General features: G+C 71.2%; 37 protein-coding genes and 5 pseudogenes (1 of these 42 cut by a window edge). 22 read left to right on the forward strand and 20 right to left on the reverse strand.

From position 1 onward, the window contains the following. Nucleotides 1-297, forward strand: partial view of an ABC transporter permease gene (locus ACZ5PB_RS09730; protein ID WP_468689400.1) — the end only. Its footprint begins 462 nt before the window's first position; 297 of the gene's 759 nt are visible here — the last part of the coding sequence; its start codon lies beyond the left edge, outside the window; the stop codon is at nucleotides 295-297. A 187-nt stretch (nucleotides 298-484) separates the two neighbouring features. Here the strand turns inward: ACZ5PB_RS09730 and ACZ5PB_RS09735 are convergent. From ACZ5PB_RS09735 to ACZ5PB_RS09755, 5 genes and pseudogenes are all read right to left on the reverse strand, one after another. Beyond that, nucleotides 485-724, reverse strand: a pseudogene (locus ACZ5PB_RS09735) (IS630 family transposase); the annotation flags it as partial. Continuing rightward, a pseudogene (locus ACZ5PB_RS09740) lies at nucleotides 703-996 on the reverse strand (transposase); the annotation flags it as partial. The pseudogenes ACZ5PB_RS09735 and ACZ5PB_RS09740, both read right to left, overlap by 22 nt. A 143-nt stretch (nucleotides 997-1139) precedes the next feature. Continuing rightward, a complete protein-coding gene (locus ACZ5PB_RS09745; protein WP_468689401.1) occupies nucleotides 1140-1412 on the reverse strand; it encodes a hypothetical protein in 273 nt (90 codons plus the stop codon). Between the two features lie 11 nt (nucleotides 1413-1423). Then, on the reverse strand, nucleotides 1424-2089 hold the full coding sequence (locus ACZ5PB_RS09750) for a response regulator (protein WP_468689570.1): 666 nt from the start codon (nucleotides 2087-2089) through the stop codon (nucleotides 1424-1426). After that, complete coding sequence (locus ACZ5PB_RS09755; RefSeq protein ID WP_468689403.1) at nucleotides 2086-3258, reverse strand: sensor histidine kinase; 1173 nt, start codon at nucleotides 3256-3258, stop codon at nucleotides 2086-2088. The genes ACZ5PB_RS09750 and ACZ5PB_RS09755 overlap by 4 nt, the downstream gene beginning before the upstream one ends. 342 nt (nucleotides 3259-3600) lie before the next feature. Between ACZ5PB_RS09755 and ACZ5PB_RS09760 the strand changes: the two genes are divergently transcribed. The 4 genes and pseudogenes from ACZ5PB_RS09760 to ACZ5PB_RS09775 all read left to right on the forward strand — a co-directional run bounded on the left by ACZ5PB_RS09760 (nucleotide 3601) and on the right by ACZ5PB_RS09775 (nucleotide 8112). Continuing rightward, nucleotides 3601-4866, forward strand: coding sequence for an alpha/beta hydrolase family protein (locus ACZ5PB_RS09760; RefSeq protein WP_468689404.1), 1266 nt, complete (start codon nucleotides 3601-3603; stop codon nucleotides 4864-4866). Between the two features lie 310 nt (nucleotides 4867-5176). After that, nucleotides 5177-5981 (forward strand): annotated as a pseudogene (locus tag ACZ5PB_RS09765) (transposase family protein). A gap of 265 nt (nucleotides 5982-6246) precedes the next feature. Continuing rightward, nucleotides 6247-7113, forward strand: coding sequence for a universal stress protein (locus ACZ5PB_RS09770; protein ID WP_468689406.1), 867 nt, complete (start codon nucleotides 6247-6249; stop codon nucleotides 7111-7113). 114 nt (nucleotides 7114-7227) lie between these two features. After that, the gene (locus ACZ5PB_RS09775; protein ID WP_468689407.1) at nucleotides 7228-8112 is read left to right on the forward strand and encodes a universal stress protein; all 885 of its coding nucleotides are present in this window, start codon (nucleotides 7228-7230) and stop codon (nucleotides 8110-8112) included. Here ACZ5PB_RS09775 and ACZ5PB_RS09780 read toward each other — a convergent pair. Beyond that, nucleotides 8042-9301, reverse strand: coding sequence for a cation:proton antiporter (locus ACZ5PB_RS09780; protein WP_468689409.1), 1260 nt, complete (start codon nucleotides 9299-9301; stop codon nucleotides 8042-8044). The genes ACZ5PB_RS09775 and ACZ5PB_RS09780 overlap by 71 nt on opposite strands. A gap of 3 nt (nucleotides 9302-9304) precedes the next feature. Then, nucleotides 9305-9784 carry a cation:proton antiporter regulatory subunit gene (locus tag ACZ5PB_RS09785; RefSeq protein ID WP_468689411.1) on the reverse strand — a complete coding sequence of 160 codons (480 nt, stop codon included), beginning with the start codon at nucleotides 9782-9784 and terminating at the stop codon, nucleotides 9305-9307. A 294-nt stretch (nucleotides 9785-10078) separates the two neighbouring features. Between ACZ5PB_RS09785 and ACZ5PB_RS09790 the strand changes: the two genes are divergently transcribed. The 3 genes and pseudogenes from ACZ5PB_RS09790 to ACZ5PB_RS09800 all read left to right on the forward strand — a co-directional run. After that, complete coding sequence (locus ACZ5PB_RS09790; RefSeq protein ID WP_468689412.1) at nucleotides 10079-10960, forward strand: universal stress protein; 882 nt, start codon at nucleotides 10079-10081, stop codon at nucleotides 10958-10960. A gap of 2 nt (nucleotides 10961-10962) precedes the next feature. Beyond that, nucleotides 10963-13665: a cation-translocating P-type ATPase gene (locus tag ACZ5PB_RS09795; RefSeq protein ID WP_468689413.1), complete on the forward strand. Its 2703-nt coding sequence runs from the start codon at nucleotides 10963-10965 to the stop codon at nucleotides 13663-13665. 718 nt (nucleotides 13666-14383) lie between these two features. Next, nucleotides 14384-15084: pseudogene (locus tag ACZ5PB_RS09800) on the forward strand (alcohol dehydrogenase catalytic domain-containing protein); the annotation flags it as partial. Nucleotides 15085-15177: 93 nt separating this feature from the next. Here the strand turns inward: ACZ5PB_RS09800 and adhE are convergent. From adhE to ppdK, 3 genes are all read right to left on the reverse strand, one after another. Next, on the reverse strand, nucleotides 15178-17817 hold the full coding sequence (gene adhE, locus ACZ5PB_RS09805) for a bifunctional acetaldehyde-CoA/alcohol dehydrogenase (RefSeq protein WP_468689415.1): 2640 nt from the start codon (nucleotides 17815-17817) through the stop codon (nucleotides 15178-15180). A 575-nt stretch (nucleotides 17818-18392) separates the two neighbouring features. Next, nucleotides 18393-18770 carry a hypothetical protein gene (locus ACZ5PB_RS09810; protein ID WP_468689417.1) on the reverse strand — a complete coding sequence of 126 codons (378 nt, stop codon included), beginning with the start codon at nucleotides 18768-18770 and terminating at the stop codon, nucleotides 18393-18395. A 77-nt stretch (nucleotides 18771-18847) separates the two neighbouring features. After that, on the reverse strand, nucleotides 18848-21568 hold the full coding sequence (ppdK, locus tag ACZ5PB_RS09815; protein WP_468689419.1) for a pyruvate, phosphate dikinase: 2721 nt from the start codon (nucleotides 21566-21568) through the stop codon (nucleotides 18848-18850). 364 nt (nucleotides 21569-21932) lie between these two features. Between ppdK and ACZ5PB_RS09820 the strand changes: the two genes are divergently transcribed. Next, on the forward strand, nucleotides 21933-22838 hold the full coding sequence (locus ACZ5PB_RS09820; RefSeq protein ID WP_468689420.1) for a universal stress protein: 906 nt from the start codon (nucleotides 21933-21935) through the stop codon (nucleotides 22836-22838). Nucleotides 22839-23091: 253 nt separating this feature from the next. Then, nucleotides 23092-23964: a universal stress protein gene (locus ACZ5PB_RS09825; RefSeq protein ID WP_468689422.1), complete on the forward strand. Its 873-nt coding sequence runs from the start codon at nucleotides 23092-23094 to the stop codon at nucleotides 23962-23964. A 208-nt stretch (nucleotides 23965-24172) separates the two neighbouring features. On the opposite strand, the gene ACZ5PB_RS09830 is transcribed toward ACZ5PB_RS09825, so the two are convergent. Then, nucleotides 24173-24901 carry a response regulator gene (locus ACZ5PB_RS09830; protein WP_468689425.1) on the reverse strand — a complete coding sequence of 243 codons (729 nt, stop codon included), beginning with the start codon at nucleotides 24899-24901 and terminating at the stop codon, nucleotides 24173-24175. 309 nt (nucleotides 24902-25210) lie between these two features. Here ACZ5PB_RS09830 and ACZ5PB_RS09835 point away from each other — a divergent pair, with 309 nt between their 5' ends. Continuing rightward, nucleotides 25211-25534, forward strand: a complete 324-nt coding sequence (locus ACZ5PB_RS09835; protein WP_468689427.1) for an STAS domain-containing protein — start codon at nucleotides 25211-25213, stop codon at nucleotides 25532-25534. A gap of 185 nt (nucleotides 25535-25719) precedes the next feature. After that, nucleotides 25720-26184 carry a pyridoxamine 5'-phosphate oxidase family protein gene (locus ACZ5PB_RS09840; protein WP_468689428.1) on the forward strand — a complete coding sequence of 155 codons (465 nt, stop codon included), beginning with the start codon at nucleotides 25720-25722 and terminating at the stop codon, nucleotides 26182-26184. A gap of 40 nt (nucleotides 26185-26224) precedes the next feature. Here ACZ5PB_RS09840 and ACZ5PB_RS09845 read toward each other — a convergent pair whose 3' ends face one another. Further along, on the reverse strand, nucleotides 26225-27922 hold the full coding sequence (locus ACZ5PB_RS09845; protein WP_468689430.1) for a sensor histidine kinase: 1698 nt from the start codon (nucleotides 27920-27922) through the stop codon (nucleotides 26225-26227). Nucleotides 27923-28127: 205 nt separating this feature from the next. Continuing rightward, a complete protein-coding gene (locus tag ACZ5PB_RS09850; protein WP_468689432.1) occupies nucleotides 28128-29330 on the reverse strand; it encodes a globin domain-containing protein in 1203 nt (400 codons plus the stop codon). A gap of 559 nt (nucleotides 29331-29889) precedes the next feature. Here ACZ5PB_RS09850 and ACZ5PB_RS09855 point away from each other — a divergent pair. From ACZ5PB_RS09855 to ACZ5PB_RS09870, 4 genes are all read left to right on the forward strand, one after another. Then, nucleotides 29890-30795, forward strand: a complete 906-nt coding sequence (locus ACZ5PB_RS09855) for a universal stress protein (RefSeq protein WP_468689433.1) — start codon at nucleotides 29890-29892, stop codon at nucleotides 30793-30795. Between the two features lie 829 nt (nucleotides 30796-31624). Continuing rightward, the gene (locus ACZ5PB_RS09860; protein ID WP_468689435.1) at nucleotides 31625-34009 is read left to right on the forward strand and encodes a phosphoketolase family protein; all 2385 of its coding nucleotides are present in this window, start codon (nucleotides 31625-31627) and stop codon (nucleotides 34007-34009) included. 151 nt (nucleotides 34010-34160) lie between these two features. Beyond that, on the forward strand, nucleotides 34161-34790 hold the full coding sequence (locus tag ACZ5PB_RS09865; protein WP_468689437.1) for a hypothetical protein: 630 nt from the start codon (nucleotides 34161-34163) through the stop codon (nucleotides 34788-34790). Between the two features lie 223 nt (nucleotides 34791-35013). After that, a complete protein-coding gene (locus tag ACZ5PB_RS09870) occupies nucleotides 35014-35787 on the forward strand; it encodes an Acg family FMN-binding oxidoreductase (RefSeq protein ID WP_468689438.1) in 774 nt (257 codons plus the stop codon). 8 nt (nucleotides 35788-35795) lie between these two features. Here the strand turns inward: ACZ5PB_RS09870 and gap are convergent, their stop codons facing one another. The 7 genes and pseudogenes from gap to ACZ5PB_RS09905 form a co-directional block, all read right to left on the reverse strand. Continuing rightward, entirely contained in the window at nucleotides 35796-36806 is a 1011-nt protein-coding gene (gene gap / locus ACZ5PB_RS09875; RefSeq protein WP_468689441.1) for a type I glyceraldehyde-3-phosphate dehydrogenase, read from the reverse strand. A gap of 62 nt (nucleotides 36807-36868) precedes the next feature. Continuing rightward, a complete protein-coding gene (locus ACZ5PB_RS09880; protein WP_468689443.1) occupies nucleotides 36869-37855 on the reverse strand; it encodes a universal stress protein in 987 nt (328 codons plus the stop codon). Nucleotides 37856-37918: 63 nt separating this feature from the next. After that, on the reverse strand, nucleotides 37919-38761 hold the full coding sequence (locus ACZ5PB_RS09885) for a universal stress protein (RefSeq protein WP_468689445.1): 843 nt from the start codon (nucleotides 38759-38761) through the stop codon (nucleotides 37919-37921). A 44-nt stretch (nucleotides 38762-38805) separates the two neighbouring features. Continuing rightward, entirely contained in the window at nucleotides 38806-39687 is an 882-nt protein-coding gene (locus ACZ5PB_RS09890; protein ID WP_468689447.1) for a universal stress protein, read from the reverse strand. A 261-nt stretch (nucleotides 39688-39948) separates the two neighbouring features. Further along, nucleotides 39949-40269: a hypothetical protein gene (locus ACZ5PB_RS09895; protein WP_468689448.1), complete on the reverse strand. Its 321-nt coding sequence runs from the start codon at nucleotides 40267-40269 to the stop codon at nucleotides 39949-39951. A 299-nt stretch (nucleotides 40270-40568) separates the two neighbouring features. After that, on the reverse strand, nucleotides 40569-40775 hold the full coding sequence (locus ACZ5PB_RS09900) for a hypothetical protein (protein WP_468689449.1): 207 nt from the start codon (nucleotides 40773-40775) through the stop codon (nucleotides 40569-40571). Between the two features lie 122 nt (nucleotides 40776-40897). Continuing rightward, nucleotides 40898-40954 (reverse strand): annotated as a pseudogene (locus tag ACZ5PB_RS09905) (hypothetical protein); the annotation flags it as partial. A gap of 309 nt (nucleotides 40955-41263) precedes the next feature. On the opposite strand from ACZ5PB_RS09905, the gene ACZ5PB_RS09910 reads away from it, so the two are divergent. The 6 genes from ACZ5PB_RS09910 (at nucleotide 41264) to ACZ5PB_RS09935 (ending at nucleotide 47823) form a co-directional block, all read left to right on the forward strand. Next, on the forward strand, nucleotides 41264-43990 hold the full coding sequence (locus ACZ5PB_RS09910; protein ID WP_468689451.1) for a bifunctional acetate--CoA ligase family protein/GNAT family N-acetyltransferase: 2727 nt from the start codon (nucleotides 41264-41266) through the stop codon (nucleotides 43988-43990). A 70-nt stretch (nucleotides 43991-44060) separates the two neighbouring features. Continuing rightward, entirely contained in the window at nucleotides 44061-44792 is a 732-nt protein-coding gene (locus ACZ5PB_RS09915; RefSeq protein ID WP_468689453.1) for a CBS domain-containing protein, read from the forward strand. Nucleotides 44793-44808: 16 nt separating this feature from the next. Further along, nucleotides 44809-45342, forward strand: coding sequence for a flavodoxin domain-containing protein (locus tag ACZ5PB_RS09920; RefSeq protein WP_468689454.1), 534 nt, complete (start codon nucleotides 44809-44811; stop codon nucleotides 45340-45342). A 182-nt stretch (nucleotides 45343-45524) separates the two neighbouring features. Next, nucleotides 45525-45989 (forward strand): Crp/Fnr family transcriptional regulator, encoded by a 465-nt coding sequence (locus tag ACZ5PB_RS09925; RefSeq protein ID WP_468689456.1) that lies wholly within the window; start codon nucleotides 45525-45527, stop codon nucleotides 45987-45989. Nucleotides 45990-46080: 91 nt separating this feature from the next. Continuing rightward, entirely contained in the window at nucleotides 46081-46752 is a 672-nt protein-coding gene (locus ACZ5PB_RS09930; RefSeq protein ID WP_468689458.1) for a CBS domain-containing protein, read from the forward strand. A gap of 576 nt (nucleotides 46753-47328) precedes the next feature. Further along, on the forward strand, nucleotides 47329-47823 hold the full coding sequence (locus ACZ5PB_RS09935) for a hypothetical protein (RefSeq protein ID WP_468689460.1): 495 nt from the start codon (nucleotides 47329-47331) through the stop codon (nucleotides 47821-47823). The last annotated feature ends 748 nt before the right edge of the window (nucleotides 47824-48571 follow it).

Here is a 48571-nt window from a genome sequence, read left to right on the forward strand (position 1 = left end):
CTCATCGGTCTTCTGAGCCTTGGTGTCGCGACCGCAGTGCGGAACTCGGCCACCAGCATCGGGGTCGTCCTCGGCCTGCTCTACATCGTCCCCATCGTCTCCCAGACCATCGGTGACCCAGACTGGCAGCGCCTGCTCCAGAAGATCGCGCCGATGAGCGCCGGGCTCGCCATCCAAACCACCATCGATCTTCCCAGCCTGCCCATCAGCCCCTGGGCGGGCCTCGGCGTGAGCGCCGGGTGGGCGACCGCGGCGATGCTGGTCGGCGGCCTGCTGCTGCGCATACGCGACGCCTGAACGCCCTCTCCAGCCAGTCGACTCCGCCCGCTGCAGCGGCCACCTGTCACATCCCGCCGCGTACGTACCGCACTCACGAGTAGACCCCTCGGCTTCCAGCCTCCCGAACTCGCTTGCCCGAAACCGCCCAACGGCTACCTCGTGCGGGTTGCCGCCCTCAGCCGTCCGAGATTGGGTCTCGCAAGATTCATGACCAGTGACTTGAGTCGTTGATGCGTCGGCAGTAGTTGGAGAGGCTGTTGAGGATCTGGTCGGCGGTTTTGTGCCATGCGTACGGGCGGGGGTGGGTGTTCCAGTCCTTGATCCAGGCGAGGATGTCGCGTTCCGGTGCCGGGACGGAGCGGTGCACGCTGCGTTGGAGCTTCTTGCAGGTGAGCTCGGCGAGCCACCGCTCGACCAGGTTCAGCCAGGACGACCCGGTGGGGGACACCTCACCCACTCCTTCTCCGCCTTGCGCAGCCGGCCGCTCTCCGCCCGCAGCCGGGCCAGTTCCTCATCCCGGCTCTCCCCGGTCTGACCGTCGCGGCCGTGACCACGGCCCGCTTGCTCGTCGGCCTGGCGCACACAGCTCCGCAGGGCCTCGCCGGTCACCCCGACATCCGCAGCGACCGCCGCGTACGTGCGCTTCCCGCCCGCCGCGCGGTACAACGCCACCGCATCGTTCCTGAACTCCTCCGGATACGGAGACTTCCGTCCCACCAGGGCACCGTCCCTCGGATCTACAAGATCCATTGTCAGCGTGTCCACACCGCCGGGGGGGGGCACCTCTTGTTGCGCCTGCTCAGACGGTCTCTGTGGGACTTCGGATCTCGCCAGCGCAGCCGGCCCGACCTGTTCTGCCACTACTGCTGGACCCAGACCTGCCGCAGTAGTTCCGCCTGCGGCAGCGCGCGCAGCCTCGGCGGCGCATCGTCGGCGAAGACGGCCGTCAGCAGTTCCTGCCCGTCCGCGCCGACCTGCAATACGTACTCCTGCAGGGCCGCTTTCCCCTCGGGAAGTCGGTGGTAGAAGGCCAGACGCCCGTATCGGTCCGCCCAGTCCGCCGTGATCAATGTGGTCAGCCATTGTTCGTCGGCCTCAGCAGGGCTGGACCACATCACGCTGGACCATGTCATGTCGGAGGTTCTCAGGGCGGGCGGACGAGTCCGGTCTCGTACGCGAAGATCACGGCCTGCACGCGGTCGCGCAGCTTCAGCTTGGCCAGGATCCGGCCGACATGGGCTTTCACCGTGGGCTCCGCCAGGCGCATGGCGGAGCCGATTTCGGGGTTGGTCAGGCCGCGGGCCACATTGACGAAGACCTCGCGTTCGCGGGGGGTGAGCAGATCCAGGCGTTCGTCGTCTCCGGTGCCGCCGAAGGTGGGGGCGAGGTGGTGGGCGAAGCGCTCCAGCAGGCGCCGGGTGATGCGGGGAGAGACCACCGCGTCGCCCCGGGCGACGTCGCGGAGCGCGGAGAGCAGTTCTTCGGGCCTGGTGTTCTTGAGCAGGAATCCCGACGCCCCGGCCTGGAGCGCCTCGAAGGCGTACTCGTCGAGGTCGAAGGTGGTGAGGATGAGCACGCGGGTCTGCGGCGACTCCCGGACCAGCCTGCGGGTTGCCTCGATGCCATCGGTGCCCGGCATGCGTACGTCCATCAGGACGACGTCCGGGCGCAGTTGGCGCGTCAGGGACAGGGCCGCGTCACCGTCCGCCGCCTCACCGACCGGCTCCATGTCGGGTTCGGCGCGCAGGATCATGGTGAACGCCACGCGCAGGAGTTCCTCGTCGTCGGCGAGAAGGACTCGGATATTCAGGGGGCACCGCCCAGTTCGAGGCGTGCGGAGACCTGCCAGCCCCCACCGGGGAGGGGGCCGGCGTCCAGCTTCCCGCCGTAGGCGGTCGTGCGTTCCCGCATCCCGGCGATGCCACGCCCGGCCCCAGCAACCGGTGCGAGGGGACCGTCGTCGGTCACTTCGACCGTGACGGCCTGCGGGGAGCAGGAGAGGCGGACCTCGGCGCGGGTGCCTGGCGGTGTGTGTCGGAGCGTGTTGGTCAAGGACTCCTGCACGATCCGGTAGGCGGTCAGCTGTGCTGCGGCCGGGACACGGACGGCGTCGCCGTGCACCCGAAGACGGGTCGGCTGCCCTGCGTTGCACAGCTGGTCGCACAGGAGTTCAAGCTGTGCGATGCCGGGCAGTGGATGGCGTTCGGCCTCGGGTTCGCCGTCCTGGAGGATTCCCAGCGAACGCCGCATGTCGGTCAGTGCCTGCCGCCCGGTCTCGGCGATCCGGCCCGTCACTGCGAGCGTGTCGTCGGGGCGGGTGTGCACGAGAGCGTCGGCGAGGGCGACGACGACGGACAGGTTGTGCGTGACGCTGTCGTGCATCTCCCGGGCGATACGGGCCCGCTCCGTGGCCGCTGCGAGCCGCGCCTGCTGGTCGCGCTCGCGCTCCAGGTGGGCTACGTGGTCCGCGTGCGCGGCACGCCTGATCCGCATGTTTGCCCCGAGGAGGGCACAGGCGGCGGCCGCGGTGGTCATCACGGCGGCGGAGGCGAGGAACCGGCCCTCGGGCGCCCAGCGCGCCGCCGCCATCACGACGCCGATCTGCAGGATGCCCCCGGCCAGGAGCGCGTGCCACCAGGAGGAGCGGGCGGTGACCGTGCCGAGCGCGACCAGCAGCGCGGCATCGGCAGGCAACTGGACACCCCACAGCCATTGGGCGAACGCGACGGCGGCGATCACGCCGAACACGGTGAGAGGGGCCCGGCGCCGCCACACCAGCGGCAGCACGAGCGCCGCCTGCAGAACCGGCCCCGTGGCACCCTCCAGCCGCCCCGGCCCGAGGGTCACCGCGAAGAGTGCCGCCGCCAGTGCCGCGTCCTGTACGCCGGGCGGCACGTGAGCGCGTACGAGCAGGCGCTTCGCCTGGCGCCCCGGCGTACGGAGAGGGCCGCGACGCTCTCCGAGCGCGGCTTCGGCCATCGTGTCCGTCCTCGCAGTGTCTTCGTTCCCGGCGGGCGTATTCCCGGGCCTGCCTGCGCCGGGGCGGCGGGCCGGGAACGTCTCCCCCCCCCGGCAGGGGCGGTGTGCGTCCCCAGGATGCAGTGCCTCGTCCCCCGAGGGTAAGGGGCTGCCCGGCACCGTCGGCACGGTTCCGGCAGGGCGATCGTGGTGGCTTCGCATCCCTCCTCCCTCAGGAGGAGGGATGCGGTTCCAGCGGGACCGGCGTATCCCGTGCGGATCGTTCCGCAGCACGGCGCAGGTGCCGTCGCTCCGTTGACAGGCTTCTGGCAGTCCTGCCCGCACCCCGCGAGGAGCTGTCCGATGCCACGTCCCAGCCGCCGAACGCTGATGAAGCTGGGGGCGGTTACCGCCCTCGCCGCAGCGAGCACCGCCTGCTCCAGGACCGGCTCCCCGAGGGGGAGCGCCGACAAGCCGGACTCGGACCCCGGCGCGCAGCCGAGGGCTCATACGGTGTCCCTGCCCGCACCCACCGGGAACCGGCCGATCGGCACCGTCGCCCTGCATCTGATCGACCGGACGCGCCGCGACCCCCTCGAACCGTCGAAGCCCTTCCGGGAGCTGATGGTCGGTGTGTGGTACCCGGCGGACAGGAGTGGGAGGTTCCCGGTCGCGCCGTGGCTGTCCCCAGCGGCCGCGGCCGACTGGGACAGGAACTCCGTCCCCTTGCTGACCCTCAAGTCCGGAGCGGTGGACTGGCGGGGAATCCGTACGCACGCGCGGATGGGCGCGCCGGCCGCCCGCTCGGCCGGGGCCCTGCCCGTGGTGCTGTTCTCCTCCGGCGACGGCGGCAGCCGTGCACTCGGCACCACCTTGGTCGAGGAACTGGCCAGCCGCGACTACGTCGTGGTCGCCATCGATTCCACCTACGAGGCGGACCAGGTCGAGTTTCCCGGCGGCCGCGTCGAACGGGCCGTTCCGCTGCCCGAGAAGCTCACCCCGAAGATCGTCGCGGCTCTCCTGGAGAAGCACTCCCGCGCACGCGTCGCGGACGCAGAGTTCGTCCTGCGGCAGATCGAGGCTCTGGCACACGGGTGCGAACCCGACGCCGGGGGGAATGCCGTCCCGGCCGGACTGGCCGCGGCGATGGACCTTTCCCGCATGGGCATGTTCGGCCACTCCCTGGGCGGTTCCGTGGCTGCCCAGCTCGCCCACGACGACCCGCGCATCAGCTCGGCGGCCAATCTCGACGGCGAGTTCGTCGGCCCGGTCGCCCGCACCGGCGTCACCAAACCGTTCCTGCTGATGGCGTCCGGCGCGACCTCCCTGGAGGACAAGGCGAATTGGAAATCCTTCCGGACCGTCTCGACGGGCTGGCAGCGCGCACTGACCCTGCGCAAGGCCCAACACGGCTCGTACAGCGACCTCCAGGTCATACTCCCGCAGCTCACCGGTCACATGGAGATCCCTGCGGCCCCCGAACTCATCGGCAGCATCGACCCCCGAGGGTCTCTGGCGGCCCAACGGGCCGCGATGTCCGCCTTCTTCGACCTCCATCTGAAGGAACGGCCCACCGCCCTCTTCGAGAACCCTCACGACCGGTACCGCGAGATGGACGTCCTGCGGTGAGACGAACGGCGTCATCGAGCGGCCGCGGCGCCGTCCGCCGGACACCTCCGGGTGTGGTGAGCGAATAAGCGAATAGGGGACGACGCGTCGGAGAGAGAATCCGTCAAGCGCGAGACGGGCGTGCTCTCCGCGCTGCGCGCGTTCGTCCCGTGCCAGGTGAATCTCGGGCGTGGCATCGAAAGCAGTGAGGTTTTCTCAGCAAGCGAGTGAAGTGGTTCGGTCGGACGGCTTGTATGCCGCCTGAACAGCACGTGAAGCCCCTGGTAGGACGGGACTTGCGATAGATCCTGCCCGTCCCAGGAGGCTCCACGTGGTCTCTCATCGTGACATGCCCGATGTCCCGCGTCCCGTGGTCGAGTACCTTGCGCGTCTGCTTGCCGGGCGCCGGCGAATGATCGGCACTCGTGCCGGAGCACGGGCACTGGGTCCGTTCCGGAAGGCGGTGTTCGTGCTGCGCTGGTTCCGCGACCACGCATGTGTCCACTGCCTGGCCCGCGAAGCGGGCATCTCCCAGGCCACTGGCTACCGGTACCTTCACGAAGGCATCAACGTCCTGGCGGCGCAGGCACCGGAACTGGCGCAAGTCCTGGAACGGTGCCGGTACGAGGGACTCCCGTTCGTAGTCCTGGACGGCACTCTCGTCCGATGTGATCGCGTAGCGGGAGAAACAGAGCGCGGCACCGATCTCTGGTACGCGATCCGGATCAAACACTTCGCCGGCAACGTGCAGTTCCTGGCCGCGCCCGACGGAACACCCCTGTGGGTCTCCAATGTCGAGCCCGGCAGTACTCACGACCTGGCAGCGGCCCGCATCCATGCGCTCCGACCTCTACCGGGCAGCCCGCCACGGCCTGCCCACCCTGGCCGACATCGGGTACCTCGGCGCGGGCGGCGGCATCCACGTTCCCTTCCGCAGGCACCCTGGCCCTGCCCGGAGACATCGGACTCGGCAACCGAAGCTCCAACAAGATTCTCCGTGGCCTGCGCTTCCCGGCGAACGTGCCATGGCCGTACTCAAACGACGCTGGCGCACTCTCCAGCACGTCACCCTCAGCCCCAGCCGGATCGGCGCCATCACCCAAGCCGCCCTCGTCCTGAACAACGCCTGGGAATGATCCCTGAGAAAACCTCAGTGGTCGACCTGCGGAAGCAGTTCGACCGACCTCTGCAAACGATCTGGCGCGGTCAACCAGGCTGCGTGGCGGGGAGGCGGAGTGGGGGCCGACCTTCCCACCACCAGGGGTCCCAGGTAGGGACTACAGGGCACCCATCAGGGACGAATGGCCCCAGCCTGCACCACCGAACCCCTGTGAGGCTCGCATCGTCACGTCAGTAGGTCCGCTGGAGTCACCGTGCGCAGCGGCAGTATCGGGAGGCAACATGTCTGGAACCATCACCGTGGGAGTGGACGGAACCGATCACGCCCTGGCAGCAGCGGACTGGGCGGCCGAGGAGGCTGCGCGCCGGGGCGCGGGCCTGAGGCTGGTACATGCCTGGGTCTGGCGCCCCACCGACGTGGGGTACGTCGGAGACCGCCAGGTGGAGGAGCGCTGGGTACGCAACGTGCTCGACGAAGCCCGGGCCCGCGTGGCCAGGGACCACCCGGACCTGGACGTCATTACGGAGCTGCTCGTCGAGGACCCGGTGCCTACCCTCCTCGCCGAATCCGCGCGCGCCGAGATGCTGGTGCTGGGGTCACGCGGCTACGGCACGCTGACTGGCTATCTGGTCGGCTCCGTCTCGCTGCACGTGCTGCGCCAGGCGGCCGGGCCGGTCGTCATGGTGAGGGAGCCGAAGGTCGCCGTGACGCCGCATGCCTCCGAAGTAGTGGTCGGGGTCCAGGAGCTCGGGCACGTGGGGGACCCGGTCCTGGAGTTCGCCTTCACGGCCGCGTCGGAACTCGGGGCGTCTCTGCGGGTCGTACACGCCTGGAGCGTCCCGGCAGCCCTCGCCTGGAGTCCCAGTGCGGTGTATTTGGCGGAGGCGACGAACGGTCTGGCCCAGGTCAACAAGGAGATCCTGACCGAGATCCTCACGCCGTGGCGGGAGAAGTACCCGCAGGTGGAAGTCGTCGAGCAGTTCGAGATCGGTTCGGCCTCCCAGATCCTGCTGTCCCACAGCGACGGCGCGAGCCTCGTGGTCGTCGGGCGGCGTCGGCGCGAAGAGGGACTGCGACGTCTCGGACCGGTGACTCATGCGGTTTTGCACCATGCGGCCGCCCCCGTGGCGGTCGTGCCGCACGACTGACAACAGGGGGCCGGTGTGCTCGGCCCCCGCAGACGACCGCGAGGCCCTGCAACAGCGGCGTGGGCCGGGTGGGTTGGCAGCAGAGGGCCTGGGGCCCCGAACGGAGGAGGAATGATGAGCGGTCTGGTGGTCGTGGGTGTGGACGGATCGAAGGCGAGCCTTGCTGCCGTGGAGGCGGCGGCACAAGAGGCGCGGTCGCGTGGAGCGGCCCTGCGGGTGGTGCACGCGTTCGTCTGGCCGGCCCTGCATGTGGTGCCGGGCACGCCGCCGGAGCCCCCTGGGAGTGAACTGCTGAAGCTGGCTGATCCCGTGCTGGCCGAGGCGGTCGAGCGGGCTCGGGCGACGGCACCGGAGGTCGAGATCGGCCATGCAGTGGTGGCGGGCGATCCCCTGACAGTCCTGGAGGCGCAGTCGCGAGCGGCCGAGCTCGTGGTGGTGGGGTCGCGGGGGATGAGCGCGTTCACCGGGCTGCTGGTCGGGTCGACGGCGGTGCACCTGACGGCCCACGCCCGGTGTCCGGTGCTGGTGGTCCGTGAGCAGGTGCGCGCGGAAGGCCCGGTCGTGCTGGGAGTCGACGGGTCACCCGGGGGTGAGAGTGCAGTGGAATTCGCGTTCATCGAAGCCGAGTCGAGGAAGGCGCCGCTGGTGGCGCTGCACATCTGGTCGAACTGGAACGCGCCGATGCCCGCACCCCAGGACGCGTCGGTTCCGTACGCGAACCAGCCGGGTGCTCTCGCTGGGGAGGAGGAGTGCCTGCTGTCCGAGGCGCTCGCCGGTCACCGGGCGCGGCACCCGGGCGTGGTGGTGGAGCAGCGGGTGGTACGCGGTCGTACGCGCGAGACGCTGATCGAGGCGAGCCGGTCCGCGCGGCTGCTGGTGGTCGGTGCCCGCGGGCGAGGCGGGTTTGCCGGGCTGTTGCTCGGCTCGGTCAGTCAGGCGCTGCTGCGCCACGCCCACTGCCCGGTCGCGGTGGTGCGGGGAGCGGGCGCCTCCGGTTGACCGCAGCCGTCGCCGGGCCCGCCGTCCGGCCCCGGGGGGCGGGTGGGCGGCGGGTTGCTGCCCGGGTGGGTGCGAAGCGGGTGAGGACGGGACCGCAGACGGCGAGCATCATCACGTATGCGGTGACCAGGGCCGCGAGGCCGCCCTGTGCCGGAGCGGCAAGACCGATGATGACGACGGAGAACTCGCCCCGGGCGATGAGTGCGGTTCCCGCCCGCAGCCGGCCGCGGTGGCCCACGCCGTCGCGGCGGGCCGCGTACCAGCCGGTGGCCAGCTTGGTGCCCGCGGTGGCCAGCGCAAGCGCCGCGGCGACGGGCAGCATCGGCAGCAGGTCGCCGGGATTGACGGACAGGCCCAGGGCCAGGAAGAACACCGCCGCGAACAGGTCGCGCAGCGGGCTGAGCACGGCGCGGGCCCGGTCGGCGGCGGCTCCGGTCAGGGTGAGCCCGATCAGGAAGGCTCCGACGGCGGCCGAGACGTGGATGAGCTCGGCCAGCGCGGCGACCACCAGGGTGATGCCGAGGACCCGGAGCAGTATCTGTTCGGGGTCGGGGTGGGCCAGGATCCGGCCGACATGGTGGCCCCAGCGCCAGGACACGGCGATGGCTGCGGAGACGGCCGCCATCGCCGCCGTGACGGCGAGCAGCGCCTGCCACCAGGTGCCGCCGGAGACGACGACGGCGAGCAGCGGCAGATAGGCGGCCATCACGAAGTCCTCCACCACCAGCACCGACAGCACCGCGGGGGTCTCCCGGTTGCCCAGGCGGCGCAGGTCGCGGAGCAGGCGGGCGATGATGCCCGAGGAGGAAACGTACGTGGCACCTGCGAGCGCGAGGACGCCGCCCGCGTCCAGGCCGAGCAGCCAGCCGGCCACGGCGCCGGGGACGGCGTTCAGGACGAGATCGACGACGGCGGAGGACCTGTGGCGTCGGACGCTGACGGTGAACTCCCGGACGGTGAAGTCCAGTCCGAGGACGAGCAGCAGGAGAATCACGCCGATCGCGGCGCCCATGTCCACGAATTCCCGAGCGGCGGGAACCGGGGCGAGACCGCCCTCGCCCAGGGCCAGGCCTGCCAGGAGGTACAGCGGCACCGGGGAAAGGGCGAAGCGGCGTGCGACCGTGCCCAGCAGGCTCAGCACGGTCAGGATGACGCCCAGTTCCAGCAGCAGGGCAATGGGTGTGTGCACGGCTCAGCCCTGCACGATGCGCTGTACGTCGGCGATGCCCCGGCGGGTGCCGATCACGACCAGGACGTCACCGGCGCACAGCGACTGGCCGGGTCCGGGGGAGGCGACTACGTCCTCGCCGCGGACGACGGCGACGATCGACGCGCCGGTCCGGGTCCGGGCCCGCGTGTCCCCCAGGACACGTCCGGCGAACGGGCTTTCCGGCCCCACGGTGATCTGACCGGAGCTCAGGCCGGGCACCTCGCGGGTCAGATCGGCGAACCGTTCCGCGATGCGCGGGGCGCCCAGGATCTCGGCGACGGTGTCGGCCTCCTGGGCGGTGAGCCGGAACGCCGGCCGGGCGTCGTCGGGGTCGTCGCCGGGGTAGACCACCACCTCGAAGTCGCCCGAGCGCTGGGCGACGACCCCGATCCGGTCGCCCTCGTGGTTGACGAACTCGTAGCGCAGCCCGACTCCGGGCAGCAGCACTTCGTTGACGTCCATGTGGATCTCCCTGAAGACCGTGAGTAAGGGTTCGTCGTGCGGCCCGTGGCCCCGCCCTGGTGTGCGCAGGTTCTCGACAGGTGCCGCGAAACGCCCGGGGCCCGAGCTGCTTCCTGTGCAGCGGGTGTACAACTCGCCCGGCCGTGACCAGTGTCCTGGCGGGCCGGTGAGATCCGGCAGGGCCGAGTGGCCCCTCGGGACGGCCTGGAGGGCCCTAGGCGCGCGGTGTGGGTTCCCACGAGGCTGGGGATCTCATGAGCCGCGTATCGGCGGCGTTTGGAACGGGAGATTCCAGTGACTGATCCGGTGATCGTAGGGGTGGACGGTTCCGCCTCCAGCCTTGAGGCGGTCGACTTCGCGGCCCGTGAGGCGCACCTGCGGGGTGCCCCCCTGCGGATCGTGCACGCCTTCGGCCGTACCCCTGGAAGCGGGCCGGTGGGCGGGTTGGTGCACCACGGGGCTGCCCACGGTCTGGAGTCGATGGTCCGGGGAGTCCTGGCCCGGGCGGAGGAGCGGGCACACGCGTGCGCACCGGGCACGGTCATCACCCGGTCGGTGGTGGCGGGGGAGGCCCTTGAGGTGCTGGAGGTCGAGTCACGGTCGGCTTCGCTGGCCGTGGTCGGGAGCCGGGGCCTGAACGGTTTCGCGGGGCTGCTACTGGGTTCGACGGCGGTGCAGCTGGCCGCGCACGGCCGCTGCCCGCTGATGGTGGTGCGGGGCCGCCCCGATCCGGCCGGTGCGGTGGTGCTCGCCGTGGACGGGTCCGACGCCGGGGAGGCGGCGGTGGAGTTCGCGTTCGCCGAGGCAGCCCTGCGCGGTGCACCGCTGGTGGCCCTGCACGTGTGGAACACCTGGAACGAGCACGCCTACGAAGGTCCGGGCGACCCTTTGAACGCCGTGGTGGCGGACGTCGAACAGGTCCGCGAGGCCGAACAGCGTCTGCTGGACGAAACGGTGGCCGCCGCACAGAAGTCTTTCCCTCAGGTCGCGGTGGAAAGGCGCCTGGTGCGCTCCCGGATCCGCCCCGCCCTGATCGACGCGAGCCGCGGAGCCCAACTGGTGGTGATCGGAGCCCGGGGGCACGGCGGCTTCACCGGCCTGCTGCTCGGCTCCGTGAGCCAGGCCCTGCTGCACCACGCCCACTGCCCCGTCATCGTCGTGCGCGGCAAGGAGTGACCGTGACCAAGCAGACCGCACCGGAGAACCGCCCCATGCCCAGGCAGGCGTCCCCGCAACCGGACGCCTACCGGCACGACGCCGCCCACGTGGCGGCCCGGCTGACCGTGGTGCCCGCCGTGGGCCTGACCACGGCCGACGCCGAACGGCGAGCCGCCGACCTGGGCGCCAACGAACTGGCCGAACCGGCCCGCCGACCGCAGTGGCTGCGCCTGCTGGACCAGTTCCGCAGCTGGCTGATCGGCATTCTGCTCGCCGCAGCCGTCCTCGCCGGAATCATCGGTGAGGTCAAGGATGCCCTCGTCATCGCAGCCGTGCTGCTCATCAACGCCACCATCGGATACCTCCAGGAGCGTCGCGCCGAGCGGAGCCTGGAAGCCCTGCGCCAGATGCTCGTCCCCACCGCGCGCGTGCGCCGGGACGGCCGGGAGAAAGAGATCCCGGCCCGCACTCTGGTACCCGGCGACGTTGTTCTTCTGGAAGCCGGTGACCGCGTCCCGGCAGACGGGCGCCTCGTGGTCGCCGAGTCGGTCGAGGCCGCCGAAGCGGCCCTGACCGGTGAGTCGCAACCCGTCGCCAAGTCGACCGCACCCACCGAGGACCGCGGCGACGAGCCCGTCCCCGTCGCCGAGCGCACCGGCATGCTCTTCATGAACACCGCGCTGACCCGTGGGCGCGCCGAGATGATCGTCACCGCGACCGGGATGCAGACCCAGGTCGGCACGATCGCCGAGGCACTGCGCACCGGCGGGGAACCGCCCAGCCCGCTCCAGGTCCAGATGGACAGCCTGGGCCGACGCCTGGCCCTGATCAGCGGCGTCGCCGTGGTCGCCTACGCGCTGGTGGCGCTTCTGCGCGGCGAGGAACTTGCCGAGCTCGCCCTGCGCGCCGTGGCCCTCGCCGTGGCCGCGATCCCCGAGGGGCTTCCCGCGGTCCTCGCGCTCACCCTGGCTCTGGGCGTCCACCGCATGGCCCGCCGCGGTGCCATCGTCAAGCGCCTGGCGTCCGTCGAGGCGCTCGGCTCGGCGACCGTGGTGTGCAGCGACAAGACCGGCACCTTGACCCTGAACGAGATGACCGCCCGCACTCTGTGGGCCGCCGGGCGCCGCTACGAGGTGACCGGCGAGGGGTACGACACCGACGGCACCGTCGTTGCCATTCACGGTCGGAGTGCAGAGGACCTGCACGACGCGGTGCTGCCGTTCGCGTTGTGCAACGACGCCCGCCTCACCGCGGAAGGTGTCATCGGTGACCCCACCGAGGCCGCTCTGCTCGTCCTCGCCGCCAAAGCCGGCGTCGGCCCCGACGAGCGCACGCGCCTGCCGCGGACGGGCGAAGTGCCCTTCGACCCGGCCGCGAAGTACATGGCCACCTTCCACGACGACGACGGCCGCATCCGCGTCCACGCCAAGGGAGCCGTCGACGTCCTGCTCGACCGCTGCACCCACGTCCTGACCGACCACGGCCCGGCGCCCCTTGAGGCCGGGCGCCGCCGGGAGATCACCGACATCGTCCGGGGAATGGGTAGTCAGGGCCTGCGCGTCCTCGGTGCCGCCACCGCCATCACCGACCGGCCCCACCCCGAAGAGGTGACGGGGCTGACCTTGACCGCCGTCGCCGGGATCGCCGATCCTCCCAGGCCCCAGGCCCGTGACGCTGTCGCCCTGGCCGGGGCGGCGGGTGTGACCGTCAAGATGATCACGGGCGACCATGCCGACACCGCAGCCGCCATCGCCCGGGAACTGGGCATCACCGGAGACGTCGTCTCCGGCACCGAGCTGGCCCGGATGAGCGGCACGGAGCTCGCGGACCGGATCGACGACATCGGGGTCTTCGCCCGCGTCGCGCCGGAGCACAAAGTGACCATCGTGCGCGCGCTCGCCGAACAGGGGCACATCGTGGCCATGACCGGGGACGGCGTCAACGACGCCGCCGCCCTCCGCGCCGCCCACATAGGCATTGCCATGGGGGTCACCGGAACAGACGTGGCCAAAGAGGCCGCGGACGTGGTGCTCACCGACGACGACTTCTCCACCATCGTCCGCGCGGTCCGCGAAGGCCGGTCCATCTACGACAACATCGTTACCTTCGTCCGCTTCCAACTGTCCACCAACATCGGCGCCATCCTCACCCTGCTCGCCACCGTGCTGGCCGGACTGCCGGCCCCGCTGTCCGCGATCCAACTGCTGTGGGTCAACATCATCATGGACGGCCCGCCCGCCATGGCCCTCGCCGTCGACCCGGCGCGGAACAACGTGATGCGGCGTCCGCCCCGCTCTCCGGAGGAACGCATCCTGAACCTCCAGCGGATGGCCGCCATCACCCGGTCCGGCGCCGTCATGGCCGCGGGCACCCTGGCCGTCTTCCTCGGCGCCCGACACTTCGCGGACACCGCGACCGCCGCCACGATGGCCTTCACCACCTTCGTCCTCTTCCAGCTCTGCAACGCGCTGGCCGCGCGCAACGAGGACGGACCCGTCTTCGGACGTCACCAACTGCACAACCGCACCTTGTGGATCTGTCTGGCCGCCGTGCTGATCCTCCAGATCGCCGCTGTACAGATGCCCGTGGCACAAGGGGTCTTCGACACCGTCTCCCTCGATGCGGCCCAGTGGGCGACCTGCGCCGCCACGGCCTCCACCGTTCTGTTGACCGAGCACATCTGGCGGGCCGCACGGACCCGGTTCGGTCCCCGTCCGACCTGAAGCACTGTTACCGACCTTGCAGGACGCGGCCTCCGTACGCCGGCAGCTCTGTCGCTCTGTGGGTACTCGGAACTTTCGGCCAACCCCAGAATCCGGATCCGGAAGATCAGAAAGGGTGCGGTACTGACGTGACCTCGGTGTCTTCCGGACGGCAGAGCCGTGGCGTGGCCTGCGCGGTCACCGCGGGGCCGGGCGCGATTCGCACCACGCAGGGTTCTTGCAGCATCACCGTCCGTATATTCTCCTGTCAGGGCATCGATTCCGTTGGGCCAGCAGCGGATGCACGGAGCCCGCGCTTGGCCCCCAGCCCCCGGGTCGAAGGCGGCCGGAGCCGTGTCGCCGACACCGCGGCCCGGCCTGTCCTCCCGGCCCGTTCCAAACCGGGGTGAACTCCCGCACACCCCGGAGCCGGTGAGGACAACCGGTGCGAGGACCTCGCGGAAGGGGGAAGCCGCCCGTGTCCCGCACAGAGGCCGCCGCCGACATCGGCGGCGGCCTCACAGGACCGCTCAGGACCGCACCCGAGGCGGTGACGCGTGGCACTTCTCAACCCCCGATTGCGCATGTCTCCACGAGCCCCGCGACTTCCGCGCTCGGCGGGTTTCGTCCCGCCGGGCCGGGTTCCCGTGGCGCCGCAGTATCGCGGTGACGCCGACTCGGCGTGGCGCCGACCCAGGGGTGGGCGGTGCTGTTGCCCGACGGCAGAGGAAGGCGGCGCATGAAGGCGCTGGTATTTCACGGTACGGGCAGGCGCAGCTGGACGACGTGCCCGATCCGGTGGTGCAGGAGCCGACGGACGCGGTCGTGCGTGTCGACGCGGCGACGATCTGCGGTACTGACTTGCACATTCTCCAAGGCCACGTTCCCACGGTGAAGCCGGGCCGGGTGTTGGGGTACGAGGCGGTGGGTACGACGCAGGATTCGGGGGCCGCGGATACCTCGGTGCAGCCGGGGGCCGGGTGCTGCTCTCCGGCATCTCCGGGTGCGGGCGGTGCCCGCACTGTCGGCGGGCCCAGTACGGGCAGTGCCCAGGTGGAGGCGGCTGGATACTCCGTCATCAGATCGACGGGGTGCAGGCGGAGTTCGTGCGGGTGCCTTTCGCGGACACGTCCACCCATGTGCTGCCCGAGCGGGTGAGCAGCGAACCGGCGTTGCTCCTGGCGGGCATCCTGCCCACGGCGTACGAGGTGGGCGTGCTCAACGGTCAGGTGGCACCCGGCGACGTGGAGGCGCGCCTCCACGACGTCTCTGACGGTCCGGGGGCGGACACGGCGATCGTGGCTGGGCCTGCCGGAGACGTTCGAGCTGTGAGCGCGAGTGGTTCGGCCAGGTGGGAGGGTCGCGAACGTGGGGGTGCACGGTCGTCCGGCCCCTCTCCACCTGGAAGACCTGTGGATTCGCAACGTCACCATCACTACCGTCTGGGCGAGATGGAGAGGGCGTACGACGTCTTCGCCGCCCCGGACACCGGTGTGCTCAAGGTGCGGCTCCCGCCCCGTGAGCGGTCGTCGCTCAGCCGTAGTAGGCAGTGCGCATGATCTCCCGCATGTCATCGAGCATGGGCATGCGGGGGTTGGCGGGTGCGCACTGGTCCTCGTAGGCGTTGAGGGCCTGTTGCGGCAGCGCGTCGAGGAAGGCCTGCTCGTCGACTCCGAGGCGTTGGAACGTCGGCTCGATGCCGACGGCGTCGCGCAGGTGTTCCACGGCCGAGGCGAGCGAGTTCACGCCTTCCTGCGGGGTGGCGGCGGGAAGCCCGAGGTGGCGGGCGATGTCCTGGAAGCGTTCGGGGGCCTGGTAGTTCTCGTACTTGGGCCAGCCTGTCAGCTTCGTGGGGACGCTGCCGTTGTAGCGGATGACGTGCGGCAGCAGGACCGCGTTCGTGCGGCCGTGCGCGAGGTGGAAGGTGGCGCCCAGGGTGTGGGACATGGCGTGGACGATGCCGAGGAAGGCGTTGCCGAAGGCCATGCCCGCGAGCGTGCCGGCGTTGTGCATCTTCTCGCGCGCCCGCTCGCTGCCCGCGCGGTCGTTCACCGCCGGCTCGATGCTGTCGAAGATCAGACGGATCGCGTGCAGGGCGAGGCCGTCGGTGAAGTCGTTGGCGTAGACGGAGACGTACGCCTCGATGGCGTGGGTGAGGGCGTCGAAACCGCTGTCGGCCGCCAGCGCCGGGGGCAGCTCGGTGGTCAGCAGCGGGTCGATGATGGCCACGCTGGGGGTGAGCGCGTAGTCGGCCAGCGGGTACTTCTTGCCGCTCGCCGGGTCGGAGATGACCGCGAAGGGCGTGACCTCGGCACCGGTGCCGGAGGTGGTGGGCACGCACACCAGGCGGGCGAGGGCTCCCAGGGTGGGGAAGCGGAAGGCTCGCTTGCGGATGTCGGAGAACTTCTGCCGCATGTCCGAGAAGTCGATGTCGGGCTGCTCGTACAGCAGCCACATCACCTTCGCCGCGTCCATGGGTGAACCACCGCCCAGCGCGATGATCGTGTCGGGTCGGAAGTCCCGCATCAGGCGCGCGCCGCGCTGCACGGAGTCGATGCTGGGCTCGGGCTGGACGTTGTCGATGATCTGTATGGTGACCGGCTCGGGGCGCCGTCGTAGGACCCGTGTGATGCGGTCGACGAAGCCGAGGCGGGTCATCGTCGCGTCGGTGACGATCGTGACGCGGTGCACGTCCGGCATGGCGGCCAGGTAGCGGATGGCCTGCGGCTCGAAGTAGATCTTGGGCGGAACCTTGAACCACTGCAGGTTGTTGCGGCGGGTGGAGACGCGCTTGACGTTCAGCAGTTGCGCGGCGGAGACGTTGTTGGACACCGATGTACTGCCCCACGATCCGCAACCGAGGGTGAGGGACGGCAGCAGGTGGTTGTAGATGCCGCCGATCGCGCCCTGGGAGGCGGGGGCGTTGACGATGACCCGTACCGTCTTCATCCGCCTGCCGTACGCCTCCGCCACCGTGCGGTCCTCGGTGTGGATCACGGCGCTGTGCCCCTGGCCGTGGAAGGCGACCATGTCCGCAGCCAGGTCGAAGCCGTGACGCTCGTCGTCGGCCCGGAGGACGGCCAGGACAGGGCAGAGCTTCTCGCGGGTCAACGGCTCGTCCGGTCCCACCCGTTCTACTTCGGCCAGAATGATCGACGTGTGCTCGGGCACGGAGAAGCCGGCCTGCCGGGCGATCCACGCCGGGCTCTGCCCGACGGCCGCCGCGTTGACCTTGGGTTCGCCGCCGCCTGCCGCGTCGGATGCCGGGAACAGGAATGCCTCCAGTTTCGCCTTCTCCCCGGCCGAGGCCAGATGGGCGTGCAGCGCCTGGAACTCGGTCAACGCCGCGCCGTAGATTTCCGTGTCGAGCACGACGGCCTGCTCGGAGGCGCAGATCATTCCGTTGTCGAACGACTTGGACAGCACCAGGTCATGGACGGCCCGGCGCAGCTTCGCGCTCCTGTGCACATAGGCGGGGACGTTGCCCGCGCCTACGCCCATGGCGGGCTTGCCCGCCGAATAGGCGGCCTTCACCATGGCGTTGCCTCCCGTGGCGAGGATCAGCGAGACACCCGGGTGCCGCATCAGGGCGTCGGTCGCCTCGACCGAGGGGGACTCGATCCACTGCACACAGTGCTCCGGTGCTCCCGCCGCGACAGCCGCGTCCCGTACGATCCGGGCTGCTTCCGCGCTGCACCGCTGGGCCGAGGGGTGGAAGGCGAACACGACCGGGTTGCGGGTCTTCAATGCCATCAGGGCCTTGAAGACCGTGGTGGACGTCGGATTGGTGACGGGCGTGACGGCGCACACCACCCCCACAGGTTCCGCGATCTCGACCATGTCCTCGATGTCGTCGCGGGCTACGACCCCCACGGTCTTCATCGGCCCCATGCTGTGCGTGACGTGCTCGCAGGCGAACATGTTCTTGGCCGCCTTGTCCTCGAAGACACCCCGGCCGGTTTCGTCCACCGCCAGGCGGGCCAGTGCGGTGTGCTGGTCGAGTGCGGCGACCGACGCCTTCTTCACAATGTGGTCGATCCGGTCCTGGGTGAAGTCCTCGTAGTCGGCGAGCGCCTTGAGGCCGGCCGTGACCAGACGGTCCACGGAAACTGCGACGTCGGACGGGGCCGGAGCACCGGCGGTGGCTCCGATCTGCGGTTCCTGGCGGGTCATTTCGGTGTGCCTCCATGGTCAGGGGCCGCCGAACGCCCAGCGGCACTCCAAGGGAGCGGTCCACGGGCGGCCCTGCTCCTCGGCTCCACTGTCCCGGGGGACTCGCCGGGTTCGCGGGCGCCGAAAGGCCCTTTCGGGGACCGTGCGGCCCGGGCGGCAGGGCCTGTCGGGCCCTTCGGGCCCCGGCCGAATGCCGCGTGGGGTCGATTGCGGGCCAACAAGGCCGGTGCGAGGAGGTATCGGCGTCGGAGGTGGCGGCAACGATCCGGAGAGAGGCCGGTTGCGTGGCGGCGATTGCTGTCGTCCGTACGCAGGAGCAGCCGGAGCAGGTCGCGACACCGGCACATGGCGATACCGGGGAGACCGACCACCTCGTCGACCACGGGCGGCCCGCCGCTGCTGTGGCCGACGCTGGGCTGAGGATCAGTGTCGTGACTCGGGGCGTGGACGACGTCGCTGGCCTTCACTCGGCCGTAGTGTGCGGCGATTCGGCAGCCTCTGGGGACGGCACGGTGGGGAGCGATGGCCGCTCGGCCGGGCGCCGCTCCGCACCATGCGCGAACCTGCCGCCGTCCCTACTGCTGCGTTCCGCCGCGCCACGGGGGAGGAGAGGCTGTCCTGCGGTCGGCGGTGCGGAGGTGGACGGCCCGTTCGGTGCGGTGGCGCAACCGGTCGTGGAGCCGGTCGGCGAGTTCCCTGGCGGTCGCCTCGCGGGCGTGCACGACGACGAGGGTGCCGGCCACCTTGATCTCGGCGCCGGCCGACCAGGGCGGCTCGACGTGGTGGGCCGCCGCTTTGGCGACCCGCACCTCGCCGGTGACGTCCGGGAGTTCGGGGCGGACGAGCGCCGCGTCGATCTTCTCGCGGAAGTACGCGAGGGACTCCTCGTCCACCTCGCCTTCGACTCGGAGGTGTACGGCTGCGGCGTGGTCACCGACGTTCCTGACTGTCATTGATCTCACTCCTCGTGCTGGTGCCGGTTCATGGGTGTCCAGTGGGCTCTTCCGTGCCCGGGGGCCGGGCGGGCCCGTCACCTGCTGTCACTCCCGTCGGTGGCCTCCAGTGCCGCCCGGCCTGCTTCCAGCCGGGCCACGGGGACCCGGAACGGTGAGCAGGACACGTAGTCCAGTCCGGCGGTGTGGAAGAAGTGCACAGAGTCGGGGTCGCCGCCGTGCTCGCCGCACACCCCGATCTTCAGGTCCGGCCGGGCGGCGCGGCCTTCGGCGACGGCGATCTGCACCAGCCGGCCCACGCCGTCCCGGTCGAGCGTCTCGAACGGGGAGACGGGGAAGACGCCCTTGTCGAGATAGGCGGCGAAGAACTCGGCCTCGACGTCGTCGCGGGAGAAGCCCCAGGTTGTCTGGGTGAGGTCGTTGGTGCCGAAGGAGAAGAACTCGGCCGCCTCGGCGATCGGGCCCGCCGTCAACGCGGCCCGGGGCAGCTCGATCATGGTCCCGACGGGGCAGTCGACGCGGACGCCGGTCGCGGCGGAGACCTCTTCCAGGACCCGTCGCACCTCGTCGCGCACGATCCGCAGCTCGCGGACGTCCCCGACGAGCGGAACCATGATCTCCGCCCGGGGCGCGCCCCCGGCCAGGACACGATGGGCGACGGCCTCTCCCACAGCCCGTACCTGCATGGCGACCAGGCCGGGAACCACCAGGCCCAGCCGCACACCGCGCAGGCCGAGCATCGGATTTTCCTCGTGCATCCGGGTCACCGCTGCCAGGAGCTCGACGTCGTGCGCGGGGAGCGGCTCGCCGAGTGCCTCGGCTGCGGCCAGGCTGACCGCGAGGTCGGTCCGGTCGGGCAGGAATTCGTGCAGCGGTGGGTCGAGGAGGCGGATGGTGACCGGGAGGCCGTCCATCGCCTCCAGAATGCCGGTGAAGTCCTGCCGCTGGAGCGGCAGGAGCGCCGCCAGGGCCCGGTCCCGCCCGGCATCGGTACGGGCCAGGATCATTTCCTCGACCAGCTTGCGGCGCTCGCCCAGGAACATGTGCTCGGTGCGGCAGAGCCCGATTCCCTGGGCCCCGAACCGGCGTGCGCGCGCGGCGTCCTCGGGCGTGTCGGCGTTGGCCCGAACCTCCAGTCGTCGTACGGCATCTGCCTTGGCCAGCAAGCGGGTTACGGCCCTGGCGGGCTGGGCCGCTTCCACCCCGGCGGCGCCGACCGTCCTGCCGTTGGTGCTCCCGCTCTCCAGGATTCGCATGACCTCCGAGTCCGCCAGGGGCAACGCTCCCGCGTACACGGCTCCGGAGGAGCCGTCCACGGAGATCACTGTGCCTTCCTTGACCACGGTTCCGTCCGGGGCGGTGAAGAGGCCGGACTCCACGTCCACGGTCAGCTCTTCGGCGCCGCACACGCACACCTTGCCCATGCCGCGGGCCACCACCGCCGCGTGACTGGTCTTGCCGCCCCGGCCGGTGAGCACCGCCTGTGCGGCAATCATGCCGGGCAGGTCGTCGGGGGCCGTCTCCTGGCGGACCAGGATCACCTGCTCACCGGCCGCGGCCCGTCGGACCGCCTCGGCCGAACGGAAGACGGCCGCGCCGACGGCGGCACCGGGAGAGGCCGGAAGGCCGTGCGTCAGGGGAGTCCGGGCGGTGGAGGTGTCGAAGCGCGGGAACATCAGCCGGGCCAGTTGTTCGCCGCGCACCCGGGCGAGACTCTCCTCAGAGGTGATGAGCCCCTCGTCGGCCAGTTCGGCGGCGATGACGAAAGCGGCGTCGGCGGTGCGCTTGCCGACACGCGTCTGGAGCATCCACAGCGTGCCGCGCTCAATGGTGAACTCGATGTCGCACAGGTCCCGGTAGTGCCGTTCCAGGGTCTGCGTGTGGGCCCGCAGTTGGGCGTACGACTCTGGATCCAGGCGCTGCAGCGTGGCCAGGGGCACGGTGTTGCGGATACCGGCGACGACGTCCTCGCCCTGCGCGTCGGGAAGGTAGTCGCCGTACAGGCCGGGGCGGCCTGTGGCCGGGTCCCGGGTGAAGGCGACGCCGCTGCCGGAGTCCGAGCCGAGGTTGCCGAACACCATGCGCTGCACGTTGACGGCGGTGCCGAGATCGTCGGGAATGTGTTCGCGCCGCCGGTACAGGCGGGCGCGTTCGCCCTGCCAGGACCCGAAGACGGCCAGGACGGCTCGGCGCAGCTGTTCGGTGGGGGACTGCGGGAACTGCTCGTCGGTCTCCCGGCGAATCAAGTCCTTGTAGTTTTTCACCAGTTGAACGAGGTCGCGGGTGTCCAGTTGTACGTCGTCCGGAACACCGCGCTCCTCCTTGAGCGAGGCGAGGATCTGCTCGAACCGGACGGGAGCGACGCCCATGACCGTACTGCCGAACATCTGGATGAGACGGCGGTAGGAGTCCCAGGCGAAGCGCTCGTCTCCGGAGTCCTCGGCCAGCCCCAGGACGGATTCGTCATGCAGACCGATGTCGAGGATCGTCTCCATCATCCCGGGCATGGAGAACTTGGCTCCGGAACGCACGGACAGCAACAGCGGCCCGTCCGACTGTCCGAGCCGTCGGCCCGCGGCCTCCTCGACGGCCGCCAGGTGCTCCGCGACCTCCTCCCACAGGCCCGCGGGTGCGCTGCCGGTGTCGAGGAATGCCCGGCATGCTTCGGTGGTGAGGGTGAAACCGGGCGGCACCGGCAATCCGAGCCGGGTCATCTCGGCCAGGTTCGAGCCCTTTCCGCCGAGCAGGGCGGCCATGTCCCGGCCGCCTTCGGCGAAGTCGTAAACGTATCGAGCCATGAAGCTGCGCTCCTCGGACAGGGGGTTTGGTGGTCTCAGCTTCGGCACGCCGGCGGCCGGTTGCGAGGTGCCGGGAGTCCTGCCCGGAGGGCCGGTCGGCCCGGGTCTCACGTGGTGGGGTCCCGGTAGCGCGTGCGTGCCCGGTACCTGCTGGTCGGCATCGCCAGGGTGCGCGCGTCGCCGGTACGCCCCGGAGTGCAACTGCCGTGCCGGACGCCACCCGTGCGGCGGGCCCCGGTCGGCCCGCAGCTCAGACCCGCCGCAGAGGCCGGTCGGCCGTCGGCGGGGGCCGGTCGGCCCCTGGGAGCGCGCGGCGACGAGCGAGACGCTGACGGCGGTTCATACGACTCAGGAGGAGGGCACCATGCCCCGCACCATCACCGTCGGACTCGACGGGTCGCCGGCAAGTCAGGCAGCCGCTGAGTGGGCGGCCCGCGAAGCGGCGCTGCGGGACCTGCCGGTCAGGCTTGTTCACGTGGGGCAGCCGGTGCCGCAGCGGATGGCCCAGGCACCGGTTCTCGGCGCGGAGACCCTGCGGCACTGGTCCGAGCGGATGCCTCGTGAGGCAGCCGAGGGGCTGAGGCTGCGTCATCCCGGGGTCGAGGTGAGTATCGAGCAGGCTGTCGGTACGGCCTCCGATGCCCTGGTGGAAGCCGCCTGTGAAGCGGAACTGCTGGTCATCGGGTCCGGTGCGGTGAGTGCTTTCGGCGGGTTCCTGCCCGGGACGGTCGGACAGTCCGTGGTCGCCAGGACCGAGGTGCCCGTGGTTCTCGTGCGGGCCGGGGAGCAGGCCGCCGACGAACACGTCATGGATTCTGCCGGGATTCCGTCTGCCGCCACCGTGTTCCGGCCCGTCGTGCTCGGTGTCGACAGCGAAAGCGCCGACGACGCGGTGATCGGTTTCGCCTTCGAGGAAGCGCGGCGGCGCGAGGCGGAGTTGTACGCCGTCCAGGGCTGGAGTCTGCCGCCGTACTACGCGTACAGCCTGGCCGCAGGATTCGACCTGGGTGAGGACATCGCCCGGCAGCGGGCTGCCGAACTCACCGAGACTCTGCGGCCCTGGCGCGAGAAGCACCCGGACGTCGGGGTCGTCGAGGCGTCCCGTCTCGGCAGCCCTGCCCGGCAGCTGATCGAGGCGTCCCGCAATGCCTCCCTCGTCGTCGTGGGACGGCGGGTACGACGCCACGGCTTCGGCACCCACCTCGGTGCCGTCGCGCACGCGGTGCTGCACCACGCCGCCGCGCCCGTCGCCGTCGTCGCACACGACTGACGCGGCGGGACCCACAAGCAGGGCGAGGCGCGGAGGCGGCGGTCAAGGCGTTCGGCCGTCCCGCCACGGTGTCCTCGACCACGCCGTCCTCACCGGCCTCCGGGGTGCGCGGGAGTTCACTCCGGCACATGTCAGGCCGGGAGGACAAGGCCGGAGCCGCGTCGTCGGCGACGCGGCTCCGGCCGCCCCACCCATCGCACACGTCCAACGACTGCGTGCCCCCATGCCCCTATGTTCTTCTCAAGGAGTTCCCATGGCCCGCACCATCACCGCAGGGATCGACGGATCGCCCGCCAGCCTGGTGGCGGCCGACTGGGCGGCCCGTGAAGCCGTCCTCCGCGGGGTGCCGTTGCGCCTCGTGCACGCCTGGCTCTGGCAGCCGCAGGACCTGCCCGTCCCACAGGACAGGGAGACGCAGGCCGGGGCCGCCGTCGCGGTATTGCGCGAGGCAGAGAATCGAGTCTCCGAACGGCACCCGGGTCTCGCGGTGGCCGCCGAAGCGGTGGAGGACACGGCGGTCGCCGCGCTCCTGAGGGAGGCAGCACGCTCGGAGTTGCTGGTGCTCGGCTCCCAGGGGCACGGTGCGTTCCTCGGGTTCCTCCTCGGTTCGTACGGGCAGCAGGTGATCGCCGCCTCCCCGCGACCTGTGGTGTCGGTACGCGCACGTGACGGGCAGGAGCCCCGGGAGGAGGGCGGCGAGGTCGTGGTCGGCCAGCAGGGCACGCCGGAGGACAGCGCGGCGGTGCTCGGCTTCGCCTTCGAGGCCGCCGCCGCGCGTGGCGCTGCCCTGCGCGCGGTGCGCGCCTGGAGCCTCCCGCCGGTCTTCGCCTACAGCCCCGGTTCGATGCTCCTCGCCGACGAGGCGGGAGGACTGGTGCCGTTCGAGGAGAAGGCACTGTCTGCGGCACTCGCCCCCTGGCGCGAGCGGTTCCCCGGCGTCCCGGTGACCGAACACGTGGAAATCGGCGGCGCCGGACAGGTATTGCTGTCGGCCGCGTCGCAGGCCCGGTTGCTCGTGGTCGGCCGCAGGGCCCGCCGGACCCCCGTGGGTGCCCGCATCGGGTCGGTCGCGCACGCCGCGCTGCACCACGCGCGCTGCCCCGTGGCGGTCGTGCCTCACGACTGAACACCGCCCGACGACGTGATGTGACGAGCCGTCATGCAGCGGAATCACCGCCGCGCCGCTGTTCCGCCCCGGACGCCCGGCCCGGCGGCGATGTGCAGCCGAGAGCCCTGGCCCGGTGCCCTGCCCAGGGCGCCGGGCCAGGGCTGTTACCGGCCGCGGATCCGCCGTGTTCGTGCAGTGGCGGTCGTTCGTGCAGTGAGGGTTCCGCTCAGTTCCGGGAGCCGCTCTCGCGTCCCGCTGCCGAACTGCTCCTTCCCTCCTGCGCGGCTTGCGCCTGGGTGGCGATGACCGCGGCCTGCACGCGGCGTTCCACGCCCAGTTTGGCGAGCAGCCGGGAGATGTTGTTCTTGACGGTCTTCTCCGCCAGGTAAAGCTGCTTGCCGATCTCGCGGTTGGTCAGTCCCTCGCCGACCAGGGCGAGGATCTCGCGTTCGCGGTCGGAGAGGCTGGGAAGTCCCTGGTGCTGTTCCTTCGGTGCGTCCGCGCCGCGCAGGCGGGCCATGACGCGGGCGGTGGCACCCGGGTCCAGCAGGGACTGGCCCGCGGCAACCGTCCGAACGGCGTGGACGAGGTCGGTTCCGGTGATCTGCTTCAACACGTAGCCGGAGGCACCGGCCATGATCGCGTCGAGCAGGGCCTCCTCGTCGTCGAAGGAGGTCAGCATCAGGCAGGCCAGGTCGGGCATCCGCGAGCGCAGCTCACGGCACACGCTCACCCCGTCGCCGTCCGGGAGGCGTACGTCGAGAACGGCGACGTGGGGGCGCAGCGCGGGAACCCGCACGAGCGCCTGCTCGGCGGTGCCGGCCTCCCCGACGACGGTCAGGTCGGGTTCGGCGTCCAGCAGGTCGTGCACCCCGCGGCGCACCACCTCGTGATCGTCGAGGAGGAAGACCCTGAACGGCTCCTTCTCGGTGGGGCCGCCACTGCTGTCCGTCATCGCACACTCCGTGTTTGCCGAGTTCCTCCGCCACCGGCGGAATCCATCTGCATCGTGCCGTGCGGACGGGACCTTTGACCAGGGCCGACCGGCCCTGGTGCGAGCCCGTCCACGGGAAGCGGGTGCCCGGGACCGATGGGCGCCATGCGACCGGTACGCCACGGGTCTTCCTGGGGAGGGACCTTCGGCCCTGCCGACAGGGACCGGCGGGGCCTGGCGACCGTGCACGTTGCCTGGTCGACTTCACGGGCCGACACGGCAGAGACGACCAGGTTTCCGGGCCCGCCCGTATGCAGAGAGGCCACCGCCATGACGACCCCGATCAGCCTGACCGTTCTCCCGCTGGGCGTGAGCACGACGGCCGTCGCCCTCGCCGGGGAACTCGACATCGACACCGTCGAGCGCATCGAGCCGGCCTTGACGCGTCTCACCAGCGGCGCGCAGAACGAGCTGCTGCTCGATCTCGTGGACCTCACTTTCTGCGACAGCTCAGGTGCCGCGTTCCTGCTCCGCACACACCGGCGTTGTGCCGATGCCGGAGTGCGCCTGCGCCTGCGTCAGGTCCAGCGGCTTCCCGCACGGGTCATCCGCGCCCTGGGCGTGGACCGGGCCGTGCCCTGCAGCTTCGCCTGACTTTCCCTTGCCCTGCGACGGCTCTCCTGACCGGCGACTCCGGCCCGGGGGCGTCCGCCGCCGGGGCAGGGTCGTCCGCCCTGGCCGATGGGGGACCGTTCGGCCCTATGGCGGGCGGCGGACACCGAGGGACGCTGGACCGAGCCACCCGACGGAGAACCGGGCCGAAGCAGGAAGAGGGCACGATGAAGGACAAAGCCGCGCAGCAGACGGTGGCGGCCCATCATGGCGGGCCGGCGCCCCGGCAAATCAGTCCGCTCGACCGTGCCGAGGCCCTGCGGCTGCTCGGCACCGTTTCCCTGGGCCGCATCGTCTTCACCCAGCAGGCCCTGCCCGCGGTCCGCCCGGTCAACCACCTGATGGACGGAGAGGACATCATCGTCCAGTCGCACGAGGGTGCCGCCCTCATGTCCATCGTGGCGCCCACGAGCGCGACCGGGGTGGTGGTGGCCTACGAGGCGGACATCATCGACCCCGAGACACATATCGGCTGGAGCGTGGTGGTCACCGGTTACGCGCACCGGGTCGTCAGCGCCGATGACCTCGAACGCTACGCCGCCCACTCGCGCCCGTGGGTGGACCACTCCACCATGAACGCCGCGCTGCGCATCCGGCCGGACCTGGTGACCGGCATGAGGCTCACCGCGTAGGAGCTCGGGAGTCGCCTGACGGGTGCGGCATGCGCGGTGGTCATCCGGTGCGGTCTGCGGTGATCGGCGCCCGCCACACGAGGCGGCTGCCGCCCCCGTCCGGGCGTTCGACGGTCAGGGTTCCGCCCACCCCGTGAGCGCGTTCCCGGAGGTTGTTCAGACCGCTGCGTCTGCCGTCGGCGGGGATGCCCCGGCCGTTGTCCGCCACGGTGAGGACCACCTCGTCGGAGGTGGCCTGCAGGGCGACTTCGACGCGGGTGGCGTGGGAGTGGCGAGCGGCGTTGCTGAGCAGTTCGGTCAGTGCGGCCATGACATGGTCGGCCACCTGCGGCGGCACGTCCGTGTCGAGCAGGCCTTCCATGCTCAGGCGGGGCGGGAATCCGAGGGTGGTCGCCGTCTCGCCCACCACTCGGGCGACCCGGGACCGCAGGCTCGGTGCGGATTCCTCGTCGCGTGCGCGCAGACCGAAGATCGTCGACCGGATTATCTTGATCGTTTCGTCCAGGTCTCCGACGGCGCGCGAGATGCGCTCGGCGGCCCCCTCGTGCTGGACAAGACGTCCGGCGCTCTGCAAGGTCATGCCCGTGGCGAACAGCCGCTGGATCGCGAGGTCGTGCAGGTCCCTGGCGATACGGTCACGGTCCTCCAGCAGCGCGAGCTGCTCGGCGTCGCTGCGGCGCTCTGCCAGTTCCAGGGCGAGGGAGGCCTGCCCGGTGAACACCAGCAGCGGCTGCAGCTCCGCGTCCGTGAACACGGGCTCACCGGTGGCGCGGGCCAGCAGGAGCACACCCCGGGTGTCCTGGGCCTCGGTCCCCAGCGGGACGGCGACCGCCGGACCCAGGCCCTCGAAGCGCCGCGGCCCCGCGGTGTAGCGGTCGTCCTGGGCGAGCGCCCGCGTGGCCACGGGGGCACTCTGCTCGTAGGCAGCGCCGGACAGGGTACCGGCGACAGGGATCACCAGTCCGCGCCGGGTGCCGCCGTCGGCGCCGAGGGCCAGCTCCACGACGAGGTCACCGGTTCCCGCGACGGGCACCGACACGTCCGCGAGGTGGGAATGGGTGATCTCCTGCGCGCGGCGGGCGATCAGTTCCAGGACCGCTTGGCGGGGGTCGCCCGACAGGAGGCTGCTGGTGATTTCCGCGTTCGCCTGCGACCAGCGCTGCTGGCGCTGCGAAGCCTCGTACAGCCGGGCGTTGTCGATCGCGACGCCGGCCGCCACGGACAGGGTGGAGATCACCGATTCGTCCTCGGCGTCGAAGTCCTGGCCGCCGTGCTTGTCGGTGAGGTAGAGGTTGCCGAAGACCTCGTCGCGTACCCGGATGGGCACTCCGAGGAAGGTGCGCATGGGCGGGTGGTGGGCGGGGAAGCCGTAGGACGCCTCGTGCTTGCCGAGGTCGGTGAGCCGCAGTGGCGTGGGATTGCGGATGATTTCCCCCAGGAGCCCGTGTCCGGCGGGCAGCGGCCCGATCCCGGAGATCTCCTCCTCCGTCAGCCCGACGGTGAGGAACTGCGACAGCGACTTTCCGTCCGGGCCGATCACTCCCAGCGCCGCGTACTGCGCGTCGACCAGCAGCGCGGCGGCTTCGACGATGCGCCGCAGCACCTGGGAGAGGTCCAGCTCCCTGCCCACCGAGACGACCGCCTCCAGCAGGCTGTGGACGCGGTCGCGGGTGCCCCGGGCGGCGTTGATCCGCGCTTGGAGCTCCTCCAGCAGCTCGTCCAGCCGCATCTGCGGCATGCGCGACAACGACTCGCCCACCCCTACCAGCCCCGCTTCCGTCGTCGGTCATCCGATGCCCACGGCAAGCGTAGCGGCCGGGTGGGCGACGCGGAATCGGACGGCGACTACGGCCCCCGCTCGGAGCGCGACGCGACGGGGGCTCGTACGCCTTCCGCTCCGGTGTGCCTGCGTGGAGTCCCTGGTGCGACTCGGACCGAGGGGGCTACGGCAACCACAGGTCGGGCCCGAAGACCTCGTAGCGGATGCGCTGCGCCGGAACCCCGGCGCGCAGCAGCTGGGCGCGTACCTCGCGCATGAACGGCAGCGGACCGCACAGGAACACCGTCGCGCCCTTGGGCAGTTCGACCCTGCCGAGGTCCATCAGGCCCTCGCGGGCTCCGGGTTCTTCCGGGCCGGGGCGCTCGTACCAGAAGACGGCCCGGGCACCGGGAAGTCGTCCGGTCAGCTCGTTCGTCTCGGTGCGCAGGGCGTGGTCGGCGGGGGAGCGGTCGGCGTGCAGGACCAGCACGGGGCGGGTCGCACCGAGGGCCGCGAGATGGGCCAGGATGCCGTTCATGGGAGTGCCGCCGATACCGGCGGAGACCAGGACAACCGGAGTGGAGGCATCCGCCGGGTCGTCGAGGAAGACGTCGCCGAAAGGAGCGGAGAGCGTCAGTTCGTCACCTTCGTGGACCTGCTCGTGCAGCAGGTGGGAGACCTCGCCGTCGGGTGCCCCGTCCGTGCCGGTGATCCGTTTGACGGTGATGCGCCGCAGCTCCGTGTCCGGGGCGCAGGAGAGGCTGTACTGGCGCAGCTGACGTATGCCGTCGGCCGTGTCGACCCGTACGCTCACGTACTGGCCCGCACGCGCCCGCGGGGCCGGCTCGCCGTCGGCCGGGCGCAGGACGAAGGACGTCACGTCCGGTGTCTCGGCGCGCCGCTCGACGACCGTCCACTGCCGCCACACCTTGCCGGGCTCCACTCCGGCGTCCTGGTACAGCCGGGCCTCGCGGCCGATCAGCGCACCGGCCATCAGCCAGTACACCTCGTCCCAGGCGGCGGCCACCTCCGGAGTCACCGCGTCGCCGAGCACCTCCGCGATCGCGCCGAACAGGTACTTGTGCACGGTCGCGTACTGGTCCTCGGTGACGCCGACCGCGGCGTGCTTGTGGGCGATCCGATCCAGCAGAGTGTCCGCACGGCTGTCCGGGTCCGCCAGCAGCGCCGTGGCGAACCCGGCGATCGCACCTGCCAGCGCGCGGCGCTGGGTTCCGCCGGCCTGGTTGCCGCGGTTGAACATCCCGTCGAGCAGTTCCGGCCGGTCGCGGAACATCGTGGAGTAGAAGCGCGTCGTGATCGCGTCGAGCGCTCCGGCGACGGTGGGCAGGGTGGCACGGACGACGGCAGCGGATTCTGCGGACAGCATGAAGCCTCCCGGGCAGGGGATGGACGGAGGGGGATCAAGGGCCGACTTGCATCGGAAGGACGGCACCCTGCTGTGTAGCAGTCGGCGGGCCGTGTGACCGTGGTGAGGGGCGGTGCTGGGCGAAGAAGGGCCGGACGGCCCGCCGGTTGAGGAACACCGGCTGCGCGGACCGCCCCGACACAGGGCCGAACGGCACTGTGAAGAAGGCCCCTCGGCCCTGTCCGCCAGTGTCGGCGCCCTACCGTCAGGCCCCGCCCGAGCGCCCGACAAGACGTACGCGGAGCGAGCCCGCCGGACCGCCCGAGGCTTCGCCGCCGTGCCTTACCCGGACACGGCTTCGGTGTGTGGTCGGCCGCGGCCGGGCACCGCGACTGAGCTCCCGCAGGCCGAGGTCCTTCGTCGGCGTCCGGAGCCCCGGTCGGCCGCTCGACGCTGCACACGCAGAGGAAAGGGGCCCCCACCAGGGCCGGTCGGCCCCCGGCCAGGTCCCTGCGGTCCCTGTGCCGCGTTTTCCTGGGCGACCATCCTGGAGCCATCACCCGACCAGGAGGTGGACGACATGTCCCGCAACATCGCCATGGGCCTCGACGGCTCGCCCGAGAGCCGCGCCGCTGCCGAGTGGGCGGCGCGGGAAGCCGGCCTGCGCGGATTGCCGCTGCGGCTCGTACACGTCCGGGAACCCGTCCCGGAACCCCTGGCGCAGGCCCCGCTCGTGGGTGCCGAGACGCAGCGGCACTGGAGCGAGCGCTTTCCGCGCGAGGTCGCCGAACGTCTGCGCCAGCGCCATCCCGGCGTGCACGTGGACGTGGAACTGCTCCCCGGCAGGCCGATGGACGTACTGCCCCGGACAGCGACCGACGCCGAACTGCTGGTACTCGGCTCGCGCGGACTGAGCGGCATCGGGGGATTCCTCGTCGGATCCGTCGGCATGCACGTGATCGCACACTCCGAGATCCCCGTCGTCCTCGTGCGTGCAAGCGAGCAGGCCGCCGACGAGCGACAGGCCGCCCCGGCGGGCATCCCGTCGGCCGCCACCGCGCACCGGCCCGTGGTCCTCGCGCTGGACCCCCACCGCCCCGACGACACGGTGATCGGCTTCGCGTTCGAGGCGGCCGCCCGCCGGGGCGCCGAGCTGAGGGCCGTGCACGGCTGGAGGCTGCCGCCCTACTTCGCCTACGGGCTGCCTGCCGACCTCGAACTCAACGCCGAACTGGGCCGGCGGGAAGCCGCCGTGCTGGCCGGAGTGCTGCGCCCCTGGCGGCAGAAGTATCCGGACGTAAATGTCGTCGAGGCGACCAGGCCCGGCGCTGCAGCCCTCCACGTCGTGGACGCGTCACACGACGCGTCGCTGGTCGTCGTCGGCCGCAGGATCCGCCGCAGCCCGGTCGGCTCCCGCATCGGTCCTGTCACGCACGCGGTACTGCACCACGCCACTGCCCCCGTCGCCGTCGTCGCGCACGGCTGAGCACGAAGGGGACCTGCCCGGTCGTCGGAGCGCCACGCGCCGGGCCTGCGGGCTCCGGCTCGACGGCGCCGCTCGTGCGGTACTCCGCCACCACACCCGCCTGCTCGCCGTCGCCCCGCACCAGGTGCGGGGCGGGGCGACGGGAGCTCAGGGGCCCGCCGTGTGATCGGGGACGTAGGTCCGCAGGTCGCGCGGCGGGCGTTCGTAGCCGGTCGGCGGCGGCCGAGACCCGCGACTGCCCGCCACATGACGTGCGGCGGAGAGCAATTGCTGCCTGCACCGAGATCTGAGCGGGCGCCGAGGCGGGCATGCCGCCCACGGTGCTCGGGACCTGGAACGTACGCGGGCTCCTTCCCTTGCGGGACTTCACCGCCGAACAGCACGCCGGGTGGCTCACCGCCCGGCCGTGCCCACCCTCGCTGTGCGGCTCACCGAGCACGACCGTCCCGCCGACTGGCCGCGGGCCGGACAGACGCTCCAGCACGTGTGGTTCCTCGCCACGGCGCACGGGGTGCGGGCCTCCCTGCCGCACCAGGCGCGGCAGTGGACGGACCTGCGCCGTTCCCTGAGACCGGTGCCCGGCCGAACAGGTCATGCGTACATGCTCGTCCGCCTGGTCACGGCCCCGAGTGCGCCGCCACCCCACCGCGCACCGCGCGTGCGGAGCGGACGCGACCTCCACCGCCGCGGCTGCCGACGACCTGAAACAGCGCCCGGCGACGTGCCGAATGGCCCGGTCGGCCCTGTCGCGTCCCCGGCAGCCGGGGAAGGGTGGGTACACGGGCCCCTACGCACCTTCGACAGCAACCGAACCGGAAGGAACTCCGAGATGTCCGTCGCCCCACAGCAGGCAGCCGTGCCGCCCACCGACGACGAACTGAGGACGCTGGACGCCCACTGGCGTGCCGCGAACTACCTGGCCGTCGGTCAGATCTACCTCATGGCCAACCCCCTGCTGACCGAACCGCTGCGCCCCGAGCACGTCAAACCGCGGCTGCTCGGCCACTGGGGCACCTCACCCGGGCTGAACCTGGTGCACACCCACCTCAACCGCGTCATCAAGGCCCGCAGTCAGGACGCCCTGTGTATCTGGGGCCCCGGTCACGGAGGCCCCGCCGTCCTCGCCAACTCCTGGCTTGAGGGCACCTACAGCGACACCTATCCCGACGTGTCACGCGACGCGGCCGGCATGGAGAAGCTGTTCCGGCAGTTCTCCTTCCCCGGCGGCGTACCGAGCCACGTCGCCCCCGAGACGCCCGGCTCGATCCACGAGGGAGGCGAGCTGGGTTACGCGCTCTCGCACGCCTACGGGGCCGCCCTGGACAACCCTGACCTGCTGGTCGCCTGTGTGATCGGGGACGGCGAGGCGGAGACGGGCCCGCTGGCCGCCTCCTGGCACTCCAACAAGTTCCTCGACCCCGTGCACGACGGGGCCGTCCTGCCGATCCTCCACCTCAACGGCTACAAGATCGCCAACCCGACCGTGCTGGCACGGCTCCCCGAGGAAGAACTCGACGCCCTGCTGCGGGGATACGGCCACTTCCCGATCCACGTCACCGGCGACGACCCGATGAGCGTGCACCGGGCGATGGCCGCCGCAATGGACGAAGCGTTGGACCGCATCGCCCTCATCCAGAGCGAGGCACGCGAGGAGGGTGTCTCCGAGCGGCCTCCCTGGCCCATGATCGTACTGCGCACACCGAAGGGCTGGACCGGGCCCGAGGAGGTCGACGGGGTGCCGGTGGAGGGGACCTGGCGCGCCCATCAGGTCCCGCTGTCCGGTGTACGTGACAACCCGCAGCACCTGCGACAGCTGGAGACATGGTTGCGCTCGTACAAGCCCGAAGAGCTCTTCGACGTCGAGGGCCGCCCCCGTGAACAGGTACTGGCCTGCGTCCCTGGGGGAACCCGCCGGCTGGGGGCCACCCCGCACGCCAACGGCGGACTCCTGCTGCGCGAACTCCCCCTGCCCGCACTGGAGCAGTACGCCGTCCCCGTCGACAAGCCCGGCGCGACCCTGCACGAGCCCACCCGGGTCCTCGGCGACATGCTGGAACACGTCATGCACGCCACCCGCGCCAGCCGCGACTTCCGGATCGTGGGCCCGGACGAAACCGCGTCCAACAGGTTGCAGGCCGTCTTCGACGCCAGCGGCAAGGCGTGGCAGGCACAGACCCTGCCGGTCGACGAACACCTGGACCGGCACGGCCGGGTGATGGAGATCCTCTCCGAACACACCTGCCAGGGCTGGCTGGAGGGCTACCTGCTGTCCGGCCGCCACGGCCTCTTCTCCTGCTACGAGGCGTTCGTCCACATCGTCGACTCGATGGTCAACCAGCACATCAAATGGCTGCGCGTCACCCGCCGATTGCCCTGGCGTGCCCCCATCGCCTCCCTGAACTACCTGCTGACCTCGCACGTCTGGCGCCAGGACCACAACGGCTTCTCCCACCAGGACCCCGGCTTCGTGGACCACGTCCTCAACAAGAGCCCCGAGGTCGTACGGGTCTACCTGGCACCGGACGCCAACACCCTCCTGTCGGTGGCGGACCACGCACTGCGCAGCCGCGACTACGTGAACGTGATCGTGGCCGGAAAACAGCCCTGCTTCGACTGGCTGTCGATGGAGCAGGCGAAGGTCCACTGCGCACGCGGCGCCGGGATCTGGGAATGGGCCGGCACGGAGAACAGCGAGCGGGAACCGGACGTGGTGCTCGCCGCTGCCGGTGACGTACCCACCCAGGAGGTCCTGGCCGCCGCCCAGTTGCTGCGCACCCACCTCCCGGAGCTGTCGGTACGGGTCGTCAACGTGGTCGACATCGCCCGGCTACTGCCCGCCGAGGAACACCCTCACGGGATGAACGACTTCGAGTACGACGGCCTGTTCACCCCGGACAAGCCGGTCATCTTTGCCTACCACGGCTATCCCTGGCTGATCCACCGCCTCGCCTACCGCCGCCACGGCCACCAGCACCTGCACGTGCGCGGCTACAAGGAGATCGGCACCACGACCACCCCCTTCGACATGGTCGTGCGCAACGACCTCGACCGCTACCGCCTGGTCATGGACGTCATCGACCGCGTCCCGGGCCTCGCGGTGCGCGCCGCGGCCGTACGACAGCTCATGGACGACGCCCGGCTGCGTCACCACGAATGGATCCGCGTCCACGGCACCGACCTGCCGGAGGTCGCCGATTGGACGTGGGACGGCTGACCTCTGCCAAGTGGGCCCGGCCCGGGGGCCGTTCGGCCCTCTGGCCGGGCCCTGCAGCCTCTCCGACGGACACCGGCGACGCGGGACATTGAAGGCGCAACGAAAGCACTTCACCTCCTGCGCGTCGTACTCCTCGAAAGGGATGAGCATCATGGCAGTGCACCCCCACCCCCACCGGCACCGCGGCTTCCGTCTCCCGTCCCTGCACAAGGCCACCACGGCACCTGCGTCCGCCCCCGCCGACGTGACGACTGCCGCCGCGACGGCGACCCGGGCGCGCGTGTTCGCGGGGTTGCGGCTTCTGACCGGGTTCGTCTTCCTGTGGGCGTTCCTGGACAAGACCTTCGGCCTCGGGTACGCGACTGCCTCCGGCCGGGGCTGGATCGACGGCGGCTCGCCCACCAAGGGTTTCCTCGGTGGCGTGGCGGTCGGGCCGATGGAGTCCACGTTCCACGACTGGGCCGGAGCCGGCTGGGCGGACTGGCTGTTCATGCTCGGTCTGCTCGGCGTCGGTCTCGCCCTGACCGCGGGCATCGGCCTGCGCCTCGCCGCCGTCGCGGGCACCGCCATGATGGCGCTGATGTGGGTCGCCGAATGGCCGCCTGCCAGGTACCTCTCCGACGGCGCACCGAGCATGTCGACCAACCCGTTCGCCGACTACCACCTCCTCTACGCGGTCGTCCTGATCGCCCTGGCCGTCGCGGGCGCCGGCGCCACCTGGGGACTGGGCAGGACGTGGGCGCGGCTGCCGTTCGTCGGGCGGAACCGCTGGCTGCTCTGAGAGCCGAGTGATGCCTCGAAGGAGCGACCGCACCGGCCTCCGGGGGGCCTGCGCCCGCCTTGCCCGTCGCCCGAACAGGCCACGGGCAAGGCGCGTGCCGCCTGTCGCTCCGAGGTTCGCCGACGAACAGCGGGTGAACCGAACTCCGTGGGGTCCGCATCAGCCCTGCGGGGTGCACGGTGGTCCAGGTCTGTGCTGCCCGGTGGTTGGCAAGGAGGAAACCGTGGTGTCGCGAACGCTCGACGACAAGACGGTGACCACACTGGTGGCCGAAGCCGACGACCCTTCCCTGCCCGCGGCCGTCCACCGGAGCGGCCCGGCCGACGGAGCGCGCGACGAGTGCCTGGCGAGGCTGCACCCGGCGATCCGGCAGCGGCGCACGAGCCGCTACCCCTTCGCAGAGAAGGACCGCCCCGACGAGGTGCGGGCCGCTCTGCGGGGCGCCACCGCACAGGAGGGAGCCTCCCTGTCGTTTCCCGGTCCCTGGCATGCCGAGACCCTTCTCGACCTGGTGCACGACGCGGAGAGACGCGGCCTCACGGATCCGGGCGCCCACGAGGACCTGCTGCGCTGGACCCGGCTGGGACCGGAGGCGAACACCCCTGTCGACGGTGTTCCCGAGTACGCCTTCGGCCCACAGAAACGTGACGGCAACGCCCCCGTACAGGACTTCGCCGGACGGCGCCCCGGTGGCAGACCGTGGCACCACCGCCTTCGAGTTCCACCCGCACGTCGCCCTGCTCAGCACGCGCGGCGACGGTCCTGCCGACTGGCTGCACGCCGGGCAGGCACTGGAGCGCGTCCTGCCGGAGGCCACCCCGGCGATCTGGCGACCTCGCTGACCCCTCACGGCTTGGACGTGCCCGAGCTGCGCGCACCGGCCAGGGAACCGGTGTTGGGCAGCGGACAGGTCCAGATGGTGCTGCGTCTGAGCTACGGCCCGCCCGGACCCGCGACGCCCCACCGGCCCGTGCGGGACGTCCTCGGCATCGTCTGACCTCGTGCCTACAACCGTTCGGCGACGTAGGCGGTGAGGTCGAGGAGGCGGTTGCTGTAGGCCCACTCGTTGTCGTACCAGCCGAAGACCTTGACCAGGTTGCCTTGTGCCTGGGTGAGGCCGGGGTCGAAGAGACAGGACGCAGGGTCCTTGATGACGTCGCGGGAGACGATCGGGGCGTCGGCGACGCGCAGGATCCCGTGCAGGGTGCCTGCTGCGGCTTCGGCGAACGCCGCGTTGATCTCGTTGGTGTCGGTCTCGCGTTCCAGCACCACGGTGAGGTCGGTGAGGGAGCCGTCCTCGACGGGGACGCGCACGGCCAGACCGTCGAGGACGCCGGCGAGTTCGGGGACGACCAGGCCCACGGCGCGGGCGGCTCCGGTGCTGGTGGGGATGATGCTGACGGCTGCCGAGCGGGCCCGGCGGAGGTCCGTGTGCGGGCCGTCGAGGAGGGCCTGGTCGTTGGTGTAACCGTGGATGGTCGTCATCAGGCCGCGGGCGATGCCGAAGCGCTCGTGCAGAACGGTGGCCATGGGGACGACGCAGTTGGTGGTGCAGGAGGCGCCCGAGACCACGTGGTGCTCCAGGGGACGGTACGTGTCGTGGTTGACGCCCATGACGACGGTCAGGTCGGAGGCCTTGCCGGGGGCCGACAGGAGCACCTTGCGGGCGCCCGACTTCAGGTGGAGCGCCGCCATCGTGCGGTCGCGGAACCGGCCCGTGGACTCGATGACGATGTCGACCTCGTGGGCGGCCCAGTCGAGGGAGGCGGGGTCGCGTTGCGCGGTGACGGCGATGCGCCGGCCGTCGACGGTGAGGGAGGTGCCGTCGTGGGTGACGGGGCGGCCCAGCCGGCCGTAGGTCGAGTCGTAGCTGAGGAGATGGGCCAGGGTGGCGGGCGCGGTGAGGTCGTTGACCGCCACCACCTCCACCCCGGTGATGTCCGGGCGCTCCAGGAGGGCGCGCAGGTAGTTGCGGCCGACGCGGCCGAAGCCGTTGATGCCCACTCGTACGGTCATGGGGGTGCTCCTCGTCACTTGTCTTGTTGTGGTCCAGCGGTGTCAGAGGTGCGCGGCTCAGGTCAGTCCTGGCTCGGCACGATGGCCACCGGGCACTGGGAGTGGTGCAGCAGGGCGTGAGCTGTCGGGCCGAGTTGCAGGCCCAGACGGTTGTGCCGGCGGTGGGCGCCGAGGACCAGAAGGTCGGCGGTGGCGGTGAGGTCGCGCAGTACCCGGTGGGGAGGGCCTTCGACGGTGGTGCGGTCCAGCCGGATGCCGGGATAGCTGTCGGCGGCGCGCAGTGCGTCGTCGAGCCGGGCCCTGGCCTGTTGTTCGTGGGTACGGGCGAACTGGGCGGACGCCGATGGGAGGAGGCGCGGGTCCTGGGCGGGGCTACGCCAGGCAGTCACCGCTCCAAGTGCACAGCCGCGGGTCTTTGCCTCGTCGAGGGCGAATCGTACGGAGCTCGGGGCAGGGGCCGCGTGCTCGACTCCTAGCAGGACCTTTCCGTAGACCCCGTCGCGGTTGGCCTTGCTGCCCCGCACCACGACGACGGGGCACTGGGCGCGGGCCGCGACCGTCAGGCTCACCGAGCCCAGGAGGAGTTCGGCGAGCGAGCCGAGTCCGCGCGAGCCGGTGACCAGTGCCGTGGCCCCGCCTGCCTCGTGCAGGAGGGCCGTCTCCGGATCCTCGGGGACCACTGCGGTGGACACCTCAAGGCCGGTCTGTCGCTTCAGGGCATGCTCGCCCGCAGCGGTGACGGTGCGCTCCGCGACGCTCATCCTGCTCGCGCCCGCGAAGTCGTAGCTGTGGGCGGCGCTCTCATAGCGTTCCCACAGCGAGGCGTGGACGAGCCTCAGGGGCAGCCCGCGCCGGGCGGCCTCATGCTCTTTCCGGTTCCTGGCTTCTGCTCGGACAGTGCTCGTGAGGAGGTGCTGCTGGGCCCTCAGGGGCGGAACGACCTCCGCTGCGGCATCTCCGCAGGGTCGCCCGGCGACGACCGCGGCCCGTTCGCTCCGGGTCGCGGAGGGAGACCGGGGGGGCCGTCTGGGGGGGGGCAACGGCACCATGCGTGCCCCCAGTTCGCGGGCTCTGTCTGCGTGGATTGCAGCTAGGACACCCCTCTCGCTCGTTCACTCGTGCGGCACCACGACCACGGGGCACAGGACGCGGTGGATCACGGAGTGAGCGGTGGGTCCGAGGTGTGGTCCGGCTTCGGCCGGGCGGCCGACGGCGAGCAGACTCGCGCGGGCGGATGCCCGCAGCAGATGATGACCGGCCCGGCCGTGAACCGCCTGCTGTACGACCTGTGTCTCGGGGAACTTGTGCTGCCACGGAGCGAGTACCGCAGCGAGCCGACGCTTCCTGTCCTCTTCCGGGTCTTCCAGGAGGGAGGAGGGCGTGCGGGGCCGTGTCCAGGCGTGCACCACGTGGAGAGAGGCGCGCCGGGTGGCCGCCGCCTCGAAGGCGTACGCCAGCAACTCGTCGCAGGGGCGGTCCAGATCGACGCCCAGAAGGACGGGGTGGTACGGGGCGTCCGGCGCACCCTGCCGTTCATCCTGCGGCTGCTCCCCGGCCCGTACGAGAGCCACGGGGCATGCGGCACGCGCGGCGACGGCCTGGGCCACTGACCCGACCATGAGCCCGGTCAGCGCGCTGTTCCCTCGTGAGCCGAGGACGAGCAGGTCCGAGGTCTCGGCCAGGTCCGTGAGGGCTTCCACGGGAGGGCCGGGGACCTGTTCCGCGACGATGCGTAGTGCGGGGTGGGCGAACGAGAGGTGCACGGCGGCCCGGTCGAGAGTGCCGCTCCTGCGGCGGGTGCCGTTGCCGGCCGTCGGGGGTCCGGGGGGACCGGCGGCGTGTACCAGGTGCAGGGGCAGTCCGCGGAGCAGGGCTTCGCGGGCGGCCCAGTCGGCGGCGTCCAGGCTTTCGCGTGAACCGTCGACGCCGACGGTGATGACAGGCGGGTCGAACATGGTGACACCTCCGTGGGTGTGGGTGCGGGCGCCATCGGACGTGCTCAGGGGTGCGGGACGACGGCGACCGGGCAGGCGGCGTGGTGGAGCACGCCGTGGTTGACGGGGCCGAGCTGCATTCCGACGAGCCCCTTGTGGCGTCGGGCGCCGACCACCAGCAGGTCCGCGGTGCGGGAGGCGTCCAGCAGCGCGGTACGCGCGGGTCCCTCCACGACCTTGCTGCCTACGGTGACGGCGGCGAGCTCCGGATGGGCGGACAGCGCGGCCTCAAGAGCCGCCGCGACCTGGCGTTCCGCCCGCAGACGATGGTCGTCGGAGTGAGCCATCGGATAGTCCGGGACCTCCTGGGCGGGGCAGCGCCACGCGTGGACCAAGGACACCGACGCACCGTGCAGCCGGGCCTCGCGCAGCGCGAACTCCAGCGCGGACGATGCCTCTTCGGGAGCGTCCACGCCGACGGCGACCGTGCGCAGGGGACGTGCTTTCTGCTCCGCCATCCACTTGGCACCGCGGACGACGATCACCGGGGACGCGGCGCGGGCGGACACTGCCAGGCTCACCGACCCGAGGAGCAGTTCGGCGAGTTCGCCGTGCCCCCGGCTGCCGACCACGACGGCTTCGGCCTGTTCGCTGAGCTGGACGAGCGCGTACGCCGCATCGTCGGCGGGTACCTTGCTCGTCACCTCCACCGCCGGTCGACGGCGCAGCGCGCGTTCCACCGCGCGGGCGGCGATATCGTCGGCGGAGGAGTGGAGGCAAGGGGGTTTGGTGCGGTGGGCCAGTTCCAGGGCTGGATAGGGTTCCCACTGCCGGGTGTGTACGACGAGCAGCGGCGCTTCGCGCGTGGCCGCCTCGTCGGCGGCCCAGTCGAGGGCGGCCAGGCTCGGTTCCGATCCGTCCACTCCGACGACTAGCGGCTTGCGCACGGTGACACCGCCTTCCGATACGCCTCCAGGTCGAGGCTCTGCTGCGGACGTTTCCACCGGAGAGCCGGCCGGGGGAGGGGATAACCGGCCCTGTCCCGGGCCTTTCGGCCCTCTCTCGCGTGGTCCGTCGCAGGGCGCGGCGTCGGGCGGGGCCCCGGAGCCAGCGGTGCGTGTCCCTCTCGGTCGACCCCGCGGTGCCCGTGGCTCCCGTTTCCCGGACTCCTGTCCTCCCGTACACCTGTGCCGCCCGGCCGACAGGTGTCAGCTGCCCCGGCGGGGCCCGGCCTTTTCCGCTCCGGTGTGTTCCCGGCTCCCGGAAAGGCATGGCAAGGGGAGCGCGAACCACACGGTCTTGCCTGCTCGCGTCGGCACGATGCCCCAGTCGCAGGCGTGGAGCACTGCGTTGGCCAGGAGTTCGGAGGCCAGGAGGCAGGCGGTGTCGACGAGCTCTTCGCAGTCCCCCTCCCGCAGGGTGCGGCGCGGGAAGCGGCGGCCGTCCGCCACGCTGACCGGCTGCGCTTTCAGGAGCCCGGACACGACGGTCGTCGGCGCAGGGGGGATGCGCGCGAGCAGGAGGGTCACGTCGTCGGCGTACTCCTGAGGGCCGGGCAGCAGTTTGGCGAGTAGGGAGTCCGCGGCTGCCTCCAGACACGGACGTGTCGGCGATGGCCTTCTCCAGGGCGATGGCGAGGGCGTCGATCTGCTCCTCGATGTCGCTGGTCGGCGTCTCCACCAGGCCGTGGGTATAGAGGGCGAGGACCGAGGCGGGAGGTACGAAGACCCGGGTCAGATCGAACCAGTCCCCGCCCACCCCCGGGCCCTGCCGCGCGGGGAAGTACCGGTTGGAGGCGTCCACGCCAGGCAGGGGGCGGGGGAGCCGATCAGGCTGCGCTGCAGTGTGAGAGCGACAAGCCCTGCTCGTCGTAGAACTGGGCCAGTTGGGCTTCGGCGGCCTTGCATTCGCTGACGTCGCGGATGGCGGGGGAGACCAGGGTGCCCTCGGGTGTCTCCAAGGGGCTGAGGCTGATCTCGACCGGGAACTCCGCACTGTCCCGGCGCAGTCCATACAGTTCGAGGTTCGCGCCCATGGGACGGACCTGCTGGCTGGCTGTGTATCCCAGCCGCTGGCCCGGGTGCTGGTCCCCGAAGCGCTGGACACCAGGATTTCGGCGGGGCGGCCGAGCAGTTCGTCATGCCGGTATCCGAACAACGTCTCCGTCTGGGTGTTTGCCAGGCGGAAGACGCCGCTGGCGTCCACGATCACCATGGCGTCGGGGGCGGCTTCCAGGAGGGCCCGAACCGTTCCTCCGTGGCGGGGGTTTCGGGGTGCGTGCTGCCTGGCCGCACCTGCCGGCGTCTGTCCCGCAGCCCTCGCCGTGGCACGGCACCCACCCTCGGCGCGCAGTCCGACGGCCCCCGGCCCTGCCGGAGACCCGCTCTCCGGCCCGTCGGAAGCAACCGACCGGCCTTGCCAGGCAGGGCCGGTCGGCCCCCGGCAGTACCCCGTGCCGCCCCTCCCCGCAGCATCGGCCCCGCCGGAAGCTCGAAACGTCAACGCATTCACGGGAGGCTCACCATGACGGACGGCACCCGCCCCGGCGCCCCGGCCCACGCCCTGCTCGCGGACGGCACGACGGCGTGCATCCGGCCCGCCCGCCCGGACGACCGGGCCGCGCTGCGCGCGATGTACGAGGCCATGCGCCCGGAGCACTTGAGGCTGCGGTTCTTCGCCGCGAGCCGCCGCTCCGCCGAACAGGCCGCGGACCGGGCGAGCAGCCCGGCCCGGCCCGGGTACCGCGCGCTGCTCGCCGAGGCCCGGGGCCGGGTGATCGGCCTGGCCGAGTACGAGACCACCGAGGAGCCCGTCACCGCCGAGCTCTCCCTCACCGTCGCCGACGGCCTGCACCACCGGGGCATCGGCACGCTTCTGCTGGAGCATCTCGTCTCGGCCGCGCGCGCCGACGGAATCACCGTATTCACCGCTGTCGCGCTTGCCGAGAACCGCGAGGTCCTGGAGGTCTTCGCCGACCTGGGCCTGGCCGTCGCCCGGCGGCTGGACGGACCCGAACTGCACTGCACCATCCGTCTGGACGAGGACGAGACGTACCTCGCCGCAGTCGAAACCCGTGGGTGCATCGCCGACTTGGCCAGTCTGGAGCCGTTGCTGCGGCCGGACACCGTCGCCGTGGTCGGCGCGGGGCGCAAGCCCGGTTCGGTGGGGCGAGCGATCTTGCGCAACCTGCGCACCGGCGGCTTTCCCCGCTGGCTCTTCGCGGTCAACCCGCACGTGGACTCCGTGCTGGGCGTGCCCTCCTTCCCGTCGGTCACCACGCTGCCCCGGGTCCCCGACCTGGCTGTCCTCGCTGTGCCCGCACCCGCCCTGCTGCCCGTCGCCGAGGAATGCGGCAAGAGTGGAGTGCGCGCGCTGGTCGTGGCCTCCTCCGGCATCGACGCCCGGCTGGGCGCCGATCTCCTGACGGTGTGCCGGAGCTACGGGATGAGGCTGGCGGGCCCCAACTGCCTTGGCATCGTCAACACCGAACGCGGGATCTCGCTGGACGCGACCATCGCCGCCCATCACCCCACGCCCGGCACGGTCGGCGTGGCCGTGCAGTCCGGCGGAGTCGGCATCGCCCTGCTGAGCGGACTGTCCCGGCTGGGCCTTGGCACCTCCAGCTTCGTCTCACTGGGCGACAAGTACGACGTCAGCGGCAACGACATGCTCCAGTGGTGGGAGTCGGACGGGCGCACCGACCTGGCCCTGCTGCACCTGGAGTCGTTCGGCAACCCGCGCGCCTTCTCCCGCACCGCCCGCCGGGTGACGCGGCGCATCCCCGTCCTCACCGTGGACGCGGGCCACACCGAAACCGGACGCCGTGCCGCCGCCTCGCACACCGCCGCGGCCGCCGCCCCGACCGTGACGCGCCAGGCGCTGTTCACCCAGGCCGGCATCACCGCCACTCGCACCATCGGCGAACTCCTGGGAACCGCCGCCCTGTTCCACTCCCAGCCGCTGCCCGCCGGACCTCGCGTCGCGATCGTCACCAACTCGGGAGGGGCGGGCGTCCTGGCCGCCGACGCCTGCGCCGAGGCCGGACTCCAGGTGCCCGAGCTCGGGCCGGACGTACGAGAGCGCCTGGCAGCAGTACTGCCCGACGTACGAGAGCGCCTGGCAGCAGTACTGCCCGAGGGCGCCTCGGTCGCCAATCCGGTGGACGCCACCGCGGCGGCCACCGAGGAGCAGCTGAAGGAATGCGTGGACCTGCTCGCGGAGTGCCCGGGCGTCGACGCCGTGCTGGTGGCGCTGGTGCCCACCGCGGTCGCCACGGCGACCGGCGACGACCCGGTCCGGGCCCTGACCCGGGCCGCGGCCCGTCGCTCCCGGACCCTCGCCGCGGTCCGCCTCGACCAGGACACCCAGGTCACCCTCCTGACCTGCGCAGACGGCGGTTCCGTGCCCGCCTACGCCGACCCGCAGGCCGCCGCCCGCGCTCTGGCGCACGCCGCCCTGCGCGCCCGGTGGCTGGCCCGGCAGCCAGGCACCGTCCCCGCCCTCACCGGAGTGGACCCTCCGCGTGCGCACGGTGTCGCCGAGGCGTGGCTGGCCGCACACCCCGAGGGCGGCTGGCTGGATCCGGCTGCCTGCGCAGACCTCCTCGGCTGCTACGGCATCCCGCAGATCCCCTGGGCCTGGGCGCAGACCGAGGACGAGGCCGTCCTCGCCGCCGAACGGCTTGCCGGGGACGACGGCCGGGTGGTCCTCAAGGCGCACTGGCCGGGCCTGCTGCACAAGAGCACCCAGCACGCCGTCCTCCTCGGCCTGCGCGGCGACACACAGATCAGGTCCACCTACCGGGACCTGGAGACCCGCTTCGAGGGGCTGCTGACCGGGGTGGTGGTCCAGCCGCAGGCCCCGCGCGGCACCGAACTGTTCGCGGGCGTCGTCCAGGACGGCGTGTTCGGCCCTCTGGTGATGTTCGGACTGGGCGGCACGGCCACCGACGTACTGGACGACCGGGCCGCCCGCCTCGCTCCGCTCACCGACACGGATCTCCACGACCTGATCACCGTACCGCGCTGCGCCCCGCTGCTGTTCGGGGAGGGCGGCGAGGGACCGGTGGACCTGGAGGGGCTGGAACAGGTCCTGGCACGGCTGTCGGCGATGGCCTGCGACCTGCCGCAGCTCGCCGAGGCCGACCTCAACCCCGTACTGGCACGGCCGGACGGCGTCACCGCACTCGACGCCCGGATCAGGCTGCTGCCCCGCACCACCCACGACCCGTACCTGCGCCGACTGCGCTGAACGGCAGCCCCCGCACTGCACGGACCGAAACCCCCGGCCACCGCGCCGTCGAACCCGAAAGGAAACCGTGATGAAGCACAGCAAGATCGGTTCCGTGATGACCGGTGACGTCGTCACCGCCCGGCCCGACACCCCGTACAAGCAGGTGGCCCGGCTCCTTGCCGAGCACGGCATCAGCGGACTGCCCGTCGTCGACGCCGACGACCACGTGGTCGGCGTGATCTCCGAGACGGACCTCCTGGTCCGCGAGGCGGCCGCCCCCGACCCGTACCAGCCCGCGCCCCGCTTCCACCCGCCCCGCATCACTCCCGCCGCCCGCACCGAACGCCGCAAGGCGCAGGCGCGTACCGCAACCGGGCTGATGTCCACGCCCCCTGTCATCGTCCACGCCGAGAACACCATCGCCGAGGCCGCCCGCATCATGGCCCGGCACTCGGTCGAGCGGCTGCCCGTCGTCGACGAGGAAGACCGGCTCGTCGGCATCGTCACCCGCCGCGATCTGCTCCAGGTGTTCCTGCGCCCGGATGAGGCTATCCGCCACGAGGTGATCGAAGAGGTGCTGGTACGCGCCCTCTGGCTGCCCCCGCGGTCCGTCAAGGTCTCGGTCACGGACGGAGTCGTGACCCTGGAGGGCGAGCTGGAGCGCCTCAGCGAGATCCCGATAGCGGTGTACATGACCCGAGAGGTCGACGGTGTCGTCGCCGTCGTCGACAAGCTCACCTACCGCACCGACGACTCGCACCTGCGCCCCACCGAGCAGGCGTTGCAGGGCGTGGCCGGCGACTGGCTCCGCAAACTCTGAGAGGGGACGGCCCACGATGACGATCAAGGTGCTCGTCGTGTACGCGACGAAGAACGGATCCATGGAGGAAGTGGCCAGGGCCATCGCCCAAACCCTGGAGAAGGAAGGCTTCCTCGCCGACCTGCGCCCCGCGGCACGAGCCGGTGACGTACGCGAGTACGACGCCGTGGTGCTCGGCAGCGCGCTCTACGCGGGCCGGTGGCGCAAGGACGCCCGCCGGTTCGCCTCCCGGCAGAAGGCGGCACTGGCTGCCCGCCCGGTGTGGTTGTTCAGCAGCGGCCCGCTCGATGCGAGTGCGGCCGAGCGCGACATCCCGCCGGTCCCGGCCGCACGGCGTATCCAGAACCGGATCGACGCGCGGGAACACACCACCTTCGGCGGCTGCCTCAAGGCGGACGCGAAGGGCCGGATGGCCCGGATGATCGTCGACTCCGGGAAGGGCGGCGACTTCCGCGACTTCGCCGGTATCACCGCCTGGGCCCGCGGCACCGCCACGGAACTCCGTAGCTTGCTCGCAGCTCCCCAGGAGGAACAAGGGCTGACACCGTGAGCCCGCCGACCGGGGCCGTCCGGCCGTGACGAGGGCCGGACGGGCCCTGCCTTCTCGCTCCCGTACCACCGAATCTGGAACCGAACAGAGCGGCAGCCGACGGGAGCGGCAGCGACGAATGCGGCTCCAGCCGGTTTCCGCGCCCCTCGGGAAACCGAGCACAAGGAAAGAGAGACGGAACAATGATCCCCAGGAGCACCTCATTGAACGCACTGCCCGCCGAATACCGGGAACGTCTCATGAACCTCGCCCGCGAGGTCTCCTTCCCGGTCGGTGCCCGGCTCTTCGAGGAGGGCGGCCACGCAGACAGGTTCTGGATCGTGCGCACTGGCTCGGTCACCCTGGACATACATGTGCCCGGTCGGCGCGCTCCCGTGATCGAAACCCTCGGGCACGGGGAACTCGTCGGATGGTCCTGGCTGTTCAGCCCGTACGTCTGGCAGCTCGGGGCCGAGGCCCAGAGCCCCGTGAGGGCCTACGAGTTCGACGCCCCCGACGTCCGGCGCATGTGCGAGGACGATCCCGCCCTGGGCGCGGCGCTCAGCCAATGGGTCGGCCGCGTCCTCGCGCACCGGCTCCAGTCCGCCCGCACCCGGCTGCTGGACCTGTACGCCCCCTACGGCAGCGGGACCGGCGTCCGGCGCTGAGCCCGGCGCACCTTCGCACCCCTGCGCGCCTCCCGCGCTGCCCGTGTCCACTGACCTCACCACCGCCCGACTGCACAGAAGGAGACCCACCGTGCCCAGCTCTCCGCACACCGTGAGCAACGTCATGACCCACACCGTCGTCTCCATCGGCCGTGATGCATCGTTCAAGGAGATCGTCGAACTGATGGACCAGTGGAAAGTCAGCGCCCTGCCCGTGCTGGAGGGCGAGGGGCGCGTGGTCGGCGTCGTCTCGGAGGCCGACCTGCTGCCCAAGGAGGAGTTCCGCGACGAGGGCCCTCAACTCTCGCTGTCTGAGCCGCAGTCGGCTGTCACCAGGGTGGAGCGCCTCGTCGCAGTGGCCAAGGCCGGGGCGACGACCGCGGGCGATCTGATGAGCACACCCGCCGTGACCGTGCACGCGGACACCACACTCGCCCAGGCCGCCCGGATCATGGCCCGGCGCGATGTCAAACGGCTGCCGGTGATCGACCGCATCGGCATCCTCCAGGGCGTCGTCAGCCGAAGCGACCTGCTCAAGGTGTTCCTGCGCCCCGACGCCGAACTCGCCACAGAAGTACACCAGGTACTCGCCCCGCTCTTCCCTCAGCAGGACGTGAGCACCTCCGTCGAGGACGGCGTGGTCACCATCCGCGGCACCATGCACGACCGCCGCTTGGTGCCGGTGGCCGCACAGCTGGCCCAGGCAGTGGAAGGGATCGTGGACGTACGCATGGACCTCACGGCACCGGACATGTCCCGCTGACCGAGTGCGGCGCTTTCGCCCACCCGCCTGGGTGCCGGGCCGGGACGGGTCGCCCTGCACCCTGGGGCACCTCAAGCAGGCCTACGGCGCGGCCGGGCTCGTACCCCGTGCGGCCGGGGGCGGACTCCGCCGGGGCTGCCGCCCAAGGGCCCCGGAGGGATACAGGGGCAGCGCCAGTCGGCGGGACTCTCCGGGCACCAATGACACCGTCACGTAATGGAGTTGGATGTCGACCCGCGAGCGGTCCGAGAGCGGAACGCTGACGTCCAGCATCCCCGGCTTCATCCGCATGCCCGGCCCCCAGTGCGTCCCGTACCGGAGTCCCTCGTCCACAGCGCTGAGGTATTGGCCGTGGCGTGCACCGTGCTGGACGGGCGTCCGCTCGTTGTCACGGGGACCGGGCGCAACCGGCCCGGGCAGTCCGAGCGCTACGTCCTGCGTGTGGGACCCGCGGACCGGACACCTGGCTTTGGGGTCCCTGTCGGGCCACCACGGCTTCATGTACGCCACCACGTGCGCCGAACTCCCCCGGCTTCCCGTCGCGGTGAGCGCCTCGCGCGACGGCACCCTCATCCGATGGACCTCGCCGCCGGCCGTCAGCAGGGCAAGATGTTCAGCGGGCACGAGGGCCCCGCCATGGCGTTCTGCTGCACCGAGTTGGACGGGCGTCCCGTCATCGTCAGCGCAGGCAAGGACTGGACGGTGCGTACATGGGACCTTTGGATCGGTGAACCCGTCCGCGACTTCAACTCGCCCGCCGGGTCGTGCGATTGGCTCGCGCAGATGTACGGCAACGCGGCCGATCATCCCGATCGGGTGCGCCGGTATCCGTCGGCCATGGCGGACGCGGAGTGGGTGGCCATCCGGCCGCTGTTACCGGTGCGGGCCTGTCGGAGCGGTACCGCAGCGAATGCCCGCGAGGGTTTCGTTTATTTCGGTGATACAGAAATCGTGCCTCGGAAATACCCCTGCACTTACGGATGTTGCCAATGTTCGTTGTCAAGTGGGGGAGGTGTGGGGCCTGGAGCTGTTCCGTACGACCCATCACATAGAGTGCGTCGCGATCCTTGAGGCCGCTGAGTAGGGGATCTGACCTGCGAATTTGATCAGTGTGCACTAAGTCACCAGCGACTGTGGCACCGAGGTAACCGTGGCGGTTCCGGTGGTCCTGAGGCATGGCAGCCTTGCCGATCTCGTCATGTCGGAGCTGGTCGCCGCACGCCTGTGGGGTGCGATCGACGGACGTGACCCGGCGGTTCTCGACCCGCCTCCCGGCACCGCCGCGGGCGCACCCCGACCCACCGCAGCCCAGCCGACGAGATCAGCTGACCGAGCACACCTTGGCCGGTTCTGGGTCTGCCGGGTGTGCTCGGTTTGCTCTTCATTGCAGGCTACGACGCCCTGCGCATGCCCTACCGCCTCGGCGGTCTCCGCATCAAGGTGCTGGGGCGGACGCGTTCAGACCGGGTGATGCACTGTCCGAAGCTCTCGTTCAAGGAGCACGGCTTGGCCTGTCCCCAGGGCGGGCTACCGCCGAAGCACGGCAGGGGGTTCCGCTGCGCCAAGCCGGACACTTGGTCCGAAGACGACTCAGGGGCCCGAAGGCGACACGACCGGGCAGTAACGAGGGCGGAACGCTCCCAGTGCAGTTGTGCTGCCCGCACGCGTGCGGGCAGCTGCGTGCCAGCTGCTGCCTCGCTGGCTTCCGGGCGGGCGCCCGGTCGCACGGCACAGTGCCGCGCCGGTAGCACCGTGGGGGGGGGGGGGGGGGGGGGGCGAAGAGAAGGCACAAAAAAAAAAAGGAGGAGGAGGGTGTATT

Source organism: Streptomyces sp. NPDC032721, from assembly GCF_055579625.1.

Bases quoted from the DNA above. Each gene is read 5' to 3' on its own strand.
- ACZ5PB_RS09850 (WP_468689432.1), bottom strand. From the start codon at position 29,330: ATGCTGTCCGCAGAATCCGCTGCCGTCGTCCGTGCCACCCTGCCCACC.
- ACZ5PB_RS09910 (WP_468689451.1), top strand. From the start codon at position 41,264: ATGACGGACGGCACCCGCCCCGGCGCCCCGGCCCACGCCCTGCTCGCG.
- ppdK (WP_468689419.1), bottom strand. From the start codon at position 21,568: ATGGCTCGATACGTTTACGACTTCGCCGAAGGCGGCCGGGACATGGCC.
- ACZ5PB_RS09830 (WP_468689425.1), bottom strand. From the start codon at position 24,901: ATGACGGACAGCAGTGGCGGCCCCACCGAGAAGGAGCCGTTCAGGGTC.
- gap (WP_468689441.1), bottom strand. From the start codon at position 36,806: ATGACCGTACGAGTGGGCATCAACGGCTTCGGCCGCGTCGGCCGCAAC.
- ACZ5PB_RS09935 (WP_468689460.1), top strand. From the start codon at position 47,329: ATGGACCTCGCCGCCGGCCGTCAGCAGGGCAAGATGTTCAGCGGGCAC.
- ACZ5PB_RS09885 (WP_468689445.1), bottom strand. From the start codon at position 38,761: ATGTTCGACCCGCCTGTCATCACCGTCGGCGTCGACGGTTCACGCGAA.
- ACZ5PB_RS09845 (WP_468689430.1), bottom strand. From the start codon at position 27,922: ATGCCGCAGATGCGGCTGGACGAGCTGCTGGAGGAGCTCCAAGCGCGG.
- ACZ5PB_RS09745 (WP_468689401.1), bottom strand. From the start codon at position 1,412: ATGACATGGTCCAGCGTGATGTGGTCCAGCCCTGCTGAGGCCGACGAA.
- ACZ5PB_RS09825 (WP_468689422.1), top strand. From the start codon at position 23,092: ATGGCCCGCACCATCACCGCAGGGATCGACGGATCGCCCGCCAGCCTG.
- ACZ5PB_RS09835 (WP_468689427.1), top strand. From the start codon at position 25,211: ATGACGACCCCGATCAGCCTGACCGTTCTCCCGCTGGGCGTGAGCACG.
- ACZ5PB_RS09820 (WP_468689420.1), top strand. From the start codon at position 21,933: ATGCCCCGCACCATCACCGTCGGACTCGACGGGTCGCCGGCAAGTCAG.
- adhE (WP_468689415.1), bottom strand. From the start codon at position 17,817: ATGACCCGCCAGGAACCGCAGATCGGAGCCACCGCCGGTGCTCCGGCC.
- ACZ5PB_RS09810 (WP_468689417.1), bottom strand. From the start codon at position 18,770: ATGACAGTCAGGAACGTCGGTGACCACGCCGCAGCCGTACACCTCCGA.
- ACZ5PB_RS09880 (WP_468689443.1), bottom strand. From the start codon at position 37,855: ATGGTGCCGTTGCCCCCCCCCAGACGGCCCCCCCGGTCTCCCTCCGCG.
- ACZ5PB_RS09860 (WP_468689435.1), top strand. From the start codon at position 31,625: ATGTCCGTCGCCCCACAGCAGGCAGCCGTGCCGCCCACCGACGACGAA.
- ACZ5PB_RS09755 (WP_468689403.1), bottom strand. From the start codon at position 3,258: ATGGCCGAAGCCGCGCTCGGAGAGCGTCGCGGCCCTCTCCGTACGCCG.
- ACZ5PB_RS09855 (WP_468689433.1), top strand. From the start codon at position 29,890: ATGTCCCGCAACATCGCCATGGGCCTCGACGGCTCGCCCGAGAGCCGC.
- ACZ5PB_RS09785 (WP_468689411.1), bottom strand. From the start codon at position 9,784: ATGGACGTCAACGAAGTGCTGCTGCCCGGAGTCGGGCTGCGCTACGAG.
- ACZ5PB_RS09775 (WP_468689407.1), top strand. From the start codon at position 7,228: ATGAGCGGTCTGGTGGTCGTGGGTGTGGACGGATCGAAGGCGAGCCTT.
- ACZ5PB_RS09770 (WP_468689406.1), top strand. From the start codon at position 6,247: ATGTCTGGAACCATCACCGTGGGAGTGGACGGAACCGATCACGCCCTG.
- ACZ5PB_RS09900 (WP_468689449.1), bottom strand. From the start codon at position 40,775: ATGGGCGCGAACCTCGAACTGTATGGACTGCGCCGGGACAGTGCGGAG.
- ACZ5PB_RS09760 (WP_468689404.1), top strand. From the start codon at position 3,601: ATGCCACGTCCCAGCCGCCGAACGCTGATGAAGCTGGGGGCGGTTACC.
- ACZ5PB_RS09865 (WP_468689437.1), top strand. From the start codon at position 34,161: ATGGCAGTGCACCCCCACCCCCACCGGCACCGCGGCTTCCGTCTCCCG.
- ACZ5PB_RS09915 (WP_468689453.1), top strand. From the start codon at position 44,061: ATGAAGCACAGCAAGATCGGTTCCGTGATGACCGGTGACGTCGTCACC.
- ACZ5PB_RS09920 (WP_468689454.1), top strand. From the start codon at position 44,809: ATGACGATCAAGGTGCTCGTCGTGTACGCGACGAAGAACGGATCCATG.
- ACZ5PB_RS09840 (WP_468689428.1), top strand. From the start codon at position 25,720: ATGAAGGACAAAGCCGCGCAGCAGACGGTGGCGGCCCATCATGGCGGG.
- ACZ5PB_RS09925 (WP_468689456.1), top strand. From the start codon at position 45,525: ATGATCCCCAGGAGCACCTCATTGAACGCACTGCCCGCCGAATACCGG.